The sequence below is a fragment of the Minwuia sp. genome, assembly GCF_048263705.1.
GTDB lineage: Bacteria > Pseudomonadota > Alphaproteobacteria > Minwuiales > Minwuiaceae > Minwuia.
Genome location: NZ_JBLXDV010000018.1, coordinates 1 through 53,899, shown reverse-complemented (window position 1 = coordinate 53,899; position 53,899 = coordinate 1). Strand labels below are relative to the sequence as shown.

Here is a 53,899-nt window from a genome sequence, read left to right as displayed (position 1 = left end):
CAGTTCCTTCGGTACGAACAGTTCCCGGGGCACCGCACCCAGCGCATCGGCCAGTTCCTCGTCCAGCAGCTTGTTGGGCCGCAGCTGGCTGTTGACCATGGCCGAGCGCGCGGCCGCGTAATCCAGATTTGCCGACATCAGCATTCTATCCCGTCGCGATGGCGATGACGGCCTGACAGCACATCATCACGGATTCTCAAGCATTCAGGGCGGTTATACGGTGCCGCGTGCCGCCACGCAATCAGGGTCACTTGTCAGTTTGTATCTGAATCCGGGCTGTTCGCCGATCTGGCTTGACCGCCCCCGGTGCCGCAGCCTATACCGCAGCCCGCCCACTCGATTGGAACGGCGCGGTGGCGGAGTGGTGACGCAGCGGACTGCAAATCCGTGTACGCCGGTTCGATTCCGGCCCGCGCCTCCAAACACGATCCAGACCAGACGCAGTCGGCCCCCGGTTTTTCAGACCGGAGGCCGATGTGCGTTTGCCCGCCGTGCGCGTCACTGTTCCAGGAAACGGACCTCGACGCGGCGATTCTTCTGATAGGCCGCTTCCGTAGTGCCGCGATCGCGCGGATGGAATTCCGCGTGGGCCGCGGCGACCAGCCTCTCGTAGGGAATGCCCTTGCTGTTCAGATAGTGCACGACCGAAATCGCCCGGGCGATGGAGAGTTCCCAGTTGGACGGAAACTGCGCGGTGCTGATCGGGCGAATGTCGGTGTGGCCGTCGATCTGCAGCGCCCAGTTCACGTCGGCGGGAATCTCGGGCGCGGCCTGTTTCACGGCGGCGGCGAACGCATCCAGGCGCTTCTTGCCTGCGGCGCGCAGCGTGGCCTTGCCGACGTCGAACAGCACTTCGGAACTGAAGACGATCCGCTCGCCCTGGATTTCGTTCTCCCCGGCGACGCCGCCAAGCTCGTTGATCCTGGCGAGGAAATCCGTGCGGTAGTCGATGATCTTGACGTCTTCGCGCTCGCTCAGCGCGGCGGCCCGCTCGTTGGCCTTCGCCAACTGGCCTTCCAGCCGGTTGATGCGGTTGGTTGCCGCCAGCAGCTGTCCCTGCAGACGGCCCATCTCGGCACGGTCGACACCGCCCGACTTGCCTTCCAGTGCAGCCTTCGCCGCGACCAGCTGGGTCGAGAGGTCTTCACCGCGCTGCTTCTCGCTCTCCAGAAGTGCCTGAAGCTGGTCGCGTTCGACCTCCGCCTCGCGCCGCTTCGTCGCGGCATTGCGAAGGTTGCGCTGGAACCGGTCGGCCAGGGCCTGTATTTCGGCGATGGTCGCATTCAGGTCCGCCTTTTCCTGCTCGCCCGAAGCCAGCTGCGCGCGCAGGCTGCCCACTTCGGTGCTCAGCGCGGCAATGCGATCCACCTGGCCGTTGAACGAGGCTTCCAGCCGGGTGATCAGTTCCTGAACCTGAACCACCCGGGTCTCGACCGTACGCAGTTCGACGACGATGGTCTGCAGATGCTCGGAAAGGACCGTGCGGCAATCCTCTGGCGCGTTCTTCTCGGCACCGCAGGCCTCGACTGCGGCCAGGCGGAACCGCCGCTTCAGGGAGCCGTAGTAGAAATTGCCGATCGGCTGATCGGCCAGAATGCGGACCGCAATCCAGGACCGCGGGTACCTGTCCACCAGCTGGTCGATGCCGCGCAGCGCCAGACGGTAGAACCGGTAGCGTTCCAGCGGCAGGACGCCGACGGCCTCGGCCTTGCGGATATTGTCCAGAATGGTGACGAACAGCGCGTTCACCTCGGTATCGCACTCGCAGGAAAGGGTTTCTGCGGATGCGCCTTCGGCAGGCACCGCATCCGTCGTCTCTGCGCCGGCCGGTTTCGCCTTGGTGTCCTGCTGTGCGTAGGCGGCACCCGTCGCCAGCAACAATGCAACGGCGAATGCCGAAATGAATCTCATCATGGTCCCTGTCCCTCCTGGTCACTTGTCCAGATCGGCAGAAAGCAAAGAATGAGCCGGTTCCGAAATCGACCGGTGTCGAATGATTTTTCGCTGGCCTTGCCGGTCAGGCTTTGCTATTCCGCCCTCCGCCCAAGACTGGTCCTCGGTAGCTCAGTTGGTAGAGCAAGCGACTGTTAATCGCTCGGTCGTAGGTTCGAGTCCTACCCGGGGAGCCATCTTGGGGCTTTTCTTCTAGTCATATCAATATGATAACGCCATGTGTGTCCTACGCGGAGGCACACTGTGTGACGCTTGCCCGTCGACGGAATTGAAGGGGCGCGTCACAGTTTTGCGAAGCGCGGTCTTCCATCGGGCAAGGTGTCGTGGAACATGGCGGCCGGACGGCACCACAGGCGTCCGTCGGCGCTGCGGTACACGGTCAGCGGTTCCTCGGTCTCTGAATGCAGCGCTTCGCCGATCCAGGTGTAGAGCCCGCCCTTGTAGTGGCGGTGTGTCGGTGCGTCGGTCATGTGGCCTCCTTCGATGTCTTCCCGACCGCGCCCTTTGCGATGTGCGGGGCGACACGATATACCTTGGCGCGAACTGGCAGGGAGCATGGTGATGAGCGAGCGGCGTTGGAATGTCTATCTTTCGGGTGAAATTCATTCGGACTGGCGTGAACGGATTCAGTCCGGTGTGGCGGCGGCAGGCCTGCCCGTCGATCTGACGGCCCCCGTCACGATCCACGAGGATTCAGACGATTGCGGCGTCGCCATCTTCGGTGCCGAGGCCGACAAGTTCTGGCATGACCGCAAGGGGGCTCAGTTAAACGCGATGCGGACGCAGACCCTGATCCGCGAAGCCGATCTGTTGGTCGTACGGTTCGGCGAGAAGTACAAGCAGTGGAACGCCGCCTTCGATGCGGGGTTCGCCGCGGCCATCGGAACGCCCTACATCACACTGCACCCCGAGCAGCACGATCACGCGTTGAAGGAAGTGGATGGCGGTGCCAACGCCGTCGCCCGCCAACCGGAACAGGTCGTGGCCGCGCTGGCCTACATCATCAACGGCAGCATGCCGACCGGCCTGGCACAGGTTCAGGCCGCCGAGTAACCGCCGGGGGTCAGTTCAGGCCCTTCAGCCGGAAGCGGACGAAGAAGGATGTCGTGGCCTCGGCGTCACGGTCTGCCGTGAAGTCGCGCACGCCGCCGAACTGGAAGTCGAAACATTCGTCCAGATAGCGCAGGCCGGCCTCGATCCGCACTGCATCGCCGCCATTCAGGTTGCCGCGATAGCCGCCCAGCACCTGCCAGTGTCTGGCGATCCTGGCCGATCCCTCGAAGGTCAGCTCGTCGGTGTTGCCCGCGGCGATGCCATTGTTGATCTGCGGCAGCGAGATATAGCCCAGATCGACGTCGAAAATCTCGCCGGTGTAGCGGAAGTTGTGCTCGTGGCGGTCGAGCTGGAAACCGTCGATGTCGATGCGATAGCGGAAGGTATAGCTGAAGTTCGTGGTCGGGCTGATGCTGATCCGACCGACGACGTCCGACAGGTTGCTTTCCAGGCCGGTGTTGTTGCCGAAGGCCGAGGTTTCGTTGAAGCGGTAGGACTGGCCGATGACGAACTCGCTGGAGCCGCCGCGCTCGCCCAGCAGCGACGCCGTCAGCCCGTAGTTCACGCGTGAGCCGCTTTCGATCCGGTCGTGGCCGGTGAACCTGTTGCGCGAGAACAGGTTCGCGTCGGTGAATTCGAAGCTCTGGGAATCCTCGTTGGGGATGTCGTTGGGATTGCCGCCCGCCGGTGAGGCGATGAACTGAACCCGCGGTTCGATGAACTGCTGGACGCGTTCGCCGCTGCGTACCAGCGGCAGCCGCCAGTCGAGCGTGGCCATCGGCCAGACGCGGCCTTCGAAGTAATCGTCCAGTGACGCTGTCGGATCGGTGTCCTGTGATTCCGACACGCTGTAGCCGTCCGCCTGGAGGTGAAGCCCCGTTGTCGTCAGTCCGCCCAACCCATCGACAAACTGCCGTTCCCAGGTGCCGTTGAAGGACATGCGGCGCGTGTCGCGCCCGCCGGTGCGCTGCAGCGCGACGCCGCTGAGGCCGACATCCACGCGCCCGCCGATCAGCGCCGGTTCGCCGCTCGCCTTGAACGATGCGAGCGGCAGCACGATGGGAATCTCGCCCTCCTTCGCACCGTCGCTCAGGTCCTGGAACGAGAAGCCCTCGATCCCGGCGAAATGACGGCCGTTGAAACCGGTCAGATAGGCGGTCGACTGCAGCAGGGTTCCGCCGCGGATGTCATAGCGGCGCAGGTAGGTGTCATCGCTGGTGCGGAAGATGTTGAAGCCCCAGTCGAACTGCGGGTTCAGCCTGAAATCGCCCTTGGTCCGGAAATGCCCGCGGAACTGGTTGTCGCCGGTATCGATGTTGTTGGCGTCGATCTTGTCCACATAGGTGATCGAGCCATCACTTTCCCACAGTCCGGTCAGGAACTGCTGGCGGTATTCGGCAGCCAGCACGACGCCTTCCTTGCTCGTCACGCGCGGCGACAGCGTCAGGTCTGAGCTTTCGTCGATCACCAGATAAACCGGCTGGGTGTACTGCGCGCCCAGTTCCCCCGACGCGCCGAACACGGGGGCCAGCAGTCCGCTTTTCCGCTCGACAGTCGGGTCGGGGTGGAAGAAGTACGGCGTGTAGAGCACGGGCACGCCGAACAGTTCGACCGTCGCGTCGTCATACTCGACGATCTCCTTTTCCAGATCACGGGTTACCCGCCGTGCCTTGATCTGCCAGATCGGTGCCCGATCGCTGCCGTCCTCGCATTCCTCGCACCGGGTAAAGACGGCCTTTTCCAGGATCGTGCGGTCTTCGCCTTCGCGGCGGGCGTTGCGGGCCGAAAGCCGCGCGTTATTGGACAGGCGGATACGAAGCTCGCGTACGATGCCCTGCTTGAAGCCATCGGACAGTTCGACGTAGTCCGAGAACAGGACATCGCCGGTCGGTTCCTGCAGAACGACGTTGCCGCTGGCCGTCACCACATCGTCGCGCTGGTTGTAGCTCACCGTGTCGGCGAACAGGATGCGCTCGCCCTGCACGATCTCGACGGAACCCCGCGCCGTGACGATGTCCAGTTCCTGTTCATAGATCATCTCGTCGGCCGTCAGTTCGACCGGCAGGTCTTCCTGCGCGCCCGCCGCGGCAGACCACAGCCAGGCGACGGCCCCGCAGACCAGCAGCCACTTCAGGCGCGCGCGCATGGGTCAGCCATCCTCCAGGTGGAACATCGCGGCGACCGCACACATGCTGGTGACGGCTGCAGGTGTCCATGCAGCCAGAACGACCGGCAGCTTGCCCGCCGAACCGAAAGCCTCGACCACATCTGTAATGAAGAAAATGCCAAACCCCGACATCGCCCCCAGAAAGAATACCCAGCCCGTGCCGCCCTTGCGCTCCGAGATGCGCAGGCAAAATGTGGCGGCCAGCAGTACCATTGCCGCAAGAAGCAGGGGTAAGGCCAGCAAAGAATGCCAGTGCAGCCTGTGTGCCAGGCCGTTGAAGCCGGATCGCTCCAGCAGTTTGATGAAGCCCGGCAGTTGCCAGAACGACAGCGTGTCCGGCGCGGCAAGGCTGTCGACGATCTGTGCAAGCGTCAGGCTGGTCGGAACCGAAAGGACCGGAAACCGCTCGGGCGGGACGTCCGGCGCGGTCACCGTCGCGTCGGTCAGCCGCCAGGCCCCCTTGGTCAGCACGGCTTCACGGGTATCGATGCGGCGCAGGAACCGGTTGCCGTCGGCAAACGTGAAGAAGGTCGCGTTCTGGAGCACGGTGCCGCTGTCGGCAACGGTGCGCGCATAGACGACCTGATGACCGTCCGCGGCCCGCTCGCGCAGCCACAGCCCGGTGTTGGCCGACACCGTGATCTCGCTGGTCTGGCCTTTGAAGCTGGCATTGAACATCTGCTCGTAGCGGCTGGTCAGCGCGGCGGCCAGCGGATTGAAGGCGGTCACCAGAAACGCGCCAAGCAACAGGGCGGCTATCACCAGCGGTCCGAGGATCTGCCAGACCGAGACGCCCGAGGCCCGGGCCACCACAAGTTCGCTGGACCGGGCCAGACGCGTGAGGGCCAGCATTGCGCCGAACAGGGCCACGAACGGCCAGAGCTTGCCCAGCACCGACGGCAGCTTGTAGAGCGACAGCTGAAGCACCAGCCCGAAGCCGACATCATCATTGTTGCCCGCGCGCCTGAGATGCTCGACGGTTTCCGCGGTGAACATCACCAGGCCGAGCAGGGCGAGCACGATTCCGATGCCAACCAGAAAGTGCCGGATCAGGTAGAGGTTCAGTGTTGTCGAGGACTGCGCCATTGCTAGCCAGCGGCCTCGGCGGTCGATGCCGGAACCGAGCGCAGTCCCGCACCCGATCTAATCAGATAGACACAGATGCCCATCGCGCCGAAGAGCACCAGATACAGCACGAAGATCAGGATCGGTTCGGTGGACGCCGCCTGCAACAGGCCGAGCACGGCCCCCTGCAGCACGCCCGCGCCGATACAGCCGAGCCACAGCCGCTTCCAGGATCCGCGCCGGTCGAACTCACCCGACAGGACGGTCGCGACGGCCACCAGCGCGAAGGCGATCGTCAGAAGAGGCAGCGCAATTCTGCGGTGGCCTTCCGCGCGGTATTTCGAGATCTGCGCGGCACCGACATCATCGCTCGATGTGGTGAACAGTTCGGCGACATTGCGTTCCTCGATCTTCTGCCGCCGGATCGGCGTGCCCGCGCTGAAGACGTCGGTCTCCAGATTGTAGCGGTCGAAATACAGCAGGCTGACATCGCCCGTCTTCAGATCGCGCTCCTGACGGTTGCCGTTCAGCAGCAGGATCTTCGGGCCTTCGTCGGACCGGATCATCGTGCCCTGCTCGGCCATCATGCTGACGGCCTTGCCGGGGTCGCGGTCGTCGTGGATCAGCAGTCCGTGCAGTTCACCGCCCGGCCGGCGTTCGCTGACATAGACCGTCAGATTGTCCTTCAGCGGGGTGAACGCGCCCTCACGCAGGACGATGGTCGAATAGATGTATTTCCACGCAAACCGGGTGTCGCGCATCGTCGAGTTCGCGAGCGGCATGAAATAGAAGGTCATGGAGGCGACGAAGACCGCACAGATGCCGCCCAGCAACAGGCCCGGCTTCGCGACCGAGATGCGGCTCAGACCGGCTGCGCGCATCACCACCAGTTCGCTGTCCGCGGACAGCCGCCAGTACGCATACAGCATGCCGCAGAACAGCCCGATGGGCATGGTCACCGGCAGCAGCTGCGGCAGCAGCAGAAACGAGATGTAGAGGAACGCACCCGTCGACATGTCGTAGTTGATGATCTCGTCGACGAAGCGCAGGGCCTGCACGATCCAGATGATACCGGTCAGCACCATGGTGACGAACAGACAGGGACCTGCGGCGGTCCGGACGATGTAGGCGACAAGCTGACCCATGGCGGCGGAGTATAGCGGCGCGTGCGGCTTGGGAAAGCGACTTCCGGTCGTGCGCGATCACACCTTTGCAGGGCGCGGCCAGTCGGTGTTTGCGTGTCACAGCAAAGCTTGCGATAAAACATCCACAGATTGTTTCGATAGGACGGTTACCGATGGATATTTCGATTGCGGGTATCAGCATTCCCGGACGCGGTGCGGTTGTCGTGGGGGTTGCCAAGGACGGCAAGCTGACCCCGGCGGCAAAGACGCTCGACGAGAAGACCGAAGGTGCGATCCGCCAGGTCATCCGGTCCAGTCGCTTCAACGGCAACAGCGGTCAGAGCGCCAACCTGCTGGCCCCGCGCGGCACCCGGCTCGATCGCATTGTCCTTCTGGGTCTGGGCGACCCGAAGTCATTGTCGGAACATGATCTGGAACAGATCGGCGGCCGGGCGTTCAACGCCGTCGCCAACACCGGCGTCAAGCAGGCCAAGGTCATCATCGATGCCGAGGATCTCGGCGCGAAGGGCAAGATCTCGCGTGGAGCGGCTCAGGCGCACATCGCGGTCGGGGCCAAACTGGCGAGCTACCGGTTCGACAAGTATCACACCAAGCTGAAGGACGATGACAAGCCGTCGCTGGAGAGCCTGGCGGTCGGTGCACGCTCCGCCGCTGCGGCGCGCGACGCCTACGACAAGCTGGAGGCCGTTGCGGACGGTGTCTTCCTGACGCGCGATCTGGTCAGCGAGCCGCCCAACGTGCTGTACCCGGCGTCGCTGGCGGAACGCTGCCAGGAACTGACCAAGCTGGGTGTGAAGGTCGAGGTGCTGGGCGAGGCCCAGATGAAGAAGCTGGGCATGGGTTCGCTGCTGGGCGTCGGTCAGGGTTCGGAACGCGAAAGCCGGCTGGTCGTGATGCAGTGGAACGGCGCGGCGAAGAAGGACAAGCCGGTTGCGTTCATCGGCAAGGGCGTCACTTTCGACACCGGCGGCATCTCGCTGAAGCCCGCCGCGGGCATGGAAGACATGAAGTGGGACATGGGCGGTTCCGCCGCGGTGATCGGCACGATGGCTGCGCTGGCCGGTCGAAAGGCCAAGGTGAACGCCATCGGCGTTGTCGGCCTGGTCGAGAACATGCCCGACGGCAACGCGCAGCGTCCGGGCGACGTGGTCACGTCCATGTCCGGTCAGACCATCGAGGTCCTGAACACCGACGCCGAAGGCCGCCTCGTGCTGTGCGATGCGCTCTGGTACACGCAGGACCGCTTCAAGCCGGAGTTCATGATCAACCTGGCCACCCTGACCGGCGCGATCATCATCGCACTGGGCGACGAATACGCCGGCATGTTCTCGAACAACGACAAGCTGTCGGAACGGCTATCGGAAGCCGGTGAGGCGGTGAACGAGAAACTCTGGCGCTTCCCGCTGCACAAGAACTACGACAAGAAGCTGAAGTCCGAGATCGCGGACATGCGCAACATCGGCAACGCGCGCGGTGCGGGCTCGATCACGGCCGCGCAGTTCCTGCAGCGGTTCGTCAACGATGTGCCCTGGGCACATCTCGACATCGCCGGTGTGACCTGGTCCGGTTCGGCCAAGCCGACGTCGCCGAAGGGCGGTACCGGCTATGGCGTGCGTCTGCTGGACGAACTGGTGCGCCGCCACTACGAGAGCTGATGACCGAGGTCGCCTTCTATCACCTGACCCGGAAGCCGCTTGAACGGGCCATGCCCGAGCTTCTGGAGAAGGTGGTGGAGCGCGATCTGCGCTGCGTCGTCCTGACCGGCTCGGCTGAGCGGGTATCGACTCTCAACGACCACCTCTGGACGTGGGACAAGGGCTCGTTCCTGCCGCATGGCGCAAAAGGTGACGGGGAACCGTCGGACCATCCGATCTGGCTGACGACCGAGGAAGAGAATCCCAACGGCGCGACCGTCCTGATGCTGATCGATGGCTGCGATGCCGCCTACAAGGACGGTTTCGACCGCTGTCTGGACATGTTCAACGGGCTCGACGAGGAAGCTGTCGCAGCGGCGCGCGACCGTTTCCGCGCCGCGCGGGATGCGGGTCACACGGTGACCTACTGGAAGCAGAATGAACGCGGCGGCTGGGAGAAAGGCGCCTGAGCCGGATCGCGCCTGGGCCACCGCGTCTTTGACGGGATCGCCTGTTCCCGGACTGTCACCCCCGGTTTATCCGGGGGCCTTCTTGAACATCCGATACGCGCAGCGTTTGCTGAACCGGCCGTTGCCCCCGCACTGAGGCAGGTCTGACACCCTGGGCGTTTGGCCGTTCCGGTCAAACGCCGGAACGTGCTAGAGCGTTTTTCGTTTTCATGGAATCACCATGAAACCGAAATAACGCAACTCGCACAGGTAGTTGCCATTCTTGAAAACAGTCTGAATGGTTCCATTCAGACTGTTTCCGCCCTAGACGCCGGCCAGCCACCTGCGCGCAAGCTGATGCGCCAGTGACAGGGCGGGCGGCATGCGCAGGCCTTCGCCCTCTTCCGACCGCTCGATCATGGTCAATACCTCATCGCGGCTGAACCAGCGTGCGTCGTCCAGTTCCGTCGGGTCGATGGTGATCTCGGTGGTCTCCGCTTCCGCGAAACAGCCGATCATCAGGCTGGACGGGAACGGCCACGGCTGGGACGCGACATAGCGAACCTGTCCGACCCTGATCCCGGCTTCTTCCCAGATTTCGCGCCGGACGCATTCCTCGATCGATTCGCCGGGCTCCATGAAACCGGCGAGGGCGGAATAGGAGCCCTCGGGGAAGCGCGGCTGACGGCCCAGCAGGCAATTGTCGCCGTGGAAGACCAGCATGATGGTGACCGGATCGGTGCGCGGGAAATGCTGTGCCTTGCACTGATCGTCGGTGCACTGGCGCATGTATCCCGCGGCAGCCATCTCCGACGGCTGACCGCACACGGCACAGAACCGGTGGCGCTGATGCCAGTCCAGCATGGAGCGCGCCTGGGCGAGGATGGAGGCATCGCCGACCGGCAGGGACGGTGCGATGGATCGCACATCGACGAACTTGCCGCGGCTGAGCCAGGTGGCATCGCGCGGTGCCCTGCGCGGGTCCGCCTCGATGACGAAATGCGCAATGCCGTCCTGCACGCCCAGCAGAACGGGGCGGTTCTCTTCCAGCAGATCCAGCGCCTCGATCGGGGAACGCCAGCCGATCTCGGCACCGACATCCAGGTCGATCATGGCGCGCAGGCGCGACATGGGCAGCAGGCGGGTATCGGGATTCATCAACTGCTCGGACAGCCATTCGCCGTTCCTGCGCTGTTGGTCGACACGGTCCAGCGGCGAGCCGGAAAACGTGATCGGATCATCATATTCTATCGTCATGGTGGCGCGGAGAGTGGCATGGCCGCTGCGGTCCGGCAACTGCCCTATTGCGTTCACGCGGCCTGGCAGAATCGTTTATGGTCCCGCGCATGGGCGACGAACCGACACCGATGATGGCGCAGTTCCTTGAGATCAAGGCGGCGCACCCGGATTCGCTGCTGTTCTATCGCATGGGCGATTTCTACGAGCTGTTCTTCGACGATGCGAAACAGGCGGCAGCCAGTCTCGACATCGCCCTGACCAAACGCGGCAAGCACGCGGGCGAGGACATTCCGATGTGCGGCGTGCCGGTGCATTCGGCGGACCAGTATCTGGCGCGGCTGATTCGGGACGGGTTCCGCGTCGCCGTCTGCGAACAGATCGAAGACCCGGCGGAAGCCAAGAAGCGCGGCGCAAAGTCGGTCGTGAAACGCGATGTCGTCCGGCTGGTGACGGCGGGCACGCTGACCGAGGACAGCCTGCTGGATGCGCGCCGGAACAACTATCTGCTGGCCGTTGCCAAGGCTGGCGGTGCGTTCGGCATCGCCTGGCTGGACATGTCGACGGGCGAACTGTCGACGAGTGCTGTCGCCGGTGCCGCGCTGCTGGCGGAACTGGCGCGGCTGCAACCCGGAGAGATCCTGCTGCCCGACAGTCTGGTGCCGGACGGGCCGGGTGTGTTTGCGGACTGGGACGACAGGCTGACGCCGTTGCCGTCCGCCCGCTTCGATTCGGTCTCTGCCGAGAAGCGACTGAAACAGATATTTGCCGTCGGTGCGCTGGATGGTTTCGGCAGTTTCGACCGGGCCGAGATCGCCGCCGCCGGTGCCGTGGTCGACTATGTGGACCTGACGCAGAAGGGAAAACTGCCACCGATCCGGCCGCCGCAGCGGATCGAGGCGGGCGCGACCATGGGCCTGGATCAGGCGACCCGCCGCAATCTGGAACTGACGGAAACCCTCTCCGGCGGGCGGCAGGGCAGCCTGCTGTCGGTGATCGACCGGACGGTGACCGGCGCGGGCGGTCGCAGGCTGATGGCGGATATCTCCGGCCCGCTGACGGATCCTGCCGTCATCGAGGCGCGGCTGGACATGGTTCAGTTCTTCCACGATGCCGATGCACGGCGCGGCGATTTCAGGGATGCGATCCGCCGCGCGCCGGATATCGAACGCGCGCTCTCGCGGCTGGGCCTGGGACGCGGCGGCCCGCGCGACCTGACGGCCATCCGCGATGCGCTGATCGCCGCCAGCTCCGCGCGTCATGTGCTGGGCGAAAGCGGCCCCGCAGGCGTGCTGGAGACGGCCCGCAGGCTGGAAGGACATGGACAGCTTCTGGACCAGTTGAATCTGGCGCTGGATGACGAGGTGCCGCTGCTGATCCGCGACGGCGGCTTCGTCCGTGCGGGTTTCGATGCGGCGCTGGACGAACTCCGTACCCTGCGCGATCAGGGACGCCAGCACATTGCGGCGCTTCAGAAGACCTATGCCGACAGGACCGGCGTGGCCACGCTGAAGGTGCGTCACAACAACATGCTGGGCTATTTCGTCGAGGTGCAGCAGCGCCACGCCGACAAGCTGGGCGAGGATTTCATCCACCGCCAGACCATGGCGCAGGCGATGCGGTTCACGACGGTCGAACTGGGCGAGCTTGAAGGAAAGATACGTTCTGCGGGCGATCGGGCGCAGGCGCTTGAGGAACGGCACTTCGAGGCCCTGTCGGCGGCCGTCCTGAATGAAGCGCAGGACCTGGCCGCCTGCGCGGGGGCGCTGTCACGGCTGGACGTGGCCGCGGCGCTGGCCGAACTGGCCCGGGAAAAGGCCTTCACCCGTCCCTCCATCGACAGCAGCCTGGACTTCGCCATCGAGGGCGGACGCCATCCCGTCGTCGAGGCACTGGCACCCGATGAAGGCGGGGGCGGGTTTCAGCCGAACGACTGCGACCTTGGACCCGATCCGGGGCGGCTGTGGCTGCTGACCGGTCCGAACATGGCGGGCAAGTCTACCTTCCTGCGTCAGAACGCGCTGATCGCGATCATGGCGCAGGCCGGTTCCTTCGTCCCGGCCGCCAGCGCCCGGATCGGTGTCGTGGACCGGCTGTTCAGCCGCGTGGGCGCGGCGGACGATCTGGCGCGGGGCCGCTCGACCTTCATGGTGGAGATGGTCGAAACGGCGGCGATCCTGAATCAGGCGGGGGAACGCGCGCTGGTCATCCTCGACGAGATCGGACGCGGCACGGCGACCTATGACGGTCTGGCCATCGCCTGGGCGACGGTCGAGGCCCTGCACGAGACCAACCGCGCGCGCGGCCTGTTCGCAACGCACTACCACGAACTGACCGCGCTGGCCGAAAAGCTGGATCAGGTGACCTGCCGGACCATGCGGGTGATGGAATGGCAGGGCAGCGTGAAGTTCCTGCATCAGGTCATTCCGGGCGCGGCGGACCGGTCCTACGGCGTCCAGGTCGCCAAGCTGGCCGGATTGCCGTCGGCGGTCGTGCGCCGCGCCGAAGCCGTGCTGAAGAAGCTGGAGGAAAGCGGGCAGGGCCGCAAGGCGGTCTCGATTGCCGACGACCTGCCGCTGTTCGCGGCCATGGCCCAGGCCCCTGCGACGGAGCCACAGGCCTCTCCGGTTCTGGACGCGCTGGACGCGATCAATCCCGACGATCTCAGCCCGCGCGAGGCGCTGGAGGCCCTGTATCGTCTGAAAGAGCAAGCCGCCTCAGAAACACATTAGGCCAGTGCGACGGCCTCGATCTCGATGTCGAACGCCCAGGGCCAGGAACCGACGGTGACGAAGGTCCGCGCCGGCGGGTCTTCGGGGAAGAATTCCGCATAGACGGCGTTCACGCGATCGAACTGACCCGCATTCACGGCAAAGACCGTGCATTTCAGGATCTTGTCCATGGTCGAGCCGTTGGCTTCCAGCACCGCCTTGATCGCGTTCAGCGAGGCGCGCGTCTGTTCCTCGATCCCGCCGTCGATCAGCGCGCCGGTCTCCAGACTGACCGGCGGCAGGCCGGACACGAAGATCAGACCTGCGCCGCGCGTCGCCAGCGACAGGGGCACGTTCCCCTTGTTGATCATCTGCTGCAGGACGGGATGGGTGAGTACTTCCTTGGTCATGGTCATTCTCCCTTGAACTCCGGCTTCCGTTTTTCCTGGAACGCGGCGACGCCTTCGGTGAAATCGCTGGAGGCGCGAATGGCGTTGAGGTCGCGGCGGGCGATCCAGGATTTTTCGGACGGACCCTGCGGCAACACTTCCGCGACATGGCGCTTGATCGTGGTCAGCACCATGGGCGCCAGCTCGGCCAGGTCCTGCGCCATTTTCAGTGCCACATCCTTCACCTCGCCGTGGGGCACGACACGGTTGACCAGCCCGGCTTCATAGGCGCGCGCCGCCGTCATCGGTTCGCCCAGCATCATGAACTCCATCGCCAGCTTGTGCGGCATCCGCGCGGCGAGCGATGTGATCAGGCCGCCGGACAGGCCCACCTTGGCTTCCGGATAGACGAAGGTCACGTTCTCGGACATGACGCACAGGTCGCAGAACTGCACCAGAATGAAGGCCCCGCCGACGCAGATGCCGTTGACCGCCGCCACGACGGGCTTGTCCACATGCACACCGACGCTGGGCGCGAAGGGGCCGATCTCCGGCGGATCGTTCAGGTCGGCACCGACCGAAAACGCCTTGTCGCCGGCAGCCGTCAGCACGGCCGCCCGCTCCGGTCCGTCCTGGAAGCGCCGCCAGGCCGCTGTGAGTTCATCGCCGAGTTCGCGGGAGATGGCATTGTGCTTCTCGGGTCGGTTCAGCGTGATGACCGCGACCTTGCCGTCGACTTCATAGGTGACCGTGCTCATGCCTTCTCCTCCGGGTGGCGCTTCTTGACCAGAAAGCTCTGCCAGCCGTCCATGACCAGCACGCTGTCCTGATTGTGGATGGTGGCGCGTACCACGACAACGCCCGTCGTGCGGCCCGGTTTCAGTTCCGTGATTTCAAGCTGCGGATACAGCGTATCGCCGGCATAGACGGGGGCCTTGAACTTGGCGTTGACCTCCAGAAAGCCGACCATCGCCTCGCCCAGCACGTGCGGAAAGATGCCCGCGCCGGGCGCGGCCTGCGACAGTACCTGAAGACCGTGGGCCAGCAGGCCCTTGTGGCCCTGCCGCTTGCAGTATTCGACGTCGTAGTGAATCGGATGATTGTCCCCGGACGCGAGCTGGAAGGCCGAGAACAGGGCATCCGTCTGCGTGCGCGAATTGATGTAGAAGGTCTGCCCGATCTCCAGGTCCTCGAAATAGGACGGTTCGCACATGCGATGATTGGCCGGATCGAAGTCGGTCATTGGCCATCTCCCTTCAGCAACACAGCGCCGGACGCTGCCATCGCGCCGATCTCCTCGGCGTTGTAGCCCAGTTCGGCCAGGATCTCCTGACCCTGTTCGCCAAGGCCAGGCGCGTGCCCGATATCCGCCGGGGCGTTGAGCGCGCCCGGCACCTTCGCCAGAGGACTTTCGCCCACGACGGGCTGATCGGCGATCTTCGCCGCCTCGACGGCCTGTACGTGCGGGTCGGCCAGCCAGTCCGTGAAGCTGTTCACGGGATCGCACAGAATGCCTTCCGGTTTCAGCAGGGCCAGCCATTCCGCCGACGTCTTCGTGCGGTAATGCGCGCGCAGTCCCGTCATCAGCACGTCCAGATGCTTGGCGCGGCTGACAAAGCTCTCGAAACGCGGATCCTCGGACAGATCGGGACGCCCGATCAGCCGGCATGTCCGGTGATATTCCTCGTTCCGCACCAGGGTAACGGCGATCCAGCCGTCCTTCGTCTCGAAGTTGCCCGCAGGTGCGTTGAAGGCCGTCGGTCGGCCGCCCTGCAGGTGCTCTTCCAGGATTTTCGGGGCCAGAATCGCGGCTGCGCCCTGCATCAGGCTGACGTCGATATGACGGCCTTCGCCGTCGGCACCGCGCGCGTACAACGCGGTCGCGACCGCCTGATAGGCATACAGGCCGGTGATCGAATCGACGATGACCGCGCCGAACTTGACCGGTCCGTCGTCGCTGCCCCGGTTGATGCTCATCATGCCGGAGAACGCCTGCGCGACCGTGTCGGTGCAGGCACGCTCGCGATAGGGACCTTCCTGACCGAAGCCGCTGACGGACAGGTAGATCGCGCGCGGATTGATGGCCTTGATGTCGGCGTAACCGATACCCAGCCGGTCGGCGACGCCGGGTCGATTACTTTCGATCACCACGTCGGCCTGTTTTGCCAGTTCCAGCACGATCTTCAGCCCGGCCTCGGACTTCATGTCCAGCGCCAGCGAGCGCTTGCCCCGGCTGTAATAGACGCTGTGCGCGGAATGCTCGCCATAGCTGACGCCGATGGGCCGGATCCAGTCGCCGGCGGGCGGCTCGATCTTCACCACATCCGCGCCGTAGAGCGCCAGCAGCATGCCGGCATGCGGCCCGGCGACGCCCTGGCTCATGTCCAGCACCTTCAGGCCCCTGTAGGGGTTCTCGTAATCGGTCATGCGGCTGGCCTCCCCACCAGTCTTTCCTTGCTACACCGGGCGCATCGGCTCCCGGACGACGGGTTCCGCGCCCGATACCTTACGTTCCCGATAGGCGATGTAGAACCCGCTGAAGAAGATCAGGATGGCGCCCACCCAGACCCAGACATCCAGCACCTGCGCGAAGAATATCCAGCCGAGCAACGCGCTCCAGATCAGCTTGGAGAAATCGAAGGGCAGCACGGCGGTGGCGTCGGCCAGACGGAACGCCTGTGTGAAGGCCAGTTGCGCACCGGTGCCGATGACCGCGATCGCGACGAGCCACATGAACTGCTCGGTCGTCGGCCATTGCCAGAAGAAGCTGGCCGCGATGCCGGAAATCGGCGTCAGCATCACCACCATGTAGAGCGATACGGTGACGGCGGAGTCGGTCGCCGTCAGCCGCTTGATGATCACCATCGCGATGCCCCACATCATGGCCGCGCCCAGCAGCAGCCAGGCACCTGCCGGGATTTCCGCGACGCCGGGCCTGAGAATGATCAGGGTGCCGATGAAGCCCACGAACAGCGCCGTCCAGCGGTGCGCCCGCATCCGTTCGCCCAGAAAGATCACGGCCAGGATCGAGGTGAACAGCGGTGCCGTGAAGCTGAGCGCCTGCACCAGCCCCAGCGCGATGCCCGTCGTGATGCCGTAGAAGAACATCAGCATGGCGACCGAATTCACGCCCGCGCGGATGAAATGCAGCCTCAGCTTGGTGGTGCGGAACGGCTCCAGCCCGTGCTTGATCAGGATGGGGCCCAGCACGATCATGCCGAACAGGTTGCGGAAGAAGGCGATCTCGAAGCCGTGCAGTCCCTGCTTGCCCAGATACTGGATCATCGCATGCATGCAACTGAAGCCGACCGTGGCGAGCACGACCAGCGATGCGCCCGCGAGCGTGGGAGAGAGTTTCATCTGCAGCAGCAAATTTCCCTTCCCCCCTCAAGGGGGAAAGGGAAACCGGCGTCAGGAAGAATGCGGGTGCTCAATGCCGGAAATGCCGCATGCCGGTGAAGACCATGGCAAGACCCGCTTCATCGGCGGCGGCGATCACCTCGTCGTCCCGGACCGAACCGCCGGGCTGGATGACGGCTGTCGCGCCGGCTTCCACTGCGGCCATCAGGCCGTCGGCGAAGGGGAAGAAGGCATCCGAAGCCACCACCGAACCCTTGGTCCAGCTGTCGCTGTCGCCGGCGGCCTCGCGGGCATCCTCGGCCTTGCGGGCGGCGATCCGGGCGGAGTCCACACGGCTCATCTGGCCCGCGCCGACGCCCACCGTGCGCCCGTCACGGACGTAGACGATGGCGTTCGATTTCACATGCTTGCCGACCCGGAAGGCGAAGATCAGATCGGCCATCTCCTGTTCGCTCGGCGCGCGTTTGGTGACGACCTTCACGTCGTCGGCGGTGATGCGGCCGTTGTCGCGGCTCTGGGCCAGCACGCCACCCGCCAGCGCCTTGAAGGCCAGACCCGGCGCCGCCGGATCGGGCAGGCCATCCGTCAGCAGCAGGCGCAGGTTCTTCTTCTTCGCCACGATGGCGATGGCCTCCTCGGACGCGCCGGGCGCGATGATGACTTCGGTGAAGATCGAGGTGATGGCCTCGGCGGCGTCGGCTTCAAGCGGCTGGTTCAGGGCGATGATCCCGCCGAAGGCGCTGACCGGATCGCAGGCGACGGCGCGTTCGTAGGCCTCGCCGACCGTCTTGCCGGTTGCGACACCGCAGGGGTTGGCGTGCTTGATGATGGCCACCGCCGCGCTTTCTGCGGGGTCGAATTCGGCGACCAGTTCGTAGGCCGCATCGGTGTCGTTCAGATTGTTGTAGCTGAGCGCCTTGCCCTGGATCTGGCGCGCGCTGGCCACACCCGGACGCCGATCGCCGGAGGGGTAGAAGGCCGCGATCTGGTGCGGGTTCTCGCCATAGCGCAAGGGCTGCGCAGGGCCTGCCGAGACACCGAACCGGCCCGGCATCTCTCCGGACTGGCCGGCGAACCAGGCCGTGATCGCACTGTCATAGGCACCGGTACGGGCGAAGGCCCTGGCCGCCAGCTGTTCGCGGAAGGCCATGGTCAGGCCGCCATGGTCGCGCCATTCGTCCATCAGCGCCTGATAGTCTGCCGGGTCGGTGACGACGGCGACGAAGCGGTGATTCTTTGCGGCGGAACGGATCATCGCCGGGCCGCCGATGTCGATGTTCTCGATCGCCGTCGCGCGATCCGCGCCCGCCGCGACCGTCTTCTCGAACGGGTAGAGGTTGATCACCACCAGATCGATACCGGCAATGTCATGGTCCTTCATGGCCTGCACATGGCTGTCCGCGTCGCGCAAGCCCAGGATGCCGCCATGAATTTTCGGATGCAGCGTCTTCACCCGCCCGTCCATCATCTCCGGCGATCCGGTATGGTCGCTGACCTCGGTCACCGCGCAGCCCAGATCGCTCAGCGCGCGCGCCGTGCCGCCGGTGGACAGAATCTCGACATCCTTCGATTTCAGGAACCGGCCCAGCGTGTCCAGTCCGGCCTTGTCGGAAACGGAAATCAGCGCGCGCACCGGCGCGATGACGGAATCACTCATGTCTCAAACCCCTTCTGCGCCCGATGGCTTCAGCCGTCAGCGCTCTCAATCAGCCCGAAAGCCCAGTGCACGGCAAGCGCTTCGTTGCCGAGGCTGCCATGCAGCGCGATCTGTTGTGTCTTGCGTGGCTGTCCGTCGCCCAGATAAACGCTTTCTTCAAGCTCCGGCACCGCCCCTGCGACACGAAACCGCCAGCCGCGCCCGGTCTTCAGCCGCAGCAGGACGCCGTCACCGCCCTGGGAGAGCACGGCCTGTATGTCGGGGTGCAGGTGGAACCGCAAGGTGAAGTCCGGCGCGCCGGTCCGGTTGCCCACGGGCTCCAGCGTGTCCTCGCCGCGGAAGTCGCGGCCCGACGCGTCCAGATAGAGCCGCCGCCGGTGGATGACGCCAAAGGCCTGACGGTATCCGTCGTGGCTCATGTCCAGCCAGGTGGCATCCGCCGATTCGGTGCGTGCGGCCTCGGTTTCCATGTTGCGGCGGCGCTTGCGGCCCGCGGCGGGCACGGGCACGGCATTGGTGTCGCCGACGGTCAGGGTCGAATGTGCCGCGGTCGAGGCCAGCGCGGCATTCCACTGTTCCGATGGCGGTCGCGCGGCACCGCTGTTGACCACGATCCGTTCACGGCGATGGCTCATCTCGAAGCTCAGCAGGCCCGCATAGCCGATGCCGGGTTCGGGGTTGGGGCCGCCGAAATCGCAGATGACGGTGGTCCGGTCGCCTTCAAGCCGTTCGTAGCCGGTTCGGGGCGCGGACAGATTGGCCTTCCCGCGGATGCCGGATCGTTTGATCACGGTGTCGATGGCCCGGGCATTGCCAACCGTCGCGCCGTTGAACAGCGCGTGTCCGCCATCGCCGTGACGCAGCAGCTTCACCGTCGGTGTGATGCGGTCGATCGCGTTGATCAGCGGGTCCGGTGCCGGTTCGCCGATATCCATCATCACCCGTTTCAACTGGACCAGGTCGCCCAGGATGCGGGTCAATGCCTCGGGATTGCGGCTGACATGCCCGCCGTCGGAAAGGATCTGGCGGGACAGGTGATCGGCGAGCAACCGCAGGCCGCGCTCCGCATAGGCGCGGGATTCCGGCAGACAATAGCCGACGATCGCCAGTCCGGTCGCGGTCGAGATGGCCTGGGGGCCGCGCTTCATCTGATCGGCGGTGCGCAGCAGATGCTTGGCCTGACGGCCCAGAGAACGCAGCAGGTTGGAGCGGTACGTCAGTTCCGCGTGCCGGATCAGCAGATCGGCGTTCAGGCACCAGTTGGTCAGCCGCCGGGCCAGGATGTCGGGCCGCCAGACGAAGGGATCGTAGTTTCCGCAATGACTCAGCCAGGTGCCTGCCAGGGTGCGCGCGGCGCGGACGGCCGCATCGCCGCCGATGTCGCGGAAATCGCGCAGCCAGCTGAAGCCGTGCAACTCCGCCCGCCATTCCGCGCTGCCCTGCGGCCCGCGCCACGGATGCTGGGTGCCCACCTGAACCGCTTCGCCATTCAGCACATAGAGGCCCTGGAACAGGTCGTTCGCGCGATCGGGATCGCCCTCCCAGATGTCTTTCGGCTGAAACGCGAGCCCATGGTGGAAACGTCCGCGCAAACTCATCCGGTAGAGCGTCGTGGAATAGACGAGATCGCGGATCCCGCTCATGCGCGCTCCCCTTGCGCCGGTCAGTCGGCAGCGTCAGCGGATGACAGCGCCGCGCGCAGGCCCGCAATGTTCGATGCATAGGCCGACGGGCCGCCGGTGAAGACGGCGGTGCCCGCAACCAGCGCCGTCGCGCCCGCAGCCAGCACGTCGCCGGCCGTATCCGCATTGACGCCGCCGTCGACCTCAAGGACGACATCGGCACCGCAGCCGTCGATCAGACCGCGCAGCGCCGCAATCTTGTCCAGCTGGCCGGGAATGAACTTCTGCCCGCCGAAGCCCGGGTTGACGCTCATTACCAGGATCAGGTCGATGTCGTGGATCACCGGCTCGACCACCTGCCAGGGCGTCGCGGGATTCAGCGCAACACCGGCCTTGACGCCCAGACTGCGGATCAGTTGCAGGGTGCGGTGCAGATGCGGTCCCGCTTCGGCGTGAACGGTGATCAGGTCGGCACCCGCATCGACATAGGCTTCGATGAAGGCATCGACCGGCGAGATCATGAGGTGCACGTCGAACGGCTTTTTCGTGTGCGTGCGCAGGGCCTTGATCACATTCGGACCGATGGTCAGGTTCGGCACGAAATGCCCGTCCATGACATCGACATGGATCCAGTCCGCACCGGCATCGTCGATGCGGCGTATCTCCTCTCCCAGGCACGCGAAATCGGCCGAGAGAATCGAAGGGGAAATGATTGTGTTCTGCATGCTTCGTTCCCTAGCAGCTTCGGGCGATTCCGACAATGTGCCGGGCAGCTATTTCCTGATCAGCCGTGCGGCGAAGAACCCGTCCATACCGCCCTTTTCTGCCATATGGTGGGGCAGCGTGCGCAGGTCGCCGTCGCGTGTCACAGATTCGTCACGCAGTCCGACTTCGGCCGCGCGGACGGGTGCGCGGTGGAAGTTCCTGTTTTCCGTCAGGAACCGGTCGATCTGTTTCTCGCCTTCCTCGGGTTCCAGCGAGCAGGTGCAATAGACCAGCCTGCCGCCCGGTCTCACCAGGGTGGCCGCGTGATCCAGCAGCTGCGACTGCAGCGATGCCAGGGTCGCCACATCCTCTTCGGTCCGGTTCCAGCCGATGTCGGGGTGGCGGCGCAATGTGCCCGTTGCCGTGCAGGGGGCATCCAGCAGCACGGCGTCGTAGGGCGCTTCCGGTCGGTGATCCAGCAGGTCGCATACGACCGTCCGGCATGACAGATTGAGCCGTGTCATGTTGGCGGCCAGAACCTTCAGGCGTTTCGCCGACCGGTCCAGCGCCGTGACCCGGGCACCCGCAGCAATGGCCTGTGCCGTCTTGCCCCCGGGTGCCGAACAGGCGTCGAGCAGGGTCTTTCCGGCCAGGTCGCCGAACAGCTTCACCGGCAGGCTTGCCGCGGTGTCCTGCACCCACCAGACGCCGTCGGCATAGCCTTCCAGTTCCGACACGCTGCCCGCCGCACCGAGCCGCACCGACCCTGTCGGCAGCACCTCTCCGGTCAGCTTTTCGGCCCAGCCTTCGGCATCGGATTTCACGCTGAGGTCGAGCGGCACATCATCGCGCGACAGGGCGCGGATGATGTCCATGGTGGTTTCGGCACCGTAAGCCGCCTTCCAGCGATGCCAGAGCCACGCGGGCAGGTCGCGCTGCATCACCTTCGGATCGGCGATATCGCGCGCGCCGTCCCGGTCGATCCGCCTCAGCACGGCATTCACGACACCCCGGAACTTGCTGTTGGCCGGGATCAGATTGACCTGTTCATTGACCACCGCGTGGGCCGGGCTGCCGACGAACAGCAGTTGCGCTGCGCCCGACAGCAGGGCCAGTTGCGCGCGCCGCCCGGATTTCGGCAGGGGCCGCGACAGGTACTTCGAGATCAGGAACTCGATGGATCCCTTGTGGCGCAGGGCGGAGAGCACGATGGCGCGGCAGAAGGCCTTGTCGCGGGTTTCCAGACCGCGATTGGCAAGCTCCAGCGCCTCGTCAAGCGTCTGCCGGCTGTCCAGCACACGCTTCAGGGCCTCGATGGCGGCGCTGCGGGCGGTGGCAGGCCCGCTCAACCCCAGGGGCCGCGATGCTGATCAGCGGTGTCGGTGACGGGCACAGCGGTGCCCCCTGCGCGCCGGTTCGGCGGGCTTGACGCGCGGAACGAACCGTCCGCAGCCATCTCGCGCAGCCGGGCGACGCGGCTGGCGGTCTTCGGATGGGTCGAGAACAGCCCGTCGATCGAGTGCGCGTGCAGCGGGTTGACGATGAACATGTGCGCGGTGGCCGGATTGCGCTCGGCGCGGTGATTGTCGATACCCTTCGCATTGGCCTCCAGTTTTTCCAGCGCCGAGGCCAGCCACAGCGGGTTGCCGCAGATCTCCGCGCCCTTCCGGTCCGCCGAATACTCGCGTGTCCGGCTGATCGCCATCTGCACCAGCATCGCGGCGATGGGGGCCAGAATGGCGACCAGTATGGTGCCGATTCCGCCCAGCGGATTGTTCTGTCCGCGCCCGAACATCCCGGCGAACATGGCGAAGTTCGCCAGCATGCCGATGGCGCCTGCAATCGTCGCCGTTACCGTCATGATCAGCGTGTCACGGTTCTCGACATGGGCCAGTTCGTGCGCCATCACGCCCGCGATCTCCTCGCGCGTCAGACGCTGCAGCAGACCGCGCGTCGCCGCGACGGCGGCCCTGTCGGGGCTGCGGCCCGTGGCAAACGCGTTCGGCTGGTCCGTGTCGATGATGTAGACCTTCGGCATCGGCATGTTGGCGCGCCGCGCGAGGTTCTCGACCAGGTCGTGGAACTCGGGCGCGGACTGGCGATCCACCTGTCTTGCGCCATACATGCGCAGCACGATCTTGTCGGCGTTCCAGTATGAGAAGATGTTCATGGCGAACGCCACGACAAAGGCGATCATCAGACCGCCCATGCCGCCCAGCAGGTAGCCGGCGGTCATCATGATGGCCGTCATGGCGGCCAGTAACAGGGCGGTGCGCGCGTGATTCATTTCAAGCCACAGTTGAAGAGGGTCGGTTAGCCGTTATTTATGGTCGGGTACAGGAAGTCGCAAGCGGCGGAGACCCCATGACCGATACTGAAAAGAAGCTGAACGAGACCGACACGTTCGAGAAATCGGAAGACGGCAAGATGCGCCGAAAGAAAGCCGCTCACAAGCTGGAACAGGCCGACGGCGAGATCGATGGACGCAACGGACCGGAGCCCACGCGATATGGAGACTGGGAGAAAAAAGGGATCATCAGTGATTTCTAGGCTGCTTGGCATTCTGGTGGCGCTGCTGCTTCTTGCGGGGCCGGCGTTCGCACTGACCCAGGAAGAGCGGACGCAGATCAGCGAAGCCGAGACCTATCTCGAATCGATCGAGACCCTGCAGGCCGATTTCGTGCAGCAGGCGCAGAACGGTGCGACCGCCGAGGGCAGGTTGCTGATGCAGCGTCCCGGCCTCATCCGGTTTCAGTACGACCCGCCTGCGAAGATCCTTCTGATCTCCGACGGGACGCTGGTCAGCTTTATCGACTACGAGGTCGGGCAACTGACCCAGTGGCCCTTGTTCGACACGCCGCTCAGTTATCTGGTGCGTGACGATGTCGATCTGCTGAACGAGGCCCTGGTCGATCAGGTCGAGACCGAACCCGGCGTCCTGCGCTTCCGGATGCGCGATCCGGATCGGGCGGAGCAGGGCTGGATCCGGTTTCATTTCGCAACGGAACCGATGCGTCTGCTCGGCTGGCAGTTGACAGATGCGCAGGATCAGGAGACGACGGTGGCGCTGACCAATCTGACCGTGAACCGAGGCTTGCCCGACAACGCCTTCCGCTACGAAACGCCGAAAGCGCCATGGGCGACCGAGCGTTGAGCCAGCCGCGTCCTGTGGTCGGCATTGCCGCCAACCTGCGCACGGTCGAGGGCATCACGTTCCACGCAACGTCGAAGAACTATGTCACATCGCTGCTCGGCTTTTCCGAATGCACGCCGATCCTGCTGCCCGGTGACACCGACACCAGTGCCGTCGCGCATCTGGTCGGCATGCTTGATGGCATCTGCCTGACCGGCGGCGCATCGAACATGCAGCCCGAACTCTACGGCGAACAGCCGGAACCGGAGAGCGGCGAGCGCGATCCGGGGCGCGATGCGACCGCGATGGCGCTGGTGCGGGCCTGTCTGGATCAGGGCGTGCCGCTGCTGGGCATCTGCCGCGGTATCCAGGAGATGAACGTGGCGCTGGGCGGCTCGCTGTACCAGCACCTCAAGGATCAGCCGGGCAAGTTCGACCATCGCCGGTGGCGCTGGCGCGATCAGCCGCCGGAGGTGCAGCTTGCGCCGCGCCACGGGATCGCCATCCGGCGCGACGGCGTGCTGGCCGGAATTCTGGACGGCGCGCGAGAGGTCAAGGTCAACAGCCTGCACGGGCAGGGGATCAACCGGGTGGCCGACGGGCTTATGGTCGAGGCGACGGCGGCAGACGGCGCGATCGAGGCGGTTTCGGTCCGGGGCGCGAAGACATTCGCCCTCGGCGTACAGTGGCATGCGGAGTTCGCGCCGGAACAGTTTCCCGTGCACGCGGCGATCTGGCAGGCTTTCGGCGATGCCTGCCGCGCGCGTCGCGACAGCAGATAGATTACGGGGAGAAGAACATCATGGCAGGTCCGCTGGACGGCATTCGCATTCTCGATCTCAGTGCGGTGATCTCGGGGCCATTCGGCACCATGATCCTGGCCGATCAGGGGGCCGACGTGATCAAGGTGGAAACGCCTGGCGTCGGAGACTTCACCCGGCACGCCGGCAACAAGCAGAACGGCATGTCGGCCAGCTTCCTGAACAACAACCGCAACAAGCGCTCTGTCGCCATCGACCTCAAATCCGCGGATGGCGTTGCGGCGCTGAAGCAGATCGCGGCGACCTGTCATGCCGTCGTGCAGAACTTCCGCCCGGGCGTCGTCGAACGGCTGGGTGTGGGTTACGAAGACCTGAAGGCGGTGCGTGACGACATCGTCTATGTCTCGATCTCCGGCTTTGGCGAACGCGGTCCCTGGGCGGACAAGCCGGTCTACGATCCCATCGTGCAGGCCCTGTCGGGGCTGGCATCGGTGCAGGGCGGCTCTGACAAGCAGCGGCCCCGGCTGATCCGTACCATCGTGCCCGACAAGCTGACGGCGGTGACCGCCAGTCAGGCGATCACGGCGGCGCTGCTGGCGCAGGCACGCACCGGGACCGGGCAGCATGTCCGCCTGTCGATGCTGGATTCCGTGCTGGCCTTTCTCTGGTCGTCGGACATGGGCGCGCAGACCTATGTCGGCAAGGAAGTCACCCAGCAGCGCGCGGCGAGCTTCATCGACCTGATCTATGAGACGAAGGACGGGCACATGAGCGTGGCCGTCATGACCAATGCGCAATGGCAGGCCTTCTGCAAGGTCATGGATCACCCCGAATGGATCGAGGACGAGCGTTTCGCCACCACCGAACTGCGCGATCTGAACATCGATGCGCGGCTGGAACTGATCCAGTCGGTGCTGATCGACCGTACCACGGACGATCTTCTGGCGACGCTGGATGCCGCAGGCGTGCCCTGCGCGCCGGTTTTGCACCGCAAGGACGTGATCGAGCATCCGCAGGTGCTGGCCGCCGACGTGCTGCGCGAGCACGACCATCCTGTCGCGGGATTGCTGCGTCAGACCCGGACCGCCGCGCGGTTCAGCGGCACCGAGCCGGAGTATCGCCACGGCGCGCCGGAACTGGGTGCCCATACCGACGAAGTGCTGGCCGAAGTAGGCCTGTCGGCGGACGAGATCGCCCGGTTGCGCGCCTCGAAAGCCGTGGCTTGAGGATCAGGCAGCCAGTTCGACGTCGGGCAGGGTGAGGCCGAGTTCGTCGCAGAGGGCCGTGGCGCGCGCGATGTAGTCGTCGCGCATCTCGGCATTCGTGCGCTGCTTGATTCCCCACTTGCGGAAGATCTCGTTGTTGCGGCTGACCGGTTTGCCGAAGAAGGCGGGCAGGTAGGGGTAATAGCGGTTCACCGCTTCCTGGATCTCGGCGCGGCCTTCGTCGGTGGCCAGCAGTTCGGTCGTGAAATCCTTGCCGAACTGTGCGTGGAAGCGTTCCTCGGGCATCGTCATGCGGGCGACGTTGCGCAGCGGGTGATAGCTGCACATGGCCAGATCCTCGACCTGGATGATCTCCGCCAGATCGGCCAGCAGCTTGATCACGCAGAACTCCGCCCATGTCTCCAGCGGATATTCGAAGATCGACAGCGGACGCTTGCCGCCTTCCGGGATCATCCGCTCAGGTGCAATTCCCATCTCGTCGCCCAGCTCACGGAAGCGGACGTGATGGCCGTATTCCTCCATGGCGACCCTGCAGGTGAGCCACTTGGCATACGGTGTCGGTGCCAGCGCGATGGCAGGTTCGTCGAACACGCGCGCGCCGTGCAGTTCATTGACCGCGTGCGAGATCACGATCTTCTCGATGGCAGTGATGAATTCGGGATCCTGGCCTTTCAGGTCGGCGGCTGTCTTGATCTGCGGGATGTCGGTCATCTGATCGCTCCTTGGGCGGAATTTGGTTGGATGGAACCATCCAGGCAAATTTCAGGAATGGTACGGGCTTCTGCGAAAAATCCGTCCTAGACAAAGGGTTCGGTGTTGAAGGCTTCGAGGTCGGTTTCGAGCGGTGTCAGCCGGTCCGTGAAGGCCGATGCGGCCTCGGCCAGTGTCTCGGGCGTCCAGTCGGCCTGCTCATTGACCACACGTCCCACGGGGCGCGGTTGCGAGAACAGGAAGATTTCGCGGCCGCGCACGCCGAAGATCTGGCCGCTGATCTGCTGTGCGGCTGGAGAGCAGAGCCACGCGACCGCCGTCGCGACGTGCGCGGGATCGAGCTTCAGCGCGCGTTCCTTGTAGCTGGCCTGCGCATCGTTGGCGGGCTGGATGATATCGGTCACCCGCGTGCGGGCAAACGGGGCCAGCGCGTTGGCCGTGATACCGGAGCGGGCCAGGTCCATGGCGGCAACCCGCGTCAGCCCGACCAGACCGGCCTTGGCCGCGGCGTAGGGCGACTGGCCGAAATTGCCGTACAGGCCGGCGGTCGAAACGATGTTGACGATCCGGCCCCGGTCGTAGGTCTCGCCGCCGCGGTCGGATTTGGCGTTGGCGCGCAGGACGGGGGAGGCGGCATTGATCAGATAGTAGGCGGCGGAAAGGTTGGTGCGGATCACCGCTTCCCAGTCCGCGGGATCGCCCTTGAAGATGAAGGCATCGCGCAGGATGGCGGCGTTGTTGACCACGATGTCCAGCCCGCCCAGTTCAGCAACGGCGCGATCGACCAGTGTTCGTGCCGCCGACGGGCTGGCAATGGATCCGGTGTGCGCGATGGCTCCACCGCCCAAGCCGGCGGCCGCCTCCTCCGCGACCGAAGGATCGCTGCCGTCACCGTTGATGGCGCTGCCGTTGTCCGCGATCAGGACCTTCGCGCCGGCTTCGGTCAGGCCCTGCGCGATGGCCAGGCCGATTCCGCGCGCGCCGCCGGTGACGATGGCAATCCGGCCTTCCAGAAGGTCGCTCATGCCGGATCCTCCACCGGCTCGGACGCGCGGCGCTTGCGAACCATCCGGCGTTCTGCCGGGTCCAGCCAGCGGACTTCGGCATCGCTCCAGGGTACGGCGCGGCAGGCGAGGATGCGGCCTTCGCGCTCTTCCTCGGGCGACAGGGCGTATTCCGACCAGGGCGACATCTCGATTTCGCCGCTGATCAGCGCCGACTTGCAGGCGCCGCAGTTCCCGGCCTGGCAGCCGCAGGGATATTTGATCCCCTGCCGCAGGGCGGCCTGCAGGATGGTCTCGCCCATCTCGACGGTGATCGGATCGTCGGCCTGTTCGATCTTGACCTTGAAGCTCATCGGCCAGCCTTCCGGAAAAAACTGTTGGGTGCCCAAACAATATCTTTCATGGTGTACCGATGGTCAAGAAGTCTGAATCTCTGGATCGGGGCATGCTGGACGGTCTCGTGGGCTATCACCTGCGCCGGGCGCAGGTCGCCGTGTTCCGCGACTTTGCGGAAAGTGTCGGCCAGCTGGGGATCACGCCGGGACAGTTCGGGGTGCTGGAACTGATCGCCTGCAACGACGGCCTGAACCAGTCGGCGCTGGCGCGGGCGCTGGGCGTCGATCGGTCCACGCTGGTCGCGGTGCTGGACCGGCTGCAGGCGGATGGCCTGATCGAACGGCGGGAATCGGCGACCGACCGTCGTTCGCATGCGCTCGGGCTGACGGGGCAGGGACGGGCGAAGGCGGAGCAGGCACGGGCCGCCATCGCAGTGCATGAGGCGCGCGTCCTGCAGGGCCTGTCCGCCGCTCAGATCGATGAACTGTTTGCGGCGCTGCGCGCCATCGGCTGACAGGGCGTCAGATCGCCAGCACCGACAATACCGGCGGCAGGCCGTCGGCGCGTTTCGTCCACGTCCCCAGATCGGTGACCTGCCAGACCTCGCCCGTGTCCGTCCCGACCAGCACGCCGCCGTCGTTTTCGGGATCGATGTTCAGCCCGTGAAAGTTGGCGGTCGACGGGCTATGGGCCTCGTCGCACAAGGATCGCCAGTTGCGGCCGCCGTCCTCAGACCGGAACAGCATCGCCTGTGCGCCCCCATCATCGCGATAGCTGGAGAACGCAGTCGGCGCACTGGCGACCGTCAGGCCATAGGGCGTGCGCGGATCGATGCATATGGGGCGCGAATAGCGCGGCGTGATACCGGACCAGGCATAGGTCCAGGTGGCACCGAAATCCTCTGAGCGGAACACGCCGGCATTGCCCTCCACCATCTCGGCGATGCCGTCCCGCCGTCCGTAGCCTGTTGACGCGAAGAGTACTCCCGGTTCGACGGGATGCTGGAACATCATGTGCAGGTCGGGGTTGTCGCCGGGCAGCACCATCGACCAGCTCCCGCCGCCGTCGTCGCTCATCATGATGCCGCCGACCTCGACACCGATGCGCAGCCGCCTGGGATCGGTCCGGTCGATCACCATCGCCCGCGCACGTCCCGGGACCGGCGGGTCCAGCGGGATGCCCCAGTGCTCGGCTTCCGGCACGTTTGCGAAGCTCGTGACCTCGGTCCATGTCTCACCGCGATCGGCGCTGCGATAGAGTGCGGCGGGCTGCGTGCCGGCGTAGATCGTGTCGCCGTCCGCCGGGCGGATCTGCCAGACCTCCAGATCGCGCAGGGTGCTCGAATGCCATGTTTCGCCGCTGTCATCCGACCAGAAATGGCCATCCGCCGAGCCTGCGTGGAGACGGCCGTCAATCTCGACGAGGTCGCGCACGTTTCGCGTTTCCAGCACGGGCGTGTCCGCCGATCCCAGAAGGAATATGCCCCGCCCCGATCCGGCCAGCACACGCATGTCACACTCCCCTGAACGTGGTTGCTGTCCCGAGCCTGCGCCGAACAGGGTCATTTCGCAACTTCCGAAAATTTTAGAAAAAAGTACATATATCATTTCGATATATGTTGATTTGATAATAGATGATCCCATATCGGTTTCAACGAGAGATCAGCCCGCCAGCGCAGCTGCTGGCAGAAGTCATAGAGGACCATCATGCGACGCATCATTTCCCGGCATTTAGGCTTTTGGGCTCTCGCCGGGGCCCTGTTCATCGGTCTGGGCGTTGCCTCGGCCATGCCCAATCAGGACAGCGCCTTGAACTCTCCGAAAGAGCGCGTGTTCACGCCCCGCGCGGCGCAGACCCTGGTCCAGGATGTTGAAGGCGTGCATTTCGGCTACCGCCAGTCGCTGGCGGCGGGCGTGATGTAGGCACCCCGAACAGTTTCCCTGCCGGGTTCTCACCCTTCACCCGGCAACCTCCGGGCGGATGCGCCTCCCTCCCCTCCCTCGACAGCGCATCCGCCCCTTTTATTCCGGTTTGTGCCGGCCCCATTTCCGACGAACGCCGTATCCCGGCCCCTTGACCTTCCCGGACTTCGACACATCCTCCCTGGACACGCGCAAGCCTTGAATGCCGGAGCGGCGGCAAGGTATGCCTTTCGCAACCGGCTTTCAGGGGAGTAACGAGCCATGTCAATTTCCACAGCGGAACATCCGAAGAAGCACGTCGAGGTGCATGGCCGGCAGATGGCCTATGTCGAGATGGGAGAGGGCGATCCCATCGTGTTCCTGCACGGCAATCCGACCTCGTCATATCTCTGGCGAAACATCATGCCGCATGTGAAGGATCTGGGTCGCTGCATTGCGCCTGACCTGATCGGCATGGGCGACTCCGACAAGCTGCCGGATAGCGGTCCGGACCGCTACCGGTTCGTCGAGCACCGTCATTATCTGGACGGCCTGCTGCAGGCGCTGGGCGTGACCGGCAAGGTGACGCTGGTCATTCACGACTGGGGATCGGCGCTGGGTTTCGACTGGGCCAACCGGCACCGTGATGCCATGCAGGGCATCTGCTTCATGGAGGGTATCGTCCAGCCGATCCCGGGCTGGGACGATTTCAGCAAGGATGCGACGCCGGTGTTCCAGGGGTTCCGTTCGGATGCCGGTGAAACCATGGTGCTGGAAAAGAACATCTTCGTGGAGAAGGTGCTGCCCGGCTCCGTGCTGCGGGGGCTGACCGAAGAAGAGATGGCCGTTTACCGTCGGCCCTTCGCGGCAGCGGGCGAGGATCGCCGTCCGACCCTGACATGGCCCCGGCAGATCCCGATCGCGGGTGAACCTGAAGATGTCGTCGCCATCGTGCAGGACTATGCCGACTGGATGGCGCGCAATGACCTTCCGAAGCTGTTCATCAATGCGACACCGGGGGCGATCCTGACCGGCAAGGTGCGTGAATTCTGCCGCAGCTGGAAGAACCAGACCGAGGTGACGGTGAAAGGCAGCCATTTCATTCAGGAAGACAGCCCGCATGAAATCGGTGAGGCGCTCAAGGACTGGATCGCGACGTTCCGATAGGCGGGTTCAGGTCGTCAGAATGCTGAAGGCCGCGGCATCTGCGGCCTTCAGCGACCTGTCCGACATGCGCTGCGGGCTATCCCCCGAACCTGTGGATAAACCTGTGAAAGCCCGTTGGGGCAGAGGCTTATGACACCGGTTTCATTGGGAAAAAGTCGAAATGCCCAAATATTGGGCATATGGTTTATGATATTGAAATAATTCATAAAATTTGATTTCACTTTTGTGAATTTGACGATGAATTCACGAATCCCAATGATTTCACGAGGTTGCAGCCTGAAGCTCATCGGGTGTGAACGGTTGCCGGTCGAGTGAACAAGAGAACGCCCGAATCCTGCATCGCTGCGGGATGCAAATGAAGCGCAAGACGATCCGGCCGTATTCAGCCGTCCAGGGCTGCCTCCTGACGGGAGACGGGCGGCCAGGGCAAGTGCTGTCCACCGTCCAGAGCAATCATCTGCCCGGTCATCGACGGTGCGTTCATGAGAAAACGGACGCCTTCGGCGATCTCTCCGGGGTAGGCACCGCGTTCCAGCGGCGTCGACTTCCACTGTTTCTCGAACTGTTCATCCGACTGCCGTTCGTTCGGCAGTACAGGTCCGGGTCCGATGGCGTTGACGCGGATGCGGGGGGCCAGTTCCATGGCCAGCGTCCTGGTCAGCATCTCCAGCGCCGCCTTGCTGAGGGTGTAGGATATGAACCCCGGCGTCGGCTTCCAGACCCGCATGTCGATCAGGTTGATGATGTTCCCGGTGAGCGTCTCCGGCAGCGCGCCGGCAAACTGTTGCGCGAGAAACAGTGGCGCCCGCAGGTTGATGGCCATGTGCCGGTCGAAGCTCTCCCGTGTCGCGTTCTGCAGGCGGTCGTTCTCGAACAGGGATGCATTGTTGATCAGCGTGCAGATCGGCGTATCCAGCGCTTTCCCCGCCTCCGGAACCAGACCGAGAACCGCGTCGTGATCCGCCAGGTCGCACTGCACGACGGCCGCCCGTCCACCGCGTGCCCGGATATCCTCGACGGTCGCCCGGGCCGCATCCCGCGAGCCATTGTAGTGGATGGCGACGGGATATCCGTCCTTCGCCAGCCGCAGGGCGATGGCCCGTCCGATGCGCACGGCCGCGCCGGTGATCAGCACCCCTTCTCTGGCCTGCTCTGTCATTGCAGGGCGGCCATCTGTTCAACCGGCATGCCGGACAGGCCGGAGAACTGCGCGGCGATGTAGGCCCCGTATCCGACCAGCAGGATCAGGCCGGCGACGCGGCCGACGGGCAGACGGGCAAAGGCGAGGGGAAACAGGACCAGCGATGCCGCGAGCATGATCCAGAGGTCGAACTGGATGATCTGAAGCGGGACCGGGACCGGGCTGACCATTGCCGTGATGCCCATGATGCCCAGAATGTTGAAGAGGTTGGAACCGATGACGTTCCCGATGGCGACATCGCCATGACGGCGGATGGCCGCGACGACCGAGGTCGCCAGTTCGGGCAGGGAAGTGCCCAGGGCGACCAGCGAGATGCCGATCACGGTTTCGCTGACGCCGAACATCAGGGCGATCTCGCGCGCACCCTCCACCAGCAGGTTGGACCCGATCACCAGCCCGACCAGCCCGACGAGAAGCAGGACCAGCAGGGCACCGAGGGATTTGGGGACGCCTTCGCCCAGTTCGTCCACCTCCTCGGCATAGGACTGGCCCCCGGACCTGCGGGCGCTGCGGTAGGCCGAATAGAGGAACGCGAAGAGCAGCAGCAGCAGCAGCAGGCCGGGCCAGAAGCTGATCATGTCCAGCGCGGCAAAGACCATGAAAAGGCCGGTCGCCCCGACCATCGCAAAGCCTTCGCGCTTCATCGTCTCCTTTTCGCAGAAGAATGGTGCGATGAGCGCGGGCGCGCCGACGACCAGAAGCACGTTCGCGATGTTCGATCCGACGATGTTGCCGATGGCGATGGCCGGCGCGTCGTTCAGCACGGCCTGGATGCAGACGAGGAGTTCCGGTGCGGATGTACCGAAGGCGACGACCGTAAGACCGATCACCAGCTTCGAGACACCCAGACGGTCTGCAAGCGCAACGGCTGCCCGGACCAGCGCCTCACCACCGATGAGAAGCAGGATGAGACCGGCAGCAACCATCAGATACATCATGTGCGGATCTGTTCCCCGTTCTTGTTATCTGGCAGGCGAGACGGCTGGCAACCGCCTGAATTATCCAATGTTAATCTGCATATGGCCCGAACGATCATGTTTGAACCCGTGTCCGGGAATTCAATGCCCGATATTGATGCTGCAAAGAATGGCGATCACATCCTATATTGAATTGGCTGATTTCCTGTCGAACCGAAGGCCGTTCCGAATGCCTCTGATCCGTACACTCCTGTTCGAAGCCGTTCGCCGTGTCGCTGCCGATCCGGATCTGCGGCGGAAGGCCGATCACATCGCCCGCGAACGGGTGATGCCCCTGGCGCGGCAGACCGCACGGCAGGCGGGCGAAGTCGTTCGCAGCCAGCAGTCGGTGCTGAAGGACGAAGTGGCGCAGGCGCAGGCCGATGCGGCACCGGGCACGACACGGGCGGAAATTGCCGGTCGTGTGACACGCCGCATGATGGAACGCGCGAAAGATCGGTTGCGATAGGCGTACTCGCCTTGACGACTGCTGCGGTTCCGATCATCAAGGACCGATGCGGCACCTCCTGGTCATTCTGGCGCTCGGCCTGATCCTGCACGTTTCCCCGGCGGTCGCCGAAACCGTCGAGGGTGTGAGCAGGGGATCGAATACCGGCTTGCCGCTGCCGCGCTTCGTGTCGCTCAAATCGGGCAAGGCCAACCTGCGGACGGGTCCGGGAAGGGCCTATCCGATCCGCTGGGTCTACCACCGGCGTTTTCTGCCTGTGCAGATCACCGATGAATACGGTCACTGGCGCGCCGTGCGGGATCCCTGGGGCGAGACGGGCTGGCTGCACAAAAGTCTGCTTTCGGGCCGCCGCACCGCGATGGTCATGCAGAATCTGGCGCCGCTGATGCGCGAGGCGCGTACCGACAGCGACATCCTGCTCTATGCGGAACGCCGGGTCATCGGCACGCTGGAACGCTGTCAGGCCGACTGGTGCCGTCTGAGCATCGAAGGCCGGGCGGGCTGGATGCCGGTCGAGATCCTGTATGGCGGTACGCCGGCGTCCGAAGGAAAAAAGGTGAGCGCAAGATGACCGTGATCATCATCGGCGGCGGCATTGCGGGCCTGACGACGGCATTGAGCCTGCACAGGGCGGGTATCGAGTGTCAGGTGTTCGAGGCGGTGCCGGAAATCAGGGCGCTGGGGGTGGGCATCAACCTGTTGCCCCACGCGGTGCGGGAACTGACCGAACTCGGTCTTGCCGACGCGCTGGCCGCGACCGCCATACCGACGGCGGAACTGATCTACGCCAACCGCCACGGCCAGCAGATATGGCGTGAGGCGCGGGGCAAGGACGCGGGCTACCACTGGCCCCAGTTCTCGATCGCACGCGGCGCGCTTCAGATGATCCTGCGCGATGCCGTCATCGACCGGATCGGAGCGGCGCGGCTGCACACCGATCACGAACTGACCGGGTTCAGCCAGGATGCGGACGGGGTCACCGCCCTGTTCAGCAGCCGTTCTTCCGGGTCACGGCGGGACCCTGTCAGGGGGGCCGTTCTGCTGGGCTGTGACGGCATTCACTCGACCGTGCGGCGGCACTTCTATCCGGATGAAGGCGCACCGATCTGGAACGGCTGCGTGCTCTGGCGGGCGACGACCGAAAGCGACGGCTATCTGTCCGGCCGCTCGATGGTGATGGCCGGGCACGCCAACCAGAAGTTCGTCTGCTACCCGATTTCCAGAACCCATCACAACGAAGGCCGGGCACTGATCAACTGGATCGCCGAGATCCGCTTTCCGACCGACCCGCCGTGGCGTCAGGACGACTGGAACAGGCCGGGCCGGATCGAAGACTTCCTGCCGTCGTTCGAAAGCTGGGACTTCGGCTGGCTGAAGGTGCCGGATATCATTCGCGGGGCCCGCAGCATCTATGAGTATCCGATGGTGGATCGCGACCCGGCGCCGCGCTGGAGTTTCGATCGCATCACCCTGGTGGGCGATGCCGCGCATCCGATGTATCCCATCGGCTCGAACGGCGCGTCGCAGGCCATTCTGGATGCGCGGGTGCTGGCCATGCATCTCGCCCGCGACAAGGATCCGGTTGCCGCTCTGCAGGCGTATGAAGCGGAACGCAGGCCGCCGACCTCCGCGATCGTCCTCGCCAACCGGGGCAATGGACCCGAACAGGCGCTGCAACTGGTCGAGGAACGTGCGCCCGACGGCTTCCAGGACGTGCATGATGTTGTCGCGGCTGCCGAACTGGATGAGATCGCGGCCCGCTACAAGACGACGGCGGGGTTCGACGTCGAGACGCTGAACAGGCGACCGTCTTTCGATCCCTGAACCGGTCTGCGGTGATCCCGAGAGATCGCAGAGATTGTCGCGGCGGGCTGTGCCTGACCGATTCCGCTGGACCGGGCCGCGCCAGTTCGTTATGCGCGCCGGTGCAGGCTCTCTGCCGCAAGGTGCCCCACCGGGCGGTCAGATGTGATAGTTTGCCGAAAGACCTCCTCCCGTCGGGATGCCGGCTGTGGCCGCATGTTGACCCCCTTGTCCCGAAAGTAGCAAGTTGACTGAATTTGAAGGTGTCGTGTCGGCGCTCGGCGAAGCGCTGGCCAAACGCGACTATCAGACGCTGACGCCCGTGCAGCGCGACGTTCTGGCACCCGAGCTCAAGGATGCCGATCTGCTGGTCTCGGCGCAGACCGGGTCGGGCAAGACGGTGGCGTTCGGCATGTCGCTGGCACCGACCCTGCTGGAAGGCGAGGATCGCTTCAGCTATTCGAAGCGCCCGCTGGCGCTGGTCGTCGCACCGACGCGTGAGCTCGCCCTGCAGGTGAAGCGGGAACTGGAATGGCTCTACGAGATGACGGGCGCGCTGCTGGCCTCCTGTGTCGGCGGCATGGACATGCGTGCCGAGCGCCAGGTGCTGGGACGTGGCGCCCACATCGTCGTCGGTACCCCCGGACGCTTGCGGGATCACATCGAACGCGGCTCGCTGGATATGTCGGACCTCCGCGCGGTGGTGCTGGACGAGGCTGACGAGATGCTGGACCTCGGCTTCCGTGAGGATCTCGAATTCATCCTGGACGCCGCGCCTGACGAACGCCGCACGCTGATGTTCTCGGCCACGGTGCCGAAGATGATCGTCAGTCTGGCCAGGCGGTATCAGCGGAATGCGATCCGGGTGACCACGGCGTCCGAGCAGCGGCAGCACGCGGATATCGAATATCGCGCCCTGATGGTGGCACCGCGCGACCGCGAGAACGCGATCATCAACGTGCTGCGGTATTTCGAGGCGACGAGTGCCATCGTCTTCTGCGCGACGCGGGAGGCGGTGAACCGGATGACCAGCCGCTTCACCAACCGCGGGTTCGCGGTGGTGGCCCTGTCCGGGGAACTGAGCCAGAGCCAGCGCACGCATGCGCTGCAGGCCATGCGCGATGGCCGCGCGAAGGTCTGTATCGCAACCGATGTCGCCGCGCGCGGGCTGGACCTGCCGGACCTTGAACTGGTGATCCACGCCGATCTGCCCCAGAACAGCCAGGTGCTGCTGCATCGCAGCGGCCGAACGGGCCGTGCGGGGCGCAAGGGCGTCAGCGTGCTGATCGCGCCCTACAGCCAGCGCCGCAAGACCGAACGGCTGCTGCAGGGCGCGCGTATCAACGCGGCCTGGGCGAACCCGCCGTCCGCAGCCGAGATCGTCGCCCGCGACGATGAGAGGCTGCTGGCCAGCCTGGCATTGACCGAACCGGTGGGCGAGGACGAGAAGGCTTTCGTCGAGCAGATCCTGGCGCAGCATTCTGCCGAACAGGTCGCCGCCGCCTTTGTGCGGATGTCGCGTGCCGGGCAGTCCGCGCCGGAGGACCTGCAGGAGGCACCTTCACCGGACAGCCGTGAGAAGCGGGATACCAGGCGCAAGGCGCGGGTCGATTTCGAAGGCGGTGTCTGGTTCTCGCTGTCGGTGGGCCGCCACCAGAATGCCGAAACCCGCTGGCTGCTGCCCATGCTGTACCGGGCCGGCAACATTGCCACCGGCGATATCGGTGCCATCAAGATCTATGACGGTGAGACCCACGTCGAGATCGCGCCGGGCAGCGTCGAACGGTTTGCGGCCTCGATCGGCGATGACGGTATTGTCGAGAAGAGCATTCGCGCAACCCGGCTGGCGGGCGTGCCGACCCACAGGGACGTCAGACCCGGCCCTTCGGCGGACGGGGGCGAGCGTCCACGTGGTCCCGGTCCGGACAAGGCACGCAAACCCCGCAAGCCACGCAAGCCCCGGCACGAACCATCCCCCGGTTTCGACGGCGGGAAGGACGCCCCGGTATCGAAATTCGAGGACAGGCCAGCCGGCAAGGACCGCGGTGACAGGCATCAGACCGGAAAGCCGCGCAAGCCGGACGGTCCGCGGCCGCCCAAACGCAAGCCTGCGCGCGACCGCTCTGGGGACGACCGCGGCGACTCCGGAAAGCCGGAGGTGCAGACCGCCACCGACACGCCCGCACCCCGAAAGCCGAAGCGGCCCAAGTCCGCACGACCGTCCAAGCCGGGTGCCTCTTCGGCAAAGAAACCAGGAAAGGCCTCCGCGCGGAAAGGCGGCGGTCGCATCGATCCGGCGGGCGACAGTCCGAGAAAGCGCAAGCGTCCCAAACAGGACTGACCGGCCACCGTCCGGCATGCACGTCAGGCGACCGGGGGCCCGTTTCCGCTGGCTTCCCCTGCAAGACTGCGCGTAGCCTCTGGCCATGACTCACGGCACAGGGGAGGGGTGAGATCCAATGGACAGGAAAGTGGCGGTGATCGTCGGTGCGACGACCAAATGGCGTGGCGACGGCTTCATGACGAAACTGATCCATGGCACGGCACTGGATGCGTCAGATGTGCCGGAAGGCATCCGCTGGGGCGTCGGCGGGGCCATCGCGCAGAAATATGCGGCCGAAGGGTTTCACGTCGTGCTGACGACACGCTCCGCCGGGAATGCCGCCGATCTGGAAGATGCCATCCGTCGCCAGGGCGGCAGTTGCAGCACGGTCGAGATGGATCTGGCGTCCGATGACTCGATTGCCGAAGCCTTTCAGAAAATCCGTGCCGATGCGGGCGAGACCGATGCGCTGATCTACAATGCCGGTTATCCGGATGGCCGCGACCTGCCGCCGGAGATGGAACTGCTGGAGCACATGCCCGTCGAGATCTTCGATGTCGCGCAGACCGTTTCCAGCCGCGGTCCGTTCCTGATCGCCAGGGAGGTACTGCCCGCGATGCGCGAACGCGGCGCCGGCTCGTTTTTCTTCTCGAACAATGCGAACTCCCTGCGCGGTCGCAAGCGCGGCACCGGGAATTCGCTCTATTATCCGCGGGTGATGATGCGCACGCTGGCGCAGGTGCTGACCGAGGAATATTCCGTGCACGGCGTGCATGTGGCCAATGTCGTCATCGACGGGCTGATCGATTCGCCCGGCACGCGCGCGCTGCCCGTGGCGCAGAAGAACCCGGACATCATCATCAACCCGGTGAAGATCGCCGAAGCCTTCTGGTTCCTGCAGACGCAGGACAGGTCCGCCTGGACGCACGAACTGCAACTGACCCCCTTCCCCAGCAAGCCGAGCGTCTGACGGTGGGTGCCGCGCACGGGATGCAGATCGTCGATGCCCAGATCCATCTCTGGGGGTCCGGCCTGCCGGTCAACAATGCCCATTGGCAGGTCACACGGTTCGATGCGGAACAGGCCATCGACCTGATGGACGAGGCAGGGGTCGATGCCGCCGTGATCCATCCGCCCGGCTGGGATCCGGATTCGGTCGGGATGGCGGCGAACGCCATTCGGAACCATCCGGGACGGTTCGCGATGATGCGCACGCTGCCGCTGGATGATCCCGGTACCCGGTCGCGGATCGCCACCTGCCGACAGGAGGAAGGCGTGCTGGGGCTGCGCTATGTGCTGATGGGCGACGCGGGGCAGCGCGCGGTGCGCGACGGCAGCATCGACTGGTTGTGGGCCGCAGCCGAAGAGGCCGGGGTGCCCGTGGCCCTGCTGTCGACCGATGTGCTGACCGACCTTGGCGAGGTCGCCGCGCGGCATCCCGGCCTGCGTCTGACGATCGATCATCTGGGCGGGCGCGGCGGCTTCACCGAACTGAAGGATGCGGCGGCGATGACGCACATGCCGGACCTGCTGGCGCTGGCGCGGCATCCCAATATTGCGGTGAAGGCCACCGGCGCGCCGGGCTATGCCAGCGAGCCCTATCCGTTTCCGGCCATGCATACCTGGCTGGAACAGATCTACGACGCCTTCGGTCCCGATCGCATGTTCTGGGGCACGGATATCTCGAAGATGCCGTGCAGCTGGCGCGAATGCATCACCCTGTTCACCGAAGAACTCGCGTGGCTGCCCGACCGCGACAAGCCGAAGGTCATGGGAGAGGCGTTCTGCCGCTGGTGGGGCTGGGACCGCACCTGACCCCGTTTTTCGCCGGTCTGCAGACACTCACTGCTGCCGGTTCCGGCGTGCGCCGACGGTCTACCGGGGCTCGGGAAACCGCTCCCCGGCGGCGGGTGCCAGTCCTGGCAGCCAGGTTTCATGGACATGCTGCCATTCCACCCCGTGCGGTGTGCCCCGCTTCGGGCCGTACAGCACGGTCGACAGGCGGGCCGAGACGTCGTCACCGTCCATGTGCCATTCCTCATAGGTGACCAGCGCCTGCTCGCCGATCAGCCGATGGCACTCATAGTTCTTCACCTCGATCCGGAAACTGTCCTTCCGGGCAGCGAGGACGCCGTGAATGGATTCGAATTCGGTCAGCAGATCGTTCAGTTCGGTCCGCGTGCCCAGCGGGCTGATCACCATCAGGCCGGGGGCCATGACATCCCTGAAACGGGCGAACGCGTCGTCCGTGCGCGGCAGGGCGCCCACCAGCCAGTCTCTCAGAAAATCATGCAGGGTCTCGGTTTCCAGACGGCACTGTTTCGCCATGTCCATTTCTCAGTCTCCGTATGCGATCCGTGAAAGGTCCAATTGGGTTTCGGCGGCAGGCAAGCCATCCTACACTGCAATGCTGACATTCGGGGAGGAATGGCGATGAGCAGGAAACTGGACGGCAAGGTTGCCGCGATCACCGGCGGGGCTTCGGGGATGGGGCGGGCCACGGTCATGCGTTATCTGGAAGAAGGTGCCTCTGTCGCCATCGGCGACCTGAACGCCCACAATGGCGCCGAAACGCTGAAAGCGGCCGAAGATGCCGGTTTCGCGGATCGCGTGATCTTCGTGCGCGGCGACGTCGCGGAAGAAGGCGACGTGGAAGCGCTGGTCGGCGGGGCCGTCGAGAAGTTCGGACGGCTCGACATCATGTTCAACAATGCGGGCGTCGGTGGTGCGTTCGGTCCGATCACCGAAACGACCGTCGAGGAATGGGACTACACCTTCAACGTGCTGGTCCGGGGGGTGTTTCTGGGCGTGAAGCACGCGGTGCGTCAGATGAAGAAGCAGGGCGATGGCGGGGCGGTGATCAACACGGCATCCATCGCCGGACTGTCGGGCGGTGCCGGACCCAATGCCTATTCCGCGGCAAAGGCCGCCGTGCACAATCTGACCCGCGTGACGGCGGCGGAACTGGCGCAGGACCGCATCCGCATCAACGCCATCGCACCGGGCGCGATCCGCACGCCGCTGCTGCATTCGGGGCGCGCCGCGGAAATGGATGCGATCGCGCAGGACAAGACCCCGTGGCCGGTCCTGGGCGAGGGCACCGATATTGCCGGTGCCGCAGTGTTCCTGGCGTCGGACGACAGCCAGTTCGTGACCGGCCATACGCTGGTCGTGGACGGCGGGGCGCTGGCCGCATCCCCCAACTTCTGGGGTTTCGGAGCGGATTCGCTGTTCAAGAAGCACGCCGGGATGAACCGCGGATCGACCGGGGAGAAATCCTACGCCCGCGATATCGAACGAAAATAGGCCGACTTCGAACGACGGCAGAACCCAGACAGGAGCAGGATCATGAAGTACGGCGCATTTTATTTCCCGACACATTACGGCATCGACACAGCGGACCTGGCGGTGGCGATGGAAGAGCGCGGCTTCGAAAGCCTTTTCCTGTGTGAGCATACCCATATTCCGGCAAGCCGCGACACGCCGTTTCCCGGCGGGGGCGACCTGCCGGATCGCTACTATCACACGCATGATCCGTTCGTGGCGCTCAGCTTCGCGGCGGCGGCAACGAAGACGATCCGCCTCGGCACCGGCATCTGCCTGCTGCCGCAGCGCGATCCGATCGTGACGGCAAAGGTGATCTCCAGTCTGGACAGCATGTCCGGCGGCCGCTTCGAGTTTGCGGTCGGCGCGGGCTGGAACGTGGAGGAGATGGAAAACCACGGTGTCGCCTACAAGACGCGGTTCAAGGAGATGACCGAGAAGCTGAAGGCGATGAAGGTCATGTGGACGGAAGACGAGGCAAGCTTCAGTGGAGACTTCGTGAAGTTCGACCGGATCATTTCCAGCCCGAAGCCGGCCCAGATGCCGCATCCGCCGATCCTGCTGGGGGGCGAAACCGACCACACCATCCGCCGCGTGGTCGAATTTGCGAACGGCTGGTTCCCGCGCGCGAACTATGCGTTCGATCCGGCGGAGGGCATGGCGCGGCTGAAACGTTTTGCCGATGCGGCGGGGCGGGACATGTCGGAGGTGCCGGTGACCGTCTTCCGCGCACCTGACGATGCCGACAAACTGAAGGCCTACCGCGATGCGGGCATCAGCAGGGTGCTGTTCGATGTGCCCGACAAGCCGCGCGACCAGGTGCTGCCGCTGCTGGATGACTACGCGAAGCTGATCGGCTGACGCCGCGTCCGCTCAGCGGGCGCGCAGTTTCCGGTCGAACAGGGCGAATATCCGTTCCCAGTGGCGTTCACCGGCCTGCTTCACATAGACAGCGCGCTCGGGGAAGGCGAAGCCGTGCTCGGTGCCGGGATAGATTTCCACGCGGCAGTCCACGCCGGCTTTCCGCATCACGCCGGGCAGTTCTTCCAGGATCGCGTCCGGGACGAACTGGTCCTCTTCCGCGAACGCCAGATAGAGCTCTCCCCTGATCCGGTCCGCTGACAGGTGCGGAGAGTCGTCGCGGTCGGTGATGATGCCGACGCCGTAGAATGAGGCCGCCGCCGCGACGTCTTCCGGGAAGGCCGCGGCGACCGCGACGACGTACTGGCCGCTCATGCAGTATCCGGTGATGCCGACGGGACCGGGCGCGGCGGCGTCCGTCTGCCGTATGTACTCCAGCATCGGCTGCGTGTCGGAGACCACCAGCGCATTGGACAGCGAATTCATGACGGCGAACATCTTCTTGCGCTCATCGTCGTCGGTGCGGATCCGGGCGAGATCGAAGCCGTAATGGCCTTCGCGTCCGGTGCGGTAGTACATGTTCGGCAGCATCACATAGTAGCCGACCGTGGCCATCCGCCGGGCCATGTCGCGCAGTTCCTCGCGTATGCCGGGCGCGTCCATGTAGATGATCGCGGCCGGGTGGGGGCCGCCTTCTTCCGGATGACAGACAAAACAGTCCATCTCGCCATCGGCGGTTTTCAGCAGGATGTCGTGCTCGCGCATGTCGGCTCTCCGGTGATTTGGCGGTCAGGTGGCGGTCAGGGTACGCCGGACGGCGTCCTGCCAGCCCACATACTTGCGGTCGCGCTCGGCGCTGTCCATGGCGGGTTCGAAGCGCCGGTCCAGCGCCCAGCCCCTGGCGAACGCCGCTGGTTCGGGATAAAGCCCGGCCTTCATGCCCGCCAGATAGGCCGCGCCCAGCGCCGTCGTCTCCAGAACCGTGGGCCGGTCGACCGGCGCATCCAGCAGATCGGCCAGCCGCTGCATGGTCCAGTCGCTGGCCACCATGCCGCCATCGACGCGCAACACTGTATCCCGCGCCCTGTCCCAGTCGCGCCGCATGGCTTCCAGCAGGTCCCGGGTCTGGAAACAGACGCTTTCCAGTGCGGCGCGGGACAGTTCCGCCGGGCCGGTGGCCCGCGTCAGACCGTGCATCGTGCCCCGCGCGTCGGCGTCCCAGTAGGGTGCGCCCAGACCGGTGAAGGCGGGCACCAGATAGACATCCTGTTCCGGATCGGCGCGGTCGGCCAGATCGCCGGACTGGGCCGCCTCATCGATGATGCCCAGGCCGTCGCGCAGCCACTGCACCGCCGCGCCGGCGATGAAGATCGACCCTTCCAGCGCGTAGGTGGGCCTGCCGTCCAGCTGATAGGCGATGGTGGTCAGCAGGCGGTTGTCGGACAGGGCGGGCTTGTCGCCGATGTTCAGCAGGGCGAAGCAGCCCGTTCCGTAGGTCGATTTCATCATGCCCGGCTGGAAACAGGCCTGTCCGACTGTCGCGGCCTGCTGGTCACCGGCGATCCCGAGCACCGGAATGGCGGCCCCGAGAACATCGGCGTCGGTCGTCCCGAACTCGGCGGCGCTGTCCATCACATCGGGCAGCATCGAACCCGGGATGCCCAGAAGCTTCAGCAGACCATCGTGCCAACGGCCCTCGATGATGTCGTACATCAGTGTCCGGCTGGCGTTGGTCGCATCGGTTGCGTGCACGCGCCCGCCGGTCAGCCGCCACAGCAGGAAACAGTCCACGGTGCCGAACGCGAGGTCGCCGCGTTCGGCGGCGGCGCGCGCACCATCGACATGGTCCAGAATCCAGGCGACCTTGGTGCCGCTGAAGTAGGGGTCAAGCAGCAGGCCGGTCCGGGCCCTGATTTCCTCCTCATGGCCCGCCGCCCGCAGGTCGGCACAGATATCGGCCGTCCGCCGGTCCTGCCAGACGATGGCCTTGTGAATCGCCTTGCCGGTCTTGCGGTCCCAGACGATCGTGGTCTCGCGCTGGTTGGTGATGCCGATGGCCGTGATGTCGGCGGCGTCCAGTCCGGCATCGGCGATGGCTGCCCTGCAGGTCGCGACGGTCGTCCGCCACAGGTCCTCCGGGTCGTGTTCGACCCAGCCAGAATGCGGGAAATGCTGCGTGAATTCTTCCTGAGCGATGGCCGCGATCTTCAGGTCGGCATCGAAGACGATCGCGCGGCTGGAGGTCGTGCCCTGATCGATCGCCAGTACATATCCGCTCATCCGTTCCTCCTCTGACCGTGTCCGTGCTCTCTCAGCCAGTGCGCCAGTGCGGCCTGCTGGGTTGCGTCGAGCTGCAGGCCGACCTTGGTGCGCCGCCACAGAATATCGTCCGCGCGCATGGCCCATTCGCGCTCCATCAGATGCCGGACCTCACGCTCGTAGAGGTCAGCCCCGAACCAGTGTCCCAGATCATCGATCCGGCTCGCACCGGCCAGAATGCGCTTCGCTTCGGTGCCGTAGAGGCGCGCGAACCGGTGTAGCGTGCGCTTGCCGAGGAACGGGAATGCCCCGGAAAGATCGGCCAGCAGATCGGCGAAACCGGTTGCCGGAAAGTCGCCGCCGGTGAGCGATGCGCCTGCCGTCCAGCTTCGCGTGCTGCGGTTCAGCAATCCGTCGATCTTTTCCAGCACCTCTTCGGACAGCCGCCGGTAGGTTGTGATCTTGCCGCCGAAGATGTTGATGAGGGGCGCCCCGTTTTCGCGCTCGGTCTTCAGGACGTAGTCGCGGGTGGCCTCCTGCGCTTTCGAGGCCCCGTCGTCATAAAGCGGGCGTACCGCGGAATAGGTCCAGACGACGTCGTCCCCGGAAACAGGTCTCTCGAAATATTCACTCGCGGCCTCGACCAGATATCTGATCTCCTCGGCGCTGATCTTCACATCGTCCGGGCCGTCGTTCCAGTCCCTGTCCGTCGTTCCGATCAGCGTGTAGTCCCCTTCGTAGGGGATGGCGAAAATGATCCGGTCGTCGGCATTCTGGAAGATGTAGCAGCGGTCGTGTTCGAACAGCTTGCGGACCACGATGTGGCTGCCCTGAACCAGCCGGACGTTGCGCGCCTCGTTGTGGCCGACGACGCCCGACAGCACCTCGTCGATCCAGGGGCCGGCGGCATTCACCAGCAGCGCCGCGGTGACGGTCTCGCGCGTGCCCGTGATCGTGTCCTCGATCTCGACGGTCCAGCCCTCATCCGACCAGCGTGCCGAGATCACTCTGGTCCGCACGCGGATATCCGCGCCGCGGTCCGCGGCATCGCGGGCGTTCAGCACCACCAGCCGCGCGTCGTTCACCCAGCAGTCGGAATATTCGAACCCCTTCTCGAAACGCGCGCGCAGCGGGCCGCCTGCCAGATCGCGCCGCAGGTCCAGCGTGCGCGCCGGTGGCAGCAGCTTCCGCCCGCCCAGGTGGTCATAGAGAAACAGCCCGAGGCGCAGCAGCCACGCCGGCCGCAGCCCCCTGTGATGCGGCAGGACGAACCTGAGCGGCCAGATGATGTGCGGTGCCATCGCCCAGAGCGTTTCCCGCTCGGTCAGGGCCTCACGCACCAGCCGGAACTCGAAGTGTTCCAGATAGCGCAGACCGCCGTGAACCAGCTTGGTCGACCCGGAGGACGTCCCCTGCGCGAGGTCATCCTTCTCGGCCAGCATCACCGAATAGCCGCGGCCGACCGCGTCGCGGGCAATGCCACAGCCATTGATTCCACCACCGATGACAAAGACATCGACATGTGAAGCGCCAGATTCAGTCATGGGGTCAGCATACGCCCGTCGGTCCATGACAAGACAGCGCACGTGCGGGAGGTGCGTCGTTTTACGCACCGCCCGTTTGCGTATCGTCGATCCGGCCCCGGGGGTCGGGACCGGCCTCAGACCGTCACTGCTATTTCTTGGCGATGACCCAGATCGCGTGAACGATACCGGGAATGTAGCCCAGCAGGGTCAGCAGGATGTTGAGCCAGAAGTGCATGCCGATGCCGACCTGCAGAAAGACACCGAGGGGCGGCAGCAGAATGGCGAAAATGATGCGAATCAGATCCATGGGAGATTTTCCTTCTTCTTTTTTCCGGGCAGCGCGCCCGGATGTTGACGACGTTCAAATGGGAAGCACGGGGCCGAGATGAAACCCGTTTGTCCGGCTGCGCTGATTTGCGCCGCCCGAACGCGTCGCCAGGATCGCGTTCCGCCTGCGGGAAATGGTCATCTGCTGTCGCCTTTCGATGTCGTCGGGCGGGCACGCGTGTAGGGTGTCCGGCAGAGTCCAAACACTTGAAATGCGAAAAGGTTCCCCTGATCTCATCGGGGGAACCTTTGAGTGATGGATACGTTTCCCGGAAGCATTCGCAGCCGTCGGATTGCGGAGAACGTCAGGGGTAGGCATATGAAAACAATAATGAAAGCTGCCGCGGTTCTGGTCGGGTTTCTGATGCTGCTGGTCGTTCTGGGTGTCGCAGCGCTGTTTCTTCTCGACTGGAACGATTTCAAGGACGAAGTGGCCTCTCTCGCCTCTGATTTCATCGGACGGGACGTCGCCATCGGCCATCTGGATGTCGATCCGGGCTGGACGACCACGATCACGCTGGGCGGCCTGTCCGTCGCAAATCCGGAATGGGCAGCATCGCCGAAATTCTATGAGGCCGACCGAACCCGCGTTTCGATCCGGGTCTGGCCGCTGCTGCGGATGCGGATCAGGATGCCGGAAGTCGATCTGGACGCACCGAAAATTGCCATGCAGCGCAACGCAGAAGGGCAGGCGACCTGGGATTTCGCAGCGCTCGCCGGTTCGCCCGATGACAGGCTCGGCCCCGATACGCGCAGTGAGTTTCCGTCGGTCGGAAAGCTGACCGTCACGAACGGTGAGATCAGCTTCGATGATACGATCAGCGCCTACAATACGGTTGCCATCATCGCGAAGGCGGAAGGGCGTGCCTGGGAAGGTGACGATCTGACCCTGACTGCGGACGGACAGCTGTCGGAGCGCCCCCTGAACGTGAGTTTTGTCGGCGGGTCGATGACCCGGCTTCGCGGCACCACCGAACCCTATCCGGTCGATCTGAAGATCACCGTGGGCGACAGCGCATTGAGCGCCGTGGGCACCCTGCGCGAACCGCTCAGCATGGGTGGTGGCTCGGTCAAGCTGGCGATCAGCGGGCCGACCCTGGATGCTCTGTTCCCGATCATCCCGCTGCCCTTGCCGGAAACGCCGCCCTATGACCTCGCCGGCACGCTGACGCTGGAGAACGCCGTGTGGAGCCTGAAGGGTTTTTCCGGGCGGATGGGCGACAGCGATCTCTCCGGCGATCTGTCCATTGATACGTCCGGCGAAAAACCCGATGTGACGGGCGACCTGGTTTCCCGGAAACTCGACCTCGACGACCTGGGTGGCCTGATCGGTGCCCAGCCCGATCCGGACGAGACGGCGAATCGGGAACAGCAGCAGCAGGCGGCGCAACTGGAGGCGTCCGACAGTCTTTTCCCCGATACGCCCATCGCCACGGACCAGCTCAATCTGGCCAACATGGACATCAAGCTGACGGCGACCCGCGTGGAAGATGAAATCCTGCCGGTCGATCGTCTGGTCGCGCGGTTCAACCTGACCGACTCGCGGGTGCTGGTGCGTCCGTTCAGCATGAGCATCGCGGGTGGAGAGGTCTCCGGCGAGTTCGCCCTCAATGGCCGCAGCGAGGTGCCGTCGGCGGATGCCGACCTCAAGTTCCAGAATGTCGATCTGCAGCCGTTCTTCCAGGACACGGACTTCGCGCAGGAAATGTCGGGGCGGTTCTTCGGCGATATCTATTTCCTGGGTGTGGGCCGCAGCCTGAACGATCTGATGGCCGGCGCGCGGGGCGGCGGCTGGATCGGCGCGCGCGACGGCAGCCTGAGCGCCCTGATTGTCGAGGCGATCGGGCTGGATGTGATCGAGGCTCTGGCGATCGTGATCGGCGGCGACGATCGTGTGCCGATCCGCTGCGGACTGATCGAGTTTCAGGGAGATGGCGGCATCATCAATCTCAACCGGGCCATTGTGGATACGACCGATTCGGTTCTGGTTGCCAAGGGATCGGTGAATACGGATGCGGAAACGCTTGATGTTCAGGTCGAGGCGCGTGCCAAGGACTTCAGCCTGATCGATCTTGCGACGCCCGTTCTGGTCAAGGGCAGGATCGCCGATCCGGACATATCGATCGGCGGCCTGGATCCGCTGCCGTTCTTCGAGATCGGCGACGAGCAGGACGTCGACTGCGATGCCCTGCTGGCCAACCCGCTGCGGCCTGCCAAACCGGAGAACCCCGCCCAGTAGAGATGCTGTCCGGGCGTCTGCGGCATTTCGTTCGCTTGAACCCCTGAATGCGCGCCACACGTTCGCATCTAAGGGAAAGATGCGCGCGCCGGAACTGAAGCGTACCGGAACGCGTTAAGGCTGGGATCATAGAAACGAAAAAACGAAGGTGATGGACATGGCCACTCAGACCACGACAAACGGCAAATCGGGATCGGCGGACGCGAAGGTGACGTCCGAGGATCTGCGCGAAGACTTCGAAAAGCTGCGGTCCGACATGGCGACACTGGTCGCTCAGGTCGCGGAAATGTCGCGCGCGAAGGTGAGCGACACGGCCCACACGGCCAAGGAAACGGCGAAAGCCAAGGCGTCAGAGGCCGCACACCGCGCGGAGGAAGGCTACGAGATGGGCCGAGGCTGGGTCACCGAGCAGGCAAGCAATCGCCCGTTCGCGACCATCGGCATCGCCGTTCTGGTGGGCATTCTCATCGGCCGGTCCCTGCGCCGCTAGATTTCTGACTGATCATGCTTCCTCCCTCACTGGTGCAGGACCTGATGGGTGTGGTCGAGGCGGAAGCCAGCCGCGCCCGCGTCGCCGCCCGTGGTGCCGCCATACGGATCATCGCGGGCATGGTGGCCGCGTTGCTGTTCATCGGGGCGCTGGGGTTTCTTACCGTCGGAGGCTATCGCACCCTGACCGTCACCTATGATGACTTCACTGCCGGTGCGATCATGGCGGCGGCGCTGGCATCGGTGGCGGTCGTCATCATGGCGTTCGCCCTGCTGATCGCAAACCGGAAGGCCCGGTTGCGGGCCGAGGCACAGGCGGCGCTGGCGCGTGCCGCGCTGTCGGGCGACATGGTGCGTGTGATGAGCAGCGTGCAGGCCCTGGGGCTGCCGCCGGTCTTCATCGGCGTCGGTGCCCTAGTTGCCGGTGTGGTCGCAGGCTTCGCGTCGAAATCAGGATCGGCCAAGAACGAGTAAAGCGTCCCGGCATCCGATTGAAACGGCCAGACGGCGGGCTCTCACCTCACGCCTCCGTGCGGGGGCAATCATCGACCCGGCGAACGGTGCACGAACGGAAAAGAAAAAGGCATCCCGGATCGAATGTCTGATCCGGGATGCCTTTCTTGTTGTGGGCAGCGAGAAGAACCGGGTCAGCCGGCACGCCAGCTGTCCACCTGCTTCTCGGCCTCGTCACGGGCGATGCCATAGCGTTCCTGGATCTTGCCGATCAGGATGTCGCGTTCTCCCTTGATCTCGGCCACATCGTCATCTGTCAGGTCGCCCCACTGTTTGCGGACGTTTCCCTTCAGCTGGTTCCACTGGCCCTTGATTTCGTTGCTGTCCATTCTGCTTCTCCTGTTGGCCTCGGTTAAATTCAGCGACCCGGTTCCGCCTCCCCTCGCGTCCGGCTTCCCGGAAGGAACGTCGGAGGTGGGGAGGCGGTGCGTCGCACGCCTGACGTGCAACAGGGCGCGACGCATACCGGTGGTCAGATGCGCGGGTCAGTTCTTGATGTTGCGATCCCACCAGGCACCGATGTCCTCGGACCAGCCCTTCGCGGTCCGGCGGGCTTCCTCGCTGTAGTCGACCTCAGGTGCGTCCTGGAACATCTTGGCATCGATGGGCAGCACCAGCGTGTCGGCATCCTCGGTCTGCTTCAGGTCGGTGATGCGGACCGGCGTCAGCGTCTCGCCCAGACCCAGGAATCCGCCATGGGAGACCATGATGTAGATCGAGCCGTCGGAACCGCCGACGGCGACGTCTTCAACGTGACCCAGTTCCTCGTTCTGCAGGTTCACGACCTCATCGCCGATCAGATCTTCCGCCCAGACGATCCGGTTCTTGGCGTCCAGAGGCTGGCTGGCTTCCAGCCGCTCCTTGCGCGCCTCGCGACGGTCCATCATCATCTGCTTGTCGGCGTGCTTCTCGCGCAGGTCGCGCATCTCGTTCAGCACGTTCTCGCAGGCCTCCTCGTCGCCGTAGCGCGCGAAGGTCAGCGCGGCGTCCCGCAGCGTGCGATAGTCGCGGCGCATGGTGGAATCATAGACCCCGCCTTCTTCGGAAAACTCAGTTTCGAATGTGCGGACATCCTTCATGCACTGTTCCGCGACGTTCGGCTTCATGGCGTCGGCCTTCTTGTGGCTCTCGGCCTGGGCAACTCCTGCACCGGCGCTCATCAGCGCGGTCAGTGATACGGCGCTCACCATCATCAGCTTCTTGTTCATCTTGTACTCCTTCAGGTTACTTGCGCTGTATGGTCAAACTCACTCCGACCCTACGCATGAAAAACGACCGTAAGGAGCCAATGTTCCGAAAAAAAAGCAGGATTCTGCGGCTTGAAACCGGCGGGATCAGGTCCAAAATTATTGGGCTGCGCCGCATTTTTTCGTTGCGGTAACGTATCTATCCATCAGGGTGATCCGGACTGACCCGATGCTTTACAGCGAGGTCGCGCAACAGGGTCGCCGTTTTCCGGTGAATTTGCCTTTCGGCGGGAGGCGTCTGCCAGTCCATCGCCATGTCGCGATGGGAATGCTCGGCCGTCTCCAGACATTCGATCAGATCGTCCCTGCTCAGGATGCCGATATCCAGCAATTGCAGGAGCAGGGCCTCGACCAGCGCCAGCGACGCATCGCTTTCGACGTAACCTGATGCGTGGCCGCGCCTGCGTCGGGCTCTGCGTCGCCGCGTTGGAAAGTAGGTGTGTTTCATGCCTGCCCAACGCCGGGGTTTCTCCGGCTGTTCCATCACACTTGTAAAACATGCCGATTTCGAGAACATTGTCGGCGATCTTGTGGGGAATTTTCAGCGTATGGCCTTCATCGACAAGCTCGATCGTTTCGTTGCATTGACCGAAACCGAGAGACAGGCTGTCGCCGCGTGCGTGCAGGACGAAAGAACCGTGGCCGCGCATTCCCATCTGGTGGTCCAGGGGGAAGATTATGACGGTACATATGTCATCCATTCCGGCTGGGCGGTTCGGCAGAAGTTTCTGGAGGACGGTCGGCGCCAGGTCGTCAACTTCCTGATCACCGGTGATGCCATCGGATTCGCGGCAACGTTCTTCGATCAGGCAGACCATTCCGTCGTGGCCCTGACGGACGTCAATTGTTCGCGGATCGATTCCGAGAAGCTGATGGAAATGATCTCGACCTATCCCCGCGTCGGCTCTGCCCTGTTCTGGAGCATTGCCCTGGAGGAATCCATGCTGCGGGAACGGATCGTCGGTCTGGGGCAGCGGTCGGCCCGGGAACACATGGCGCACCTGATCATGGAAATGGTGATGCGGCAGCGTGCCGGGGGAGCCGGTGACATGCAGGCGCGGCGGCTGCCGATCAATCAGATTCTGCTGTCGGACGCCCTGGGCATCAGCCCGGTTCATACCAACAGGACGATCCGCCGGATGGTTCTGGACCGTCTGATCGAGACTTCTCCGCAGGGAATCCTGATTCTGGACGAACCGCGGCTGCGCGAGATCGGCGATTTCGACGGTCAGTTCCTGCACGAAAAGAAACCGACGCCGCAATAACGGGCACGGGTCGGCAACGCTTATCGGGTGTCCTCATCGCCGGAAAGGGCGAGGTCGCCCCGCGCATGGCGTTCCGCGGCGAACTGCAGAATGGCCTTGAGAGTTGCCGCGACGGGCAGGCCCAACAAGGCCCCCAGTATCCCCATCACGTTGCCGCCGATCACGACCGCCAGAATGACCCAGACCGGGTGCAGCTGGATCGGCTTGCCGACCAGGACTGGTGACAGCACGACGGTCTCCAGCAGTTGCGAGAAGCCGAAGACCAAGGCCACCGCCACGACCGGCCAGATTTCGTCGAACTGCATCACGGCGATGATGATGGAGACCGTGAACATCACGATGTTGCCGATCACCGGCACCGCCGTCGCCAGTCCCGTCAGGATGCCCAGCAGGATGGCGAAGTTCAGCCCGATCAGGGACAGGCCGACGATGTGAACGATGGCCTGGCTGAGGCAGAGGAAGGTCTGGCCCCGTACATAGGCCGACAATTGCGCGCGGATGGTGCGACCCAGTTCGCGGACGTCTGCACGCATGGATGTCGGCAGCGCCCGGTCGATGACGGCCAGCCCCCGGTGACCGTCCCGCAGCACGAACATCAGTGTGAAAGGCGTGAACACCAGAAACATCACCGTATCGAACAGCGTGGCAAGGCCGCCGATGGCGATCTCGCTGGCCGCGCCGATGGTTTCGGTGGCCTTTGTCGCGGCCTCTTCGGTCTCCTCGGGCGACGGGCCGCGGGCTGAATCGAATCCGTTACGCAGGGTGTTCTCGAACTGCTCGGTCAGCACCCGCAGGAAATCCGGCAGCTTGTTGGCCACGCCGGTCAGTTCTGCGGCCAGCGGACCGGCGAGGGCCGCGAAGCACGCGGCCATGATCAGCATGACCGCCGATGTCACCAGCAGCGCCGCAAGGGTCCGGCTCAACCGGGTGCGTCGGCGGACCTGCGCGAAGGCCGGTGCGACGATGAAGGCCAGCGTCCCACCGAGAATGAACGGCCCCGAATCCCGGCCCAGCACGCCTGCCAGGGCGATCAGCAGGCAGACCGCAGCAGTCCAGAAGGCAATGCTGAACAGCGAACTGCGCGATGTTCTTGATGGGCCGCCGCCCGAGGGCTCCGTGCTTGTGCCGTTTGACGCCATGCGATCTTCGCCGCCTTGATCATTGATCTTCTTCAGGGAGTACGTGGGACAACCGAATGAAGCCCGACAGGTTCCCGGCGATCTTTGTTTTTCCTTGCGCGCGGGCACATGATCGTAGCGCGTCTGCAGCGCAGGCGCCAGCGTGCGGACGGATCAGCGCCGACCGCGGCGGTCTGTCGAAGGTCCTGCCGGAACCAATGGCTGTCCGGGGCGTTCTTCGTTCAACCTGCCGGTCATGCGGCGGATGACATGAGGGAAAGGACGACACATGCTTTATTTCGCGCTGGTTTTCTTTGTGGTGGCGATCATCGCCGCCGTGTTCGGATTCGGCGGCATCGCCTCGGCATCTGCAGGCATTGCCCAGATCCTGTTCTTCGTCTTTATCGTGCTGCTGGTGATCTCGCTGATCTTCCATCTGGTGCGCGGGCGCTCCGGCAGACCCTAGGTCATGAACTCATTAAATGGATTCCCATTTATGAGGAAGCGTGATTCATTCTCTGGGAGGAGGACGAATCATGAGCCGACGCCGTTACGAGATCACCGACTTTGAATGGTCCGTTATCGCACCCCTTC

General features: G+C 64.5%; 56 protein-coding genes and 2 tRNA genes (1 of these 58 cut by a window edge). 27 read left to right on the top strand and 31 right to left on the bottom strand.

Annotated features, from left to right (window positions below):
- A protein-coding gene (locus ACN0X7_RS19090) for a protein-L-isoaspartate O-methyltransferase family protein (RefSeq protein ID WP_417520067.1) crosses the window boundary here: on the bottom strand, positions 1–138 show its 5' portion. 522 nt of this gene lie to the left of the window's left edge; only the first 138 of its 660 coding nucleotides appear in the window; it begins with the start codon at positions 136–138; the stop codon falls past the left edge of the window.
- Between the two features lie 209 nt (positions 139–347).
- On the opposite strand from ACN0X7_RS19090, the gene ACN0X7_RS19085 reads away from it, so the two are divergent.
- Positions 348–421, top strand: a tRNA-Cys gene (locus ACN0X7_RS19085).
- A 77-nt stretch (positions 422–498) separates the two neighbouring features.
- Here the strand turns inward: ACN0X7_RS19085 and ACN0X7_RS19080 are convergent.
- The gene (locus ACN0X7_RS19080) at positions 499–1,914 is read right to left on the bottom strand and encodes an OmpA family protein (RefSeq protein WP_417520066.1); all 1,416 of its coding nucleotides are present in this window, start codon (positions 1,912–1,914) and stop codon (positions 499–501) included.
- A gap of 139 nt (positions 1,915–2,053) precedes the next feature.
- Here ACN0X7_RS19080 and ACN0X7_RS19075 point away from each other — a divergent pair.
- Positions 2,054–2,129, top strand: a tRNA-Asn gene (locus tag ACN0X7_RS19075).
- 105 nt (positions 2,130–2,234) lie between these two features.
- On the opposite strand, the gene ACN0X7_RS19070 is transcribed toward ACN0X7_RS19075, so the two are convergent.
- Positions 2,235–2,423: a DUF1653 domain-containing protein gene (locus ACN0X7_RS19070; RefSeq protein ID WP_417520065.1), complete on the bottom strand. Its 189-nt coding sequence runs from the start codon at positions 2,421–2,423 to the stop codon at positions 2,235–2,237.
- Between the two features lie 91 nt (positions 2,424–2,514).
- On the opposite strand from ACN0X7_RS19070, the gene ACN0X7_RS19065 reads away from it, so the two are divergent.
- Entirely contained in the window at positions 2,515–3,006 is a 492-nt protein-coding gene (locus ACN0X7_RS19065; RefSeq protein ID WP_417520064.1) for a YtoQ family protein, read from the top strand.
- A gap of 10 nt (positions 3,007–3,016) precedes the next feature.
- Here the strand turns inward: ACN0X7_RS19065 and ACN0X7_RS19060 are convergent, their stop codons facing one another.
- From ACN0X7_RS19060 to lptF, 3 genes are read right to left on the bottom strand one after another with little or no spacing between them, the layout of a single operon-like run.
- Positions 3,017–5,152: an LPS-assembly protein LptD gene (locus tag ACN0X7_RS19060; RefSeq protein ID WP_417520063.1), complete on the bottom strand. Its 2,136-nt coding sequence runs from the start codon at positions 5,150–5,152 to the stop codon at positions 3,017–3,019.
- A gap of 3 nt (positions 5,153–5,155) precedes the next feature.
- Positions 5,156–6,259 (bottom strand): LPS export ABC transporter permease LptG, encoded by a 1,104-nt coding sequence (gene lptG / locus ACN0X7_RS19055; protein WP_417520062.1) that lies wholly within the window; start codon positions 6,257–6,259, stop codon positions 5,156–5,158.
- Positions 6,260–6,261: 2 nt separating this feature from the next.
- Positions 6,262–7,383 carry an LPS export ABC transporter permease LptF gene (lptF, locus tag ACN0X7_RS19050; protein ID WP_417520061.1) on the bottom strand — a complete coding sequence of 374 codons (1,122 nt, stop codon included), beginning with the start codon at positions 7,381–7,383 and terminating at the stop codon, positions 6,262–6,264.
- A 152-nt stretch (positions 7,384–7,535) separates the two neighbouring features.
- Here lptF and ACN0X7_RS19045 point away from each other — a divergent pair, with 152 nt between their 5' ends.
- Both ACN0X7_RS19045 and ACN0X7_RS19040 read left to right on the top strand, forming a co-directional pair.
- A complete protein-coding gene (locus tag ACN0X7_RS19045; protein ID WP_417520060.1) occupies positions 7,536–9,038 on the top strand; it encodes a leucyl aminopeptidase in 1,503 nt (500 codons plus the stop codon).
- Positions 9,038–9,487 (top strand): DNA polymerase III subunit chi, encoded by a 450-nt coding sequence (locus tag ACN0X7_RS19040; RefSeq protein WP_417520059.1) that lies wholly within the window; start codon positions 9,038–9,040, stop codon positions 9,485–9,487. Before ACN0X7_RS19045 ends, ACN0X7_RS19040 begins: the two co-directional genes overlap by 1 nt.
- 303 nt (positions 9,488–9,790) lie before the next feature.
- On the opposite strand, the gene nudC is transcribed toward ACN0X7_RS19040, so the two are convergent.
- On the bottom strand, positions 9,791–10,723 hold the full coding sequence (gene nudC, locus ACN0X7_RS19035) for an NAD(+) diphosphatase (protein WP_417520058.1): 933 nt from the start codon (positions 10,721–10,723) through the stop codon (positions 9,791–9,793).
- 77 nt (positions 10,724–10,800) lie between these two features.
- Here nudC and mutS point away from each other — a divergent pair, with 77 nt between their 5' ends.
- The gene (mutS, locus tag ACN0X7_RS19030; RefSeq protein ID WP_417520057.1) at positions 10,801–13,434 is read left to right on the top strand and encodes a DNA mismatch repair protein MutS; all 2,634 of its coding nucleotides are present in this window, start codon (positions 10,801–10,803) and stop codon (positions 13,432–13,434) included.
- Here mutS and ACN0X7_RS19025 read toward each other — a convergent pair.
- From ACN0X7_RS19025 to htpX, 10 genes are all read right to left on the bottom strand, one after another.
- Positions 13,431–13,823: a RidA family protein gene (locus ACN0X7_RS19025; RefSeq protein WP_417520056.1), complete on the bottom strand. Its 393-nt coding sequence runs from the start codon at positions 13,821–13,823 to the stop codon at positions 13,431–13,433. The genes mutS and ACN0X7_RS19025 overlap by 4 nt on opposite strands.
- Positions 13,824–13,825: 2 nt before the next feature.
- Positions 13,826–14,560 (bottom strand): enoyl-CoA hydratase/isomerase family protein, encoded by a 735-nt coding sequence (locus ACN0X7_RS19020; protein WP_417520055.1) that lies wholly within the window; start codon positions 14,558–14,560, stop codon positions 13,826–13,828.
- A complete protein-coding gene (locus ACN0X7_RS19015; RefSeq protein ID WP_417520054.1) occupies positions 14,557–15,045 on the bottom strand; it encodes a MaoC family dehydratase in 489 nt (162 codons plus the stop codon). The genes ACN0X7_RS19020 and ACN0X7_RS19015 overlap by 4 nt, the downstream gene beginning before the upstream one ends.
- Complete coding sequence (locus ACN0X7_RS19010) at positions 15,042–16,229, bottom strand: CaiB/BaiF CoA transferase family protein (protein WP_417520053.1); 1,188 nt, start codon at positions 16,227–16,229, stop codon at positions 15,042–15,044. Before ACN0X7_RS19010 ends, ACN0X7_RS19015 begins: the two co-directional genes overlap by 4 nt.
- A gap of 30 nt (positions 16,230–16,259) precedes the next feature.
- Positions 16,260–17,162: a DMT family transporter gene (locus ACN0X7_RS19005; RefSeq protein WP_417520052.1), complete on the bottom strand. Its 903-nt coding sequence runs from the start codon at positions 17,160–17,162 to the stop codon at positions 16,260–16,262.
- A 70-nt stretch (positions 17,163–17,232) separates the two neighbouring features.
- A complete protein-coding gene (gene purH, locus ACN0X7_RS19000) occupies positions 17,233–18,819 on the bottom strand; it encodes a bifunctional phosphoribosylaminoimidazolecarboxamide formyltransferase/IMP cyclohydrolase (RefSeq protein ID WP_417520051.1) in 1,587 nt (528 codons plus the stop codon).
- Between the two features lie 29 nt (positions 18,820–18,848).
- A complete protein-coding gene (locus ACN0X7_RS18995; RefSeq protein WP_417520050.1) occupies positions 18,849–20,462 on the bottom strand; it encodes a heparinase II/III family protein in 1,614 nt (537 codons plus the stop codon).
- Between the two features lie 20 nt (positions 20,463–20,482).
- Complete coding sequence (rpe, locus tag ACN0X7_RS18990) at positions 20,483–21,166, bottom strand: ribulose-phosphate 3-epimerase (protein ID WP_417520049.1); 684 nt, start codon at positions 21,164–21,166, stop codon at positions 20,483–20,485.
- A gap of 48 nt (positions 21,167–21,214) precedes the next feature.
- Positions 21,215–22,495: an RsmB/NOP family class I SAM-dependent RNA methyltransferase gene (locus tag ACN0X7_RS18985; RefSeq protein ID WP_417520048.1), complete on the bottom strand. Its 1,281-nt coding sequence runs from the start codon at positions 22,493–22,495 to the stop codon at positions 21,215–21,217.
- Entirely contained in the window at positions 22,492–23,433 is a 942-nt protein-coding gene (gene htpX / locus ACN0X7_RS18980; RefSeq protein WP_417520047.1) for a zinc metalloprotease HtpX, read from the bottom strand. The genes ACN0X7_RS18985 and htpX overlap by 4 nt, the downstream gene beginning before the upstream one ends.
- A 77-nt stretch (positions 23,434–23,510) precedes the next feature.
- Between htpX and ACN0X7_RS18975 the strand changes: the two genes are divergently transcribed.
- Genes ACN0X7_RS18975 through ACN0X7_RS18960 form a run of 4 tightly spaced genes read left to right on the top strand, consistent with a single transcriptional unit; the run spans position 23,511 to position 26,266 of the window.
- The gene (locus ACN0X7_RS18975; protein WP_417520046.1) at positions 23,511–23,696 is read left to right on the top strand and encodes a DUF1674 domain-containing protein; all 186 of its coding nucleotides are present in this window, start codon (positions 23,511–23,513) and stop codon (positions 23,694–23,696) included.
- Complete coding sequence (locus ACN0X7_RS18970; protein WP_417520045.1) at positions 23,686–24,300, top strand: LolA family protein; 615 nt, start codon at positions 23,686–23,688, stop codon at positions 24,298–24,300. Before ACN0X7_RS18975 ends, ACN0X7_RS18970 begins: the two co-directional genes overlap by 11 nt.
- Positions 24,282–25,061 carry a gamma-glutamyl-gamma-aminobutyrate hydrolase family protein gene (locus ACN0X7_RS18965; RefSeq protein ID WP_417520044.1) on the top strand — a complete coding sequence of 260 codons (780 nt, stop codon included), beginning with the start codon at positions 24,282–24,284 and terminating at the stop codon, positions 25,059–25,061. The genes ACN0X7_RS18970 and ACN0X7_RS18965 overlap by 19 nt, the downstream gene beginning before the upstream one ends.
- Positions 25,062–25,081: 20 nt before the next feature.
- The gene (locus tag ACN0X7_RS18960; protein WP_417520043.1) at positions 25,082–26,266 is read left to right on the top strand and encodes a CaiB/BaiF CoA transferase family protein; all 1,185 of its coding nucleotides are present in this window, start codon (positions 25,082–25,084) and stop codon (positions 26,264–26,266) included.
- Positions 26,267–26,269: 3 nt separating this feature from the next.
- Here the strand turns inward: ACN0X7_RS18960 and ACN0X7_RS18955 are convergent, their stop codons facing one another.
- The 3 genes from ACN0X7_RS18955 to ACN0X7_RS18945 form a co-directional block, all read right to left on the bottom strand.
- Complete coding sequence (locus ACN0X7_RS18955) at positions 26,270–26,977, bottom strand: Phenylacetic acid catabolic protein (RefSeq protein WP_417520042.1); 708 nt, start codon at positions 26,975–26,977, stop codon at positions 26,270–26,272.
- Positions 26,978–27,063: 86 nt separating this feature from the next.
- Complete coding sequence (locus ACN0X7_RS18950; protein ID WP_417520041.1) at positions 27,064–28,002, bottom strand: SDR family NAD(P)-dependent oxidoreductase; 939 nt, start codon at positions 28,000–28,002, stop codon at positions 27,064–27,066.
- The gene (locus ACN0X7_RS18945) at positions 27,999–28,334 is read right to left on the bottom strand and encodes a 2Fe-2S iron-sulfur cluster-binding protein (protein WP_417520040.1); all 336 of its coding nucleotides are present in this window, start codon (positions 28,332–28,334) and stop codon (positions 27,999–28,001) included. Before ACN0X7_RS18945 ends, ACN0X7_RS18950 begins: the two co-directional genes overlap by 4 nt.
- A gap of 59 nt (positions 28,335–28,393) precedes the next feature.
- Here ACN0X7_RS18945 and ACN0X7_RS18940 point away from each other — a divergent pair, with 59 nt between their 5' ends.
- Entirely contained in the window at positions 28,394–28,831 is a 438-nt protein-coding gene (locus ACN0X7_RS18940; RefSeq protein WP_417520039.1) for a MarR family winged helix-turn-helix transcriptional regulator, read from the top strand.
- A gap of 7 nt (positions 28,832–28,838) precedes the next feature.
- On the opposite strand, the gene ACN0X7_RS18935 is transcribed toward ACN0X7_RS18940, so the two are convergent.
- The gene (locus ACN0X7_RS18935; RefSeq protein WP_417520038.1) at positions 28,839–29,828 is read right to left on the bottom strand and encodes a WD40/YVTN/BNR-like repeat-containing protein; all 990 of its coding nucleotides are present in this window, start codon (positions 29,826–29,828) and stop codon (positions 28,839–28,841) included.
- Between the two features lie 195 nt (positions 29,829–30,023).
- Here ACN0X7_RS18935 and ACN0X7_RS18930 point away from each other — a divergent pair, with 195 nt between their 5' ends.
- Both ACN0X7_RS18930 and ACN0X7_RS18925 read left to right on the top strand, forming a co-directional pair.
- Positions 30,024–30,239: a hypothetical protein gene (locus ACN0X7_RS18930; protein ID WP_417520037.1), complete on the top strand. Its 216-nt coding sequence runs from the start codon at positions 30,024–30,026 to the stop codon at positions 30,237–30,239.
- Positions 30,240–30,500: 261 nt separating this feature from the next.
- Positions 30,501–31,385, top strand: a complete 885-nt coding sequence (locus ACN0X7_RS18925) for a haloalkane dehalogenase (protein ID WP_417520036.1) — start codon at positions 30,501–30,503, stop codon at positions 31,383–31,385.
- Positions 31,386–31,767: 382 nt separating this feature from the next.
- On the opposite strand, the gene ACN0X7_RS18920 is transcribed toward ACN0X7_RS18925, so the two are convergent.
- Both ACN0X7_RS18920 and ACN0X7_RS18915 read right to left on the bottom strand, forming a co-directional pair.
- Complete coding sequence (locus tag ACN0X7_RS18920; RefSeq protein ID WP_417520035.1) at positions 31,768–32,544, bottom strand: SDR family oxidoreductase; 777 nt, start codon at positions 32,542–32,544, stop codon at positions 31,768–31,770.
- A complete protein-coding gene (locus tag ACN0X7_RS18915; RefSeq protein ID WP_417520034.1) occupies positions 32,541–33,524 on the bottom strand; it encodes a calcium/sodium antiporter in 984 nt (327 codons plus the stop codon). Before ACN0X7_RS18915 ends, ACN0X7_RS18920 begins: the two co-directional genes overlap by 4 nt.
- Positions 33,525–33,732: 208 nt before the next feature.
- Between ACN0X7_RS18915 and ACN0X7_RS18910 the strand changes: the two genes are divergently transcribed.
- From ACN0X7_RS18910 to ACN0X7_RS18885, 6 genes are all read left to right on the top strand, one after another.
- Positions 33,733–34,011 (top strand): hypothetical protein, encoded by a 279-nt coding sequence (locus ACN0X7_RS18910; RefSeq protein WP_417520033.1) that lies wholly within the window; start codon positions 33,733–33,735, stop codon positions 34,009–34,011.
- A gap of 46 nt (positions 34,012–34,057) precedes the next feature.
- On the top strand, positions 34,058–34,582 hold the full coding sequence (locus tag ACN0X7_RS18905) for an SH3 domain-containing protein (RefSeq protein ID WP_417520032.1): 525 nt from the start codon (positions 34,058–34,060) through the stop codon (positions 34,580–34,582).
- Positions 34,579–35,835: a flavin-dependent oxidoreductase gene (locus ACN0X7_RS18900; RefSeq protein ID WP_417520031.1), complete on the top strand. Its 1,257-nt coding sequence runs from the start codon at positions 34,579–34,581 to the stop codon at positions 35,833–35,835. The genes ACN0X7_RS18905 and ACN0X7_RS18900 overlap by 4 nt, the downstream gene beginning before the upstream one ends.
- Positions 35,836–36,061: 226 nt before the next feature.
- Positions 36,062–38,155, top strand: a complete 2,094-nt coding sequence (locus ACN0X7_RS18895; protein WP_417520030.1) for a DEAD/DEAH box helicase — start codon at positions 36,062–36,064, stop codon at positions 38,153–38,155.
- A 118-nt stretch (positions 38,156–38,273) separates the two neighbouring features.
- Positions 38,274–39,107: an SDR family NAD(P)-dependent oxidoreductase gene (locus tag ACN0X7_RS18890; protein ID WP_417520029.1), complete on the top strand. Its 834-nt coding sequence runs from the start codon at positions 38,274–38,276 to the stop codon at positions 39,105–39,107.
- 20 nt (positions 39,108–39,127) lie between these two features.
- Positions 39,128–39,952, top strand: a complete 825-nt coding sequence (locus tag ACN0X7_RS18885) for an amidohydrolase family protein (protein ID WP_417520028.1) — start codon at positions 39,128–39,130, stop codon at positions 39,950–39,952.
- A 60-nt stretch (positions 39,953–40,012) separates the two neighbouring features.
- Here ACN0X7_RS18885 and ACN0X7_RS18880 read toward each other — a convergent pair whose 3' ends face one another.
- The gene (locus ACN0X7_RS18880; protein WP_417520027.1) at positions 40,013–40,471 is read right to left on the bottom strand and encodes a hypothetical protein; all 459 of its coding nucleotides are present in this window, start codon (positions 40,469–40,471) and stop codon (positions 40,013–40,015) included.
- A 99-nt stretch (positions 40,472–40,570) separates the two neighbouring features.
- Between ACN0X7_RS18880 and ACN0X7_RS18875 the strand changes: the two genes are divergently transcribed.
- Together ACN0X7_RS18875 and ACN0X7_RS18870 are read left to right on the top strand one after the other, a co-directional pair.
- Entirely contained in the window at positions 40,571–41,443 is an 873-nt protein-coding gene (locus tag ACN0X7_RS18875) for an SDR family NAD(P)-dependent oxidoreductase (protein ID WP_417520026.1), read from the top strand.
- Between the two features lie 42 nt (positions 41,444–41,485).
- Positions 41,486–42,322 (top strand): LLM class F420-dependent oxidoreductase, encoded by an 837-nt coding sequence (locus ACN0X7_RS18870; protein WP_417520025.1) that lies wholly within the window; start codon positions 41,486–41,488, stop codon positions 42,320–42,322.
- Positions 42,323–42,334: 12 nt separating this feature from the next.
- Here ACN0X7_RS18870 and ACN0X7_RS18865 read toward each other — a convergent pair whose 3' ends face one another.
- The 4 genes from ACN0X7_RS18865 to ACN0X7_RS18850 form a co-directional block, all read right to left on the bottom strand.
- Entirely contained in the window at positions 42,335–43,087 is a 753-nt protein-coding gene (locus tag ACN0X7_RS18865) for a dienelactone hydrolase family protein (RefSeq protein ID WP_417520024.1), read from the bottom strand.
- A 24-nt stretch (positions 43,088–43,111) separates the two neighbouring features.
- Positions 43,112–44,602, bottom strand: coding sequence for a glycerol kinase GlpK (glpK, locus tag ACN0X7_RS18860; RefSeq protein ID WP_417520023.1), 1,491 nt, complete (start codon positions 44,600–44,602; stop codon positions 43,112–43,114).
- The gene (glpD, locus tag ACN0X7_RS18855) at positions 44,599–46,125 is read right to left on the bottom strand and encodes a glycerol-3-phosphate dehydrogenase (protein ID WP_417520022.1); all 1,527 of its coding nucleotides are present in this window, start codon (positions 46,123–46,125) and stop codon (positions 44,599–44,601) included. Before glpD ends, glpK begins: the two co-directional genes overlap by 4 nt.
- A gap of 130 nt (positions 46,126–46,255) precedes the next feature.
- Positions 46,256–46,414, bottom strand: coding sequence for a YqaE/Pmp3 family membrane protein (locus ACN0X7_RS18850; RefSeq protein ID WP_417520021.1), 159 nt, complete (start codon positions 46,412–46,414; stop codon positions 46,256–46,258).
- Between the two features lie 351 nt (positions 46,415–46,765).
- On the opposite strand from ACN0X7_RS18850, the gene ACN0X7_RS18845 reads away from it, so the two are divergent.
- The 3 genes from ACN0X7_RS18845 to ACN0X7_RS18835 all read left to right on the top strand — a co-directional run bounded on the left by ACN0X7_RS18845 (position 46,766) and on the right by ACN0X7_RS18835 (position 49,636).
- Complete coding sequence (locus tag ACN0X7_RS18845; protein WP_417520020.1) at positions 46,766–48,673, top strand: AsmA family protein; 1,908 nt, start codon at positions 46,766–46,768, stop codon at positions 48,671–48,673.
- 157 nt (positions 48,674–48,830) lie between these two features.
- Positions 48,831–49,163 (top strand): DUF883 family protein, encoded by a 333-nt coding sequence (locus ACN0X7_RS18840; RefSeq protein ID WP_417520019.1) that lies wholly within the window; start codon positions 48,831–48,833, stop codon positions 49,161–49,163.
- Positions 49,164–49,177: 14 nt separating this feature from the next.
- Positions 49,178–49,636, top strand: coding sequence for a hypothetical protein (locus ACN0X7_RS18835; protein WP_417520018.1), 459 nt, complete (start codon positions 49,178–49,180; stop codon positions 49,634–49,636).
- Between the two features lie 173 nt (positions 49,637–49,809).
- On the opposite strand, the gene ACN0X7_RS18830 is transcribed toward ACN0X7_RS18835, so the two are convergent.
- Both ACN0X7_RS18830 and ACN0X7_RS18825 read right to left on the bottom strand, forming a co-directional pair.
- Positions 49,810–50,004 carry a CsbD family protein gene (locus tag ACN0X7_RS18830; RefSeq protein WP_417520017.1) on the bottom strand — a complete coding sequence of 65 codons (195 nt, stop codon included), beginning with the start codon at positions 50,002–50,004 and terminating at the stop codon, positions 49,810–49,812.
- A 156-nt stretch (positions 50,005–50,160) separates the two neighbouring features.
- On the bottom strand, positions 50,161–50,883 hold the full coding sequence (locus tag ACN0X7_RS18825) for a PRC-barrel domain-containing protein (RefSeq protein WP_417520016.1): 723 nt from the start codon (positions 50,881–50,883) through the stop codon (positions 50,161–50,163).
- A gap of 208 nt (positions 50,884–51,091) precedes the next feature.
- Here ACN0X7_RS18825 and ACN0X7_RS18820 point away from each other — a divergent pair, with 208 nt between their 5' ends.
- Positions 51,092–51,310 carry a hypothetical protein gene (locus ACN0X7_RS18820; RefSeq protein ID WP_417520015.1) on the top strand — a complete coding sequence of 73 codons (219 nt, stop codon included), beginning with the start codon at positions 51,092–51,094 and terminating at the stop codon, positions 51,308–51,310.
- A 58-nt stretch (positions 51,311–51,368) separates the two neighbouring features.
- Complete coding sequence (locus ACN0X7_RS18815; RefSeq protein ID WP_417520014.1) at positions 51,369–52,187, top strand: Crp/Fnr family transcriptional regulator; 819 nt, start codon at positions 51,369–51,371, stop codon at positions 52,185–52,187.
- A gap of 20 nt (positions 52,188–52,207) precedes the next feature.
- On the opposite strand, the gene ACN0X7_RS18810 is transcribed toward ACN0X7_RS18815, so the two are convergent.
- Positions 52,208–53,326 (bottom strand): AI-2E family transporter, encoded by a 1,119-nt coding sequence (locus ACN0X7_RS18810; RefSeq protein WP_417520013.1) that lies wholly within the window; start codon positions 53,324–53,326, stop codon positions 52,208–52,210.
- A 268-nt stretch (positions 53,327–53,594) separates the two neighbouring features.
- On the opposite strand from ACN0X7_RS18810, the gene ACN0X7_RS18805 reads away from it, so the two are divergent.
- On the top strand, positions 53,595–53,771 hold the full coding sequence (locus tag ACN0X7_RS18805; RefSeq protein ID WP_417520012.1) for a DUF1328 domain-containing protein: 177 nt from the start codon (positions 53,595–53,597) through the stop codon (positions 53,769–53,771).
- Positions 53,772–53,899 lie beyond the last annotated feature (128 nt).

Excerpts from the sequence above, each read along its gene's own strand:
- ACN0X7_RS19040 (WP_417520059.1), top strand. The coding sequence starts at position 9,038 with ATGACCGAGGTCGCCTTCTATCACCTGACCCGGAAGCCGCTTGAACGG.
- ACN0X7_RS19015 (WP_417520054.1), bottom strand. The coding sequence starts at position 15,045 with ATGACCGACTTCGATCCGGCCAATCATCGCATGTGCGAACCGTCCTAT.
- ACN0X7_RS19080 (WP_417520066.1), bottom strand. The coding sequence starts at position 1,914 with ATGATGAGATTCATTTCGGCATTCGCCGTTGCATTGTTGCTGGCGACG.
- ACN0X7_RS18995 (WP_417520050.1), bottom strand. The coding sequence starts at position 20,462 with ATGAGCGGGATCCGCGATCTCGTCTATTCCACGACGCTCTACCGGATG.
- ACN0X7_RS18960 (WP_417520043.1), top strand. The coding sequence starts at position 25,082 with ATGGCAGGTCCGCTGGACGGCATTCGCATTCTCGATCTCAGTGCGGTG.
- ACN0X7_RS18805 (WP_417520012.1), top strand. The coding sequence starts at position 53,595 with ATGCTTTATTTCGCGCTGGTTTTCTTTGTGGTGGCGATCATCGCCGCC.
- ACN0X7_RS18900 (WP_417520031.1), top strand. The coding sequence starts at position 34,579 with ATGACCGTGATCATCATCGGCGGCGGCATTGCGGGCCTGACGACGGCA.
- ACN0X7_RS18935 (WP_417520038.1), bottom strand. The coding sequence starts at position 29,828 with ATGCGTGTGCTGGCCGGATCGGGGCGGGGCATATTCCTTCTGGGATCG.
- ACN0X7_RS18870 (WP_417520025.1), top strand. The coding sequence starts at position 41,486 with ATGAAGTACGGCGCATTTTATTTCCCGACACATTACGGCATCGACACA.
- ACN0X7_RS19065 (WP_417520064.1), top strand. The coding sequence starts at position 2,515 with ATGAGCGAGCGGCGTTGGAATGTCTATCTTTCGGGTGAAATTCATTCG.
- lptG (WP_417520062.1), bottom strand. The coding sequence starts at position 6,259 with ATGGCGCAGTCCTCGACAACACTGAACCTCTACCTGATCCGGCACTTT.
- ACN0X7_RS18915 (WP_417520034.1), bottom strand. The coding sequence starts at position 33,524 with ATGATGTATCTGATGGTTGCTGCCGGTCTCATCCTGCTTCTCATCGGT.
- ACN0X7_RS19025 (WP_417520056.1), bottom strand. The coding sequence starts at position 13,823 with ATGACCAAGGAAGTACTCACCCATCCCGTCCTGCAGCAGATGATCAAC.
- lptF (WP_417520061.1), bottom strand. The coding sequence starts at position 7,383 with ATGGGTCAGCTTGTCGCCTACATCGTCCGGACCGCCGCAGGTCCCTGT.
- nudC (WP_417520058.1), bottom strand. The coding sequence starts at position 10,723 with ATGACGATAGAATATGATGATCCGATCACGTTTTCCGGCTCGCCGCTG.
- ACN0X7_RS18830 (WP_417520017.1), bottom strand. The coding sequence starts at position 50,004 with ATGGACAGCAACGAAATCAAGGGCCAGTGGAACCAGCTGAAGGGAAAC.
- ACN0X7_RS18930 (WP_417520037.1), top strand. The coding sequence starts at position 30,024 with ATGCGACGCATCATTTCCCGGCATTTAGGCTTTTGGGCTCTCGCCGGG.
- mutS (WP_417520057.1), top strand. The coding sequence starts at position 10,801 with ATGGTCCCGCGCATGGGCGACGAACCGACACCGATGATGGCGCAGTTC.
- ACN0X7_RS18945 (WP_417520040.1), bottom strand. The coding sequence starts at position 28,334 with ATGAGCTTCAAGGTCAAGATCGAACAGGCCGACGATCCGATCACCGTC.
- ACN0X7_RS18905 (WP_417520032.1), top strand. The coding sequence starts at position 34,058 with ATGCGGCACCTCCTGGTCATTCTGGCGCTCGGCCTGATCCTGCACGTT.
- ACN0X7_RS18850 (WP_417520021.1), bottom strand. The coding sequence starts at position 46,414 with ATGGATCTGATTCGCATCATTTTCGCCATTCTGCTGCCGCCCCTCGGT.
- ACN0X7_RS18825 (WP_417520016.1), bottom strand. The coding sequence starts at position 50,883 with ATGAACAAGAAGCTGATGATGGTGAGCGCCGTATCACTGACCGCGCTG.
- ACN0X7_RS18875 (WP_417520026.1), top strand. The coding sequence starts at position 40,571 with ATGAGCAGGAAACTGGACGGCAAGGTTGCCGCGATCACCGGCGGGGCT.
- ACN0X7_RS18815 (WP_417520014.1), top strand. The coding sequence starts at position 51,369 with ATGCCTGCCCAACGCCGGGGTTTCTCCGGCTGTTCCATCACACTTGTA.
- ACN0X7_RS18865 (WP_417520024.1), bottom strand. The coding sequence starts at position 43,087 with ATGCGCGAGCACGACATCCTGCTGAAAACCGCCGATGGCGAGATGGAC.
- ACN0X7_RS18920 (WP_417520035.1), bottom strand. The coding sequence starts at position 32,544 with ATGACAGAGCAGGCCAGAGAAGGGGTGCTGATCACCGGCGCGGCCGTG.
- ACN0X7_RS18835 (WP_417520018.1), top strand. The coding sequence starts at position 49,178 with ATGCTTCCTCCCTCACTGGTGCAGGACCTGATGGGTGTGGTCGAGGCG.
- ACN0X7_RS18940 (WP_417520039.1), top strand. The coding sequence starts at position 28,394 with ATGGTCAAGAAGTCTGAATCTCTGGATCGGGGCATGCTGGACGGTCTC.
- rpe (WP_417520049.1), bottom strand. The coding sequence starts at position 21,166 with ATGCAGAACACAATCATTTCCCCTTCGATTCTCTCGGCCGATTTCGCG.
- ACN0X7_RS19045 (WP_417520060.1), top strand. The coding sequence starts at position 7,536 with ATGGATATTTCGATTGCGGGTATCAGCATTCCCGGACGCGGTGCGGTT.
- ACN0X7_RS18820 (WP_417520015.1), top strand. The coding sequence starts at position 51,092 with ATGCTTTACAGCGAGGTCGCGCAACAGGGTCGCCGTTTTCCGGTGAAT.
- ACN0X7_RS18950 (WP_417520041.1), bottom strand. The coding sequence starts at position 28,002 with ATGAGCGACCTTCTGGAAGGCCGGATTGCCATCGTCACCGGCGGCGCG.
- ACN0X7_RS18845 (WP_417520020.1), top strand. The coding sequence starts at position 46,766 with ATGAAAGCTGCCGCGGTTCTGGTCGGGTTTCTGATGCTGCTGGTCGTT.
- ACN0X7_RS18840 (WP_417520019.1), top strand. The coding sequence starts at position 48,831 with ATGGCCACTCAGACCACGACAAACGGCAAATCGGGATCGGCGGACGCG.
- ACN0X7_RS18975 (WP_417520046.1), top strand. The coding sequence starts at position 23,511 with ATGACCGATACTGAAAAGAAGCTGAACGAGACCGACACGTTCGAGAAA.
- ACN0X7_RS18965 (WP_417520044.1), top strand. The coding sequence starts at position 24,282 with ATGGGCGACCGAGCGTTGAGCCAGCCGCGTCCTGTGGTCGGCATTGCC.
- ACN0X7_RS19060 (WP_417520063.1), bottom strand. The coding sequence starts at position 5,152 with ATGCGCGCGCGCCTGAAGTGGCTGCTGGTCTGCGGGGCCGTCGCCTGG.
- ACN0X7_RS18925 (WP_417520036.1), top strand. The coding sequence starts at position 30,501 with ATGTCAATTTCCACAGCGGAACATCCGAAGAAGCACGTCGAGGTGCAT.
- ACN0X7_RS18810 (WP_417520013.1), bottom strand. The coding sequence starts at position 53,326 with ATGGCGTCAAACGGCACAAGCACGGAGCCCTCGGGCGGCGGCCCATCA.
- glpK (WP_417520023.1), bottom strand. The coding sequence starts at position 44,602 with ATGAGCGGATATGTACTGGCGATCGATCAGGGCACGACCTCCAGCCGC.
- ACN0X7_RS18880 (WP_417520027.1), bottom strand. The coding sequence starts at position 40,471 with ATGGACATGGCGAAACAGTGCCGTCTGGAAACCGAGACCCTGCATGAT.
- htpX (WP_417520047.1), bottom strand. The coding sequence starts at position 23,433 with ATGAATCACGCGCGCACCGCCCTGTTACTGGCCGCCATGACGGCCATC.
- ACN0X7_RS18955 (WP_417520042.1), bottom strand. The coding sequence starts at position 26,977 with ATGACCGACATCCCGCAGATCAAGACAGCCGCCGACCTGAAAGGCCAG.
- ACN0X7_RS18910 (WP_417520033.1), top strand. The coding sequence starts at position 33,733 with ATGCCTCTGATCCGTACACTCCTGTTCGAAGCCGTTCGCCGTGTCGCT.
- ACN0X7_RS19020 (WP_417520055.1), bottom strand. The coding sequence starts at position 14,560 with ATGAGCACGGTCACCTATGAAGTCGACGGCAAGGTCGCGGTCATCACG.
- ACN0X7_RS19005 (WP_417520052.1), bottom strand. The coding sequence starts at position 17,162 with ATGAAACTCTCTCCCACGCTCGCGGGCGCATCGCTGGTCGTGCTCGCC.
- ACN0X7_RS18890 (WP_417520029.1), top strand. The coding sequence starts at position 38,274 with ATGGACAGGAAAGTGGCGGTGATCGTCGGTGCGACGACCAAATGGCGT.
- ACN0X7_RS19010 (WP_417520053.1), bottom strand. The coding sequence starts at position 16,229 with ATGACCGATTACGAGAACCCCTACAGGGGCCTGAAGGTGCTGGACATG.
- glpD (WP_417520022.1), bottom strand. The coding sequence starts at position 46,125 with ATGACTGAATCTGGCGCTTCACATGTCGATGTCTTTGTCATCGGTGGT.
- ACN0X7_RS18885 (WP_417520028.1), top strand. The coding sequence starts at position 39,128 with ATGCAGATCGTCGATGCCCAGATCCATCTCTGGGGGTCCGGCCTGCCG.
- purH (WP_417520051.1), bottom strand. The coding sequence starts at position 18,819 with ATGAGTGATTCCGTCATCGCGCCGGTGCGCGCGCTGATTTCCGTTTCC.
- ACN0X7_RS19070 (WP_417520065.1), bottom strand. The coding sequence starts at position 2,423 with ATGACCGACGCACCGACACACCGCCACTACAAGGGCGGGCTCTACACC.